The organism is Noviherbaspirillum malthae (assembly GCF_015352985.1).
Lineage (GTDB): Bacteria > Pseudomonadota > Gammaproteobacteria > Burkholderiales > Burkholderiaceae_D > Noviherbaspirillum > Noviherbaspirillum malthae.
Genome location: NZ_JACYXF010000045.1, coordinates 1 through 50,322, shown reverse-complemented (window position 1 = coordinate 50,322; position 50,322 = coordinate 1). Strand labels below are relative to the sequence as shown.

The window sequence follows — 50,322 nt, the reverse complement described above, 5'->3', positions numbered from 1 at the left end:
GCGAGTTGGTCCCACCCCTTCCCATCCCGAACAGGACCGTGAAACGACATCGCGCCGATGATAGTGCTGCAACCAGTGTGAAAGTAGGTAATCGTCAGGCTAGTTCTACCGCATCAGCCCTGCCTCCATCCGGACGCAGGGCTGTTTGCTTTGCGCGGACGGAATTGCGCGGCCGTGTCCGAAGAGAAGCAGCACTGGCAGGTGGTCCTCAGTAACCAATAGCGCATAACGAATAACGGATACTGCACACCGCACCTCGGCTATGCCGATGGTCTCGGCATCCGGAAAGGCATGCTCTTCGGTAGAGCAAAGTTGCCATTCAGCACACGTTATTCCATATCATTCAGTCTTTAAGAGTCCATGCAGGCGCGTAAGCCTTCATCCAAACGCGTCATCCTGGCCAGTATTGCAAAATTTCAATCAGGTTCACGGAGCGCTGGCAGTTACCTCAAACTGCTTGGTGCCCTTCATATCACTCCAAGCTCCCTTGACGGTCGAGCTATCGATCGTGAGTACGAACTTGCCGGTATTTGACGAACCGTCGTCAATGCTTTCCGTCAACTCGATCGTCTTTCCCCGGCGCTGACCATTCAACTCCAGTTTTTTGCGTTGCCGGTTATAGAAGTACGAACCATGCACATTCTCGCCATCCTCGTTGGAGATCAGCATGGTAATTGAATTCGTGCCGATTTTGCCTCGCAGGACTTGACCGAATACCTCGGTAGGCTTGCCGTCGCCTTCACCGAGAAACAGGCTGCGGCCATATGGTGTCAGGTGCGGCATAATCTCTCCATAAGGAATCTTGACCGTTACCTGATCCACATCGTCCAACGCGCGCATCGCATGATTGCTGCAGCGAGCGGACGTCACCAGCAGAGCCTCCCTGGTTGGGTTGAGACGATGCCAGCGTATCCTTTCTTCAGTCATCGGTGCCTTGGCCTGTGCCAGGCAATCCGCATTCAACGCGATTCTTTCCTGCAGATCGCCGATCACCTCTTTGCCTGCTTTCTTGTGCCGCTGCACTTGGAGATCGGCACGGTTGATTTCAATCTGTTCGGAATAAGCAGCAATCTTCTTTCTGCGCAGCAGGCGCAAGGCCTCACGCTGCCCCTGGCTGGTCAACACATCGGCCGGCGTAATCCGACGGCCCGTTTTCGCATCAAAGGCAAACACCTGTTGATAGCCTTCGCAGTATGCACCGCAGCCTTCCGTATCAAACTCCAGCGTCAATATCCGGTCGTTGCGCGTTACTGAAAACTCCTGGGATGCCATCCCTTCCAACACACCCACATCGTATTTCTTGGCGACCTTTGGCGGCGCAAGCGTACCGAACAATTCGATATACATCGCATCGTTAATGTTGGCTGCTGCCGGCCCGGTCAGAGGCAGCACGACCGGCATATTGATGTCGGGTATGAACGCGGTGTCGGCGGCACGCGCATCCTTGCCGATTATCTTCACCGATTCCACTTTCAATTCCGCCGAAGCGTGCAGCGAAAATGTCCATGCCAGGATCGGAAGCAAGATTGTTTTTTTCATATACGTATCAAGGGGAATCCGCATCTGCCGGAGTGGTGCTTATTCGATCTATTATCCATCAGCAGACTTACGATTTCGAAAAGCCTCAACGTTGAACGGGGTCGACCCGGTTGAATCAGCGGCTAATTTTATCGTCTGGCGGATCACTGTCTTCCACTTGCCAGGTGATGCCCGGCGAATCTCGCTCAAACAGATCTCGGTCGTTGCTTCGTCTATCTTGGGGAAATGAGAAAGAAAGAACTGCAGCCATCATGTTGTTTCCACCGAGAAGTATCTGCTCGAGATATTAAAACTGGGAAACAAGGCATCAATTATTTTCAAATGTATGCCCAAATGTCTTATTGACAGTACATTCTGACATGCGCAGAATGAATGCATCTCGTTGTGCCGGCGCGCTCATGAACGCAACTATTGCCTCCGTGGTCCCGATGTATCACCAGATCTACCTAATTCTCAAGGAAGAACTGGCAGGCGGCCGTGACCCGCAGGAGCCGCTGCCGAGCGAGCTGGAGCTGGCGCGGCGGTTCAAGGTCTCTCGCATAACGATGCGCAAGGCGCTCGATCAACTGGTGAAGGATGACCTGATCTACCGCCGTCGCGGCTTAGGTTCATTCGTAAGGGAAAACACGGCACTGACCCCTGAGCCCAAAGGCTTGCTGCAGAACATCATCAACATGGCGGAAAAAACCACGGTAAAGGTATTGAGCCTTGAAGTGGTGCCGGCGCCGGTAGCCGTCGCGGCTTCTCTGGAGTTGAAGACCGGGGATCTGGTAGTGAAGGCGGTTCGCCTGCGAAGCATCAAGGACGATCCGGTATCGCATATCACCACCTTCGTTCCAAAGCAGTTCGGCGGCTGCCTTGAGCGCGCCGCGCTGGAGACCAAGCCGATGCTCAGCCTGATGGAAGAGAGCGGCGTCAATATTGCGACCGCACGCCAGACCATGAGCGCAAGGCTGGCCAGTACGACGGTAGCCGGCTCGCTGCAAGTGGATGTCGGTTCGGCCCTGCTGGCTGTCAATCGCGTCGTGCGCGACGTGCAGGGATATCCGGTGCAGCTGCTGCATGGTTTGTACCGGCCGGATCGATACGAATACCAGATGGAACTGTCGCGCGGCACTGAAGGCGAAGCTCGCGTGTGGTATCAGGGTGACGGCGTTACTCCCAACATTGTTTGAGTCACCAAGCCGCAGACAGGTCAATGACAATAAGCGAATCAAAGGCATGAGGCGCATCAGCTGCGTCGGATGAATTCAAGGGGAATGAAAGGCGAAGCACAGGCGCTCATGCGCTTCGCCGGCGCACGCTTGCATCAATCGTGCAGCAATCACTGTGCGCGGTCATCCAAACCCGGCGCATATTGGCCAATTCAAGCCGTGCCGATATTCCAAGTGCATGGCCGGTTTCACCTACAAGGAGACAGCATGAAACGTTCATCCAAGCCTTTCGTCGCCAGACTGATCGCCATCACCGCATTCGTATGCGGCAACGCACTGGCGCAAAGTCCCATCCGCATCATCGTCGGCGCACCTCCTGGCGGTACGACCGACAACCTCGCGCGCGCCGTGGCCAAAGGCATGGAAGGGCCGCTCAAGCGCACGGTGATCGTCGAGAACAAGCCGGGCGCCGGCGGCAACATCGCGGCCGACTACGTGGCCAAGAGCGAGCCGAACGGCGAGACCATCTTGATGAGCTTCACCAGCCACACGGTCAATCCGACGCTGTACAAGAAACTGCCCTTCGACACCGTCAAGGACTTCACGCCGATCACGATGATTGCGACCGTACCAAGCGTGCTCATTGCCTCGCCATCGGTACCTGCCAACAATGTCGCCGAACTGATCGACTATGCCAAGAAAAATCCGGGCAAGCTCAACTTTGCGCTCGGCGGCATCGGCTCGTCGCTGCACCTGGCCGGAGAGCAGTTCAAGATGATGACCGGCGTCGACATCGTCAATGTTTCCTACAAGGGAACCGCGCCCGCACTGACCGACCTGATCGCCGGCCACGTGGATTTGATGTTCGCCAGCACCATCAACGTCCTGCCGCACGTCAACAGCGGCAAGATCAAGATTCTCGGCGTCACCAGCGCCACGCCGATGGCCCAGTTTCCGAAGGCACCGCCGATCGGCAATACCGTCAAGGGTTTTGAGTCGAATGCATGGTTCGGCCTCTTCGGCCCGGCGAAGCTGCCGGCGGAAACCACGCAGCAGCTCTACGATGCGGCGAAGAAGGCAATCGCCGATCCGACCTTCCAGAAGCGGCTGGATGATGACGGCGGCCACCCGGCCTCGATGACACCGGCGCAGTTTGGCTCCTTTGTCACGCAGGACATTCAGCGCTGGGCAAAGATCGTGAAATTCTCCGGCGCGGTGGTCGAATGAAAACGCTTGCACAAAAGATCATCGCCCGCGCCAGCGGACGTACACACGTCGAGCCGGGCGAGATCGTGACCTGCAAGGTCGATCTTGCGATGTCACATGATTCTTCCGGGCCGCGCCGCGTCGCGCCGATGCTCGAATCGCTTGGCGCCAATGTCTGGGACCCGCAGCGCTACGTGATCATTACCGACCACTACGTGCCGGCGCACGATCCCGATTCGCAGCAGATCCTTCAATTCACCCGCAACTGGGTGAAAGAGGCGGGCATTCGCAATTTTCATGATGAAGTGGGCATCTGCCATGTCGTGCTGCCCGAACAGGGCCATATCCGGCCCGGCATGCTGATCGTCGGCGGCGACAGTCATTCGACGACCGGCGGCGCATTTGGTGCCTACATGTTCGGCATCGGCGCTACCGAGATGCTGGGCGTACTCGCCACCGGAGAGATCTGGCTGAAGGTGCCGCAGACAATCGGTATCGAGTGGAATGGGCGCTTTGCCGACGGTATCACCGCCAAGGATGTGATGCTGTTCCTGTGCGGGCAGCTCGGCATGGATGGCGGACAGTATCAGGCGGTGGAATTTTCCGGCAGCGCAATCAAGGCAATGAACATGCAGGAACGCATGACGCTGTCGAACATGACTGCCGAGCTGGGCGGACAGGCTGGCCTGATTGCGCCCGACGACGTGACGCTGGCCTACCTGCACAACGCCGGCGTGGACATCGGCGATGACATATCCTCATGGCGCAGCGATACGGATGCGCCCTTGCTCGCCAGGCATGTGTACAACGCCGGAGAGCTTGTGCCGCAGGTCGCGGCGCCGCACAGCCCGGCCAATGCCGCGCCTGTCGATGCCTATGCCGGGCAGGAGATCGATACCGCGTATATCGGCGCCTGCACCGGCGCAAAGCTGGAAGACCTGCGCATGGCCGCTCGCATTTTGAAAGGACGCCGCGTGCAGGAAGGCAAGCGCCTGCTGGTGGCGCCGGCATCGCTGAAGGATTTGAACGCAGCGAAGGCGGATGGCACGCTTGCGGTTCTGGAGCAGGCCGGCGCGCAAATGCTCCCTTTGGGCTGCGGCGCCTGCGCCGGCTACGGACAATGGCGCTTCGGCGAAAACGAACGTGTCATCTCTTCCACCGCACGCAACTTCAAGGGGCGCATGGGTGCGCTGAGCAGCCGTGTATGGCTGGCGTCGCCCTTGACGGTGGCCACCGCCGCCGTGACCGGAATGATCAGCGATCCGCGCGAACTGCTCGGTGCCGTACCGGCCATGACAGGAGAGCAGGCATGAATGGACGCGTCTGGAAATTCGGCGACGGCATCGATACCGACGTCATGGCTCCCGGCCAGTACATGAAGCTGCCGATCGAGGAGCTGGCAAAGCATTGCCTGGAAGCGGTAAGGCCGGAGTTCGCCGGTTCGGCGCGAGCCGGCGACGTGCTGGTCGCCGGCCGCAACTTCGGCATCGGATCTTCCAGGGAGCAGGCGCCGCAGGCCCTGCGTGCGCTCGGCGTGCAAGCTGTAATCGCACGTTCCTTCGGCGGCATATTTCATCGCAATGCCTTCAATCTCGGTCTGCTCGCCCTGGTATGCGACGACGCGGACCGCATTCCCGATGCCGCGGCGATCGAACTCGATGCCAAGGCAGGGCGCATCTACCTGCCGCAGCAGGACATTACGCTGTCGTGCGAGCCGGTACCCGCCTTCCTGATGGAGATGGTGGAGGACGGCGGCCTGTTGCCGCATCTGAAAAAACGAATGTCGCGGGAGCGCGACGCAAGAGGGATCACATGACACGCACCACAACCGCCTTGCTCAAGACGAGACTGCAGCAGAACGACATGAGCGACATCCTGATTGCTCCGGGTATCTACGATGCGTTTTCCGCCTTGATGGTGGAACGCGCCGGATTCGAAGCCATGTACCTGTCCGGTGCAAGCATTGCCTATACCCGCCTCGGCGCGCCCGACATCGGCCTGGTCAGTTTTGCCGAAGTCTGCGAGACCGTGGCGGCCATCCGCGAGCGCAGCACCTTGCCGATGATCGTCGATGCCGATACCGGTTACGGCAACGCCCTCAACGTGCAGCGCACCGTCAGGCGGCTCGAGCAGGCGGGCGCGAATGCCATCCAGCTTGAAGACCAGACCAGTCCGAAACGCTGCGGCCACCTCGACGGCAAAAGCCTCATTTCATGCGAGGAGATGGTCGGCAAGATCAAGGCTGCGGTGGATATCCGCAGAAGCGAAGAAACACTGATCGTCGCTCGTACCGACGCGGTCGCGGTGGAAGGTTTCGATGCCGCAATCGATCGCGCAGAAGCCTTTGTCGAGGCCGGCGCCGACGTGCTCTTCATCGAAGCGGTGCGCGACGTCGAGCAGATGCGATCGGTCACTGAACGCTTCGCTTCGCGCATTCCCCTGCTGGCCAATATGGTGGAAGGCGGCAAGACGCCGTTGAAAGGCGCGCGCGAGCTGCAGGATATCGGCTATCGCCTGGCGATCTTTCCCGGCGGGACGGTGCGCGCCGTGGCGCATGCGCTCGATGCCTATTTCGCCGAACTGCGCCGTTCCGGCAGCAACCAGGGCAATGCCGGACGCATGCTCGATTTTGCGGGGCTCAACGAGCTGCTTGGAACCCGGTCGATTCTTGAAAACGCGCGTCAGTACGGATAACGGCGCCTGATCCGGTACGGCGCACCGGAGGCGGACTTTGACCAAGCTGGTACTGAAGTCCTCTTCCAGGTAGCGATGGTCAGGATGTCACATCCTCATCCATGTACGGGCCAGCAAACAGCAAGCTGGCGCGCAGCGCCCGAATGCGCTTGTCAATGTAATAGCCGCCAAACTCGGTATATCGAAGAAAGCAGCGTTTGCAGGCCTTGCATTGCCAGACATCGCTGCGGTTGGCGGGAAAGTAATGCAAGGCGATCGGCGCATCGGACGACCAGTAATTGGTCCCGCGCGGATGGTATTCCCTGACCGTCGCTTCCTTATCCGACGGCGCGGTCACTGCGCCCTTGCGCTCAAGCTGCTCTTCGGGAAAGGTAACGGGAAGGCTTTCCCATGCATCAAACGTCTGTTTGCTGCAGTTGCATTGCTGCGTGATGTTTTCGGAAAGATGCGCATACTCTGCAATCTCGCTCTCCGTGAGCCAGGAGGAATTCATGGTGGTCCGTAGCCTGTTTGATGACAGTCGTTGCATTCTAATATGAAGCAACGGTTGGCATCGGCATGGATTGCTTAATCGCGAATACCGTACTTGCGCTGACTCTCGTAGGCTTGGGCAATCGCGAACAGCTGTCTGCAATTTTTCAGCGACTGCTGCGGTCTGGCCTGCGGATGTTCATGGCCCCGCAGGATGGAGAGGCGGCGCAATCCCTTTTTCAGTCCACGGGGCTCTTCCATATCGTCATCGAGTTCGCCACGGATGGCGATGGCTTCGTTCAGAAAGCGTTGCAGATGGGCCTGGACGGTCATGCCGGCGGCAATTGCCAACACCTGGTTCGACAATGTTTCGACCTGCTGCAGCCACAAATCATCCGTGCCGAACTTGCGCCGGTAGGTATGCCTGATTTCGTTCCTGACCAATGCAGCTTTCTCTTCATCGCCGTCGATTTTGGCAAGAGCGAGGAAGAGTACCGCCTTATCGAAGATGTCCTGCGGTAGGTACATGGCATTCTCCCGGCAACCGGTCGCGCGAGTCCGCTTGGTCTGGCGCGCGTCGTGCAGCATCAACGCCGATCCGCCGCGATTCCAGAGTGTCGGATGCTCTCAGTGCCTGGTAGTGCAATCATAAGCGCGAGTGATGCAGTCCGATGTCAGGCGGATGGTTTTCTGTGGCCGCCTTGCCTTGAAAAGATCATGGGCAACAGGCCGTATATAGGCCTCGAAGGCTTTGAATATATCCAGTGCATCGGCATCGCTCGCGTCGACGTTTTTCAGCTGGGACAGCTTGTTCAATGCTTCTCTTGATATCAGGCATTGATGCGTGGCGGCGTCCACGTCGATGGTGAAAAGCACCCCGTCTTCAGTCATTTCAAGTTCTTGCCCAGCCATAACGCCTCCATGAGTACGGGTAGAGTCGGTCATTATCGGCGAACAAAGAGGTTGGCCGCATCCCTAATGAAGAGCATATGCTACTCCGGCCTTATAGTCAGTCTATTTCGAGGAACTGCTTTTCGCAATCTCCTGCTTCACCGCATCATTCAGCTCTACCGATGTTTTATCTGCCGGGCAACTCGGCACGCCGCTGTTGGCTTGGGGCGCAAGACCCTCGCTTGTGACATTGCAGACCTTCTTCGCGGTTTCTGCAGGCACCTTTATCATCAAGGGAATTTTCTCGACGTCGGCTTGAATGGCTTTCGCAATTGCGGCTTTGACATTGGTGAGACTGACTTCGACCAGCGGCGCTGTCTTTGCTGCTTGTGCGTTTGCAAATACAGGCGCCGAGGCCGCGGCTGCGAGCAGGAAAGCCTTGCTGAATAAAAACTTTGCTCCGTTCATTTCTGCGCTCCTCTGGAAGCATTGACTTCCAATTTAGATGCAATGCGCCTGATTCGGTTGTAGCAAAATTGTTGTCAATTATTACAGCCGGCAATCACAGCCATCCGACTGCTCTTCCAGGAGTGAAATCCCGAGCTGCGGACGGCAGGCGGCCTTGAGCAGTTCAATGCAAGGCCGAAGAATATTCCCGGTACCAGTTCGCAAAGTTCTTGCCCGCTACGGGCTTGCAGACATGATATCCCTGAGCCTGGTGGCAGCCATGGCGCCGCAGATACTGCATGGTCGAATCTGATTCGATGCCTTCTGCAACGATCTCGAGATCGAGCGTACGTCCCATCGCAATGATGGCCTCGATGATCGCCCGGCTCGCCGTGTCTTCCTGCAGCCGGTGCACGAAGGATTTGTCGACCTTGATCTTGTCGAGCGGCAAGCGGCTCAGGTAGTTCAGGCTCGAGTAGCCGGTGCCGAAGTCGTCGAGCGAGATCTTGATGCCATTGTCGCGCAGCCGGCTCAGCATGCCGATCGCATGGTCGATGTCTTCCATGACTGCGGTCTCCGTCAGCTCGATCTGTACGCCGTCAGGCCCGATGCGGTGGTCATGCATCGTCTCTTCGAGATAGGCCGCAAAATCCTTTTTCTTGAACTGGACAGGCGATACATTGACTGCAATCGGAATGGCCGGCAAGCCTTCGCTGATCCAGGCCGCATGCTGGCGGCACGCCTCGGAGAAGACCCATTCGCCCAGGCGGCCGATCAAGCCGGTGGTTTCCGCGACATGAATGAATCGGTCCGGGCCCATGCCGTTGCTCGGCCAGCGCAGCAGCGCCTCGACGCTCACGACCTGGTGGGTCGACATATCCACGAGCGGCTGATAGTACAGCGAGAACTCATCGCGCTTGAGCGCATTCTTGATGCCTTCTTCAATGAGGGACTGCATGTACACGCGCTCGGCCAGCGAGGAGGTGTATTGCTGTATGGTGTTGCGCCCCATCTGCTTGGCAATGTACATGGCTGCATCCGCATGGCCGATCAGCATGTCGACGTCGATTCCATTGCGAGGATAAACGCTGATGCCGATGGAGCACGACAGGGATGCTTCCATCGAGCCGACCTGATAGGGACCGCTCATCGCTTCCATCAAGTGCTGCGCGACTTTCTGTCCGGCCATCGCTTCGCCGTGATGGGGCACGAGGGCCAGGAATTCGTCGCCGCCGAGCCTGAAGACGATATCCTCGCCGCGCATGCTGCGGCGCAGACGTCTGGCTACCTGGCGCAGCACCATATCGCCCACCTCATGACCATGCACGTCGTTGATCGGCTTGAAACGGTCCAGATCAATGAACAGCACCGACACTTCATGCCCGGCGCGTTTCGCCGCCGCGAAGGCGTGGCGCGCATATTCATAAAGCAGGGCCCGGTTGGGCAATTCCGTCAAAGGATCGTGCAATGCGGCCTGTCTGACTTTTTCTTCGGCCTGCCGCCGTTCGCTGTAATCGTGGCAGAGCACCATGATTTCCCTTACCGTCTGGCTTCCTTCGGTAATGGGAACGCAAGTGACACGCAGGTTGCGGACGCCTTCCGCAGTATTGAATTCGACATCGTCCGCCTGCAGTGTAGCCGAGGCGAGCGTCGCTTCAATCAGCGGGCGCCACAAGTTCAGGATGGATCCGGGAGAGGCATTTCGGGCGTGCTGGCCAATCAGATCCGTATCGCTTTGGCCGATGGCATAGGCGGCGGCAAGATTGGCATACTGAATACGCTGGTCGGTGTCGTAGATCAGGACCATGTCGGGGATATGGTCGAATGCCAGGCGCAGCCGCTGTTCGCTGACACGCAAGGCGGTCTCTGCCATCAGGCGCTTGGTGATGTCCTTGAAGGTCAGGACGGCAAGCGGTCCCTGCAGCTGGGAATGACGCACGAGAGCGCCGGAGACGCTGGCAATCCACGACCTGCCGGAATTGCGGCGGCTCACGACCATTTCCATGTTGGACACCGTTTCGCCTTGCAGCAATCTGGTAACAGGCCAGTCTTCGAGCGGAATCGGCTGGCCGTCGAGCGTCGTGGCTTCAAAGAGATTCGTCAGTGCGTCGGATGCCGATCGTATGTCGGCTTGCGTCTGGTATTCGAACAGCCGCATGGCGGCCGGGTTGGCCTCCAGCAGCTTGCCCTTGTCGGAATAAACGAGAACGCCTTCGCTGAGACTGTCGAGAACGGCCTTCAGGCGGGCGCGGATCTGTTCTCCCTGCTCCTGGGCGCGGATACGCGCATCGATGTTCTTGATGATGCAGATGAAGTAGCTGGGCGATCCGTTCACATCGCGCACCAGCGAGACATTCAGTTGAGTCCAGAGCGGATCGCCGCTTTTGGTGAGGTAGCGCTTCTGGATCGAATACGACGAGCGCTTGCCGTTGATCAGTTCCGAAAGCAGCTGCAGATCGAGTGCGAGATCGCCGGGATAGGTCAGCTCCTGAAACGTCTTTGTCTTCAACTCCTCCTGGCCATAACCCAGCAGCTCGCACAGAAACGGATTGACGCGCAGCCACTGCCCGTCCAGCGTCAGATGCGCAATACCTATCGCCGCAAGATCAAAGGTGGTTTGATAGATGTGCATGACCTCATCAAGCTGGGCCCTGGTTTGCGCCAACGAGCCTTCTGCCGAAGCCAGTGCAGCCGATTTTTCTTCGCAAGTCTTTTCCAGCTGCGCGATTTGCAGCTGCAATTCCTGGATGCTAGGTCTGGTCATGAAGTCTTCTTGCCTGATGGAGCCTGCCGGGAGCATGGCAGCAGGCTTATTACCAATCCCAAGGCCTGACATGCCATGAGATCGCGTCTTTTTCCGCCTGCCCGCGTTGTGCCCGTCATCCATAGATCCGCTATGGATTCCTCATTTGCAACCTCGGCCTTGTCAGACGAGAGCCGGACGAAAAATCCATTGTTCTCATCTGTCACGCCATGCCTTGGGATTGGTATCAGGTGATATGCAGGGTCGTCATTCTCGATGACTGCATCACACCTCCCCGCCTAACTTGGGCAGCGGATAGTTATCGGTATGAACGGTGTTCGGGCGCGGCAGGGAAAACGGGCGCGCGGCAATATCGATATGACAGTCGGTGCCTCATCATGTCGAGACTGCAGGTTACATGGGGCACAAAAGGAAAAGGCCGCAAAGCGGCCCGGATTACCTGCAGATGCTGCAATTACTTGCGGGTGCGCGCCGCGGTTGCTGCCACCTGCTCGGCCACTTTCGCAGCCTGGTCGACGGATGCGGCGACGTTGGCCTGGACAGCTTCGGTTGCCTGGCGTGCGGCGCTGTTGATCTGGTCGTAACCGGCGGTGGCATTGGCAATTGCCGTCTTCATGAGCGCCACAACGTTTTCGGAACCGGCCGGCGCGTTTTTGGCCGCGCCGTCGACGGCTTCGGTGAACTGGCGGGAAGCTTCCTTGGCTTGAGCCTGCAGTGCCGAGGAGAGGGCGGTCTGGGTACCCGAAGCGATATCGGCGAGATGGCGATTGTATGCAGCGAGCTTGGTCAGGGTCGGCTGCTGGAGCGATGCCACCAGCTGCAGCGCTTCCTGCGGCTCTTTTGCTGCAAGGATCTGGCTTGTAATGGTTTTCGACTCTTCGAGCGACGCCTTGCAGGCATTGATGTTGAGTTCGGCAACCTTGCTGACGCCGTCGACCACAGCTTCCGTCACTGTCGTAAGGAATGCCAATTGCTTTTCAGCGTTGGCCTTGGCTGTGCCCAGGAATTGCTCGTTAGCCGGGCCGAAATTCTGAAACAGGCTGGCGAATTGGGAATTTGCGGGCTGCAAGGTCTGGAAGAAGGTCGCGAATTGGTCGTTCATGGGAAACATCAACGTATTCCTTATGGCAGAGGTTGGAGAGCATGAAAACTGCACTGGTTTTGTGCGGTGCAAGGTGGGCAGTATAAAGAGATTGCGAAGAGTTTCAATGTTTTTATTGTGCAATGCAATAAGGCAATATTTTTCCCGCTTTCGAAGCTCGCAGCAAGGCAGTCATGCTTCCTCGGGGCATCCATCCCGCCATCGGATGCGATTGGGGCTCAGCCACCGGACAAGGCTTCCTGGATCAGTTCGCTCTGCTCCCTGTCGCTCATGCGTTCCCAGGTATCGGCGGGAATATTCATCGCCGCCTGAGTGCGTTCGCCTGCATCTCGCCAGGCGTCGGCAATTGCATCGCCTTCGGTAGGCTGATTGCGCTCGGAACCGGCAGTCGGCGTGCTCCAGCTCCAGCCGGACTTTTTCGTGACGCTGTCGAAGGTATAGCCCATTTCCTGCAGCAGTTCCTTCCTTTCGGCGGCCCCGGATGACACCTTGCCGCTCTTGAAGGTGGAACCGCCTTTGCTTTTCTTGAACATGGTGTTGCCTGATGCCTTTCCTGGTGAGTTGGTGCGGAACACGACATGAGCCTTGAAGGACAATGCGTCGATGCAGCCCAGTAATCTTCCGTGAACTGATTCAGCCCGAGCTTTAAAGATAAGATGGGGACGGACAGGGATTAATCAATCAACCAGTTGAAAGGCAGCAGGATGCTGCTTGCACAATAACCGGCATGCAGAATGCGCATATACGCAGGCGAGTAGCCCTGCCGGAATTACCTGGAGGCGGCACTTGTATCGGCCTAGATGCATTGGAGAAATAGTCCATTCATGTAATAATTTCTTTACAGAATAGTCTTGTACGGGCAGACCGACATGCCAGTACAGCAAGCTTGTAAGGAAGTCTATGTACAGCAAGGCCGCATCCGAGAAGCGGTGCTCAAACAGGGTCACGGTCAGTATTCCGACGCGATTGCTCTTACCGTCAACCGGTCCATGCAAGGCGACCGCCATCGACCTGTCGTCGCAAGGCATGGGGCTGGTCACTGGCATTGCGGTTCCTGCCGGAGTGCGATGCGCAGTTGCGTTCGAAGTGACGACCCGGCACGGGAGGCGGCGTATCAATGCATGGGGTACGGCAGTGCATTGCGCCGTCCGCAGCGATCATCGCTTTCATGTCGGTATCAGGCTGGTCGACATGGATCCGGACAGTCGTCTGCTGCTTGAGGAAGGCAATGCGGATGCGATGCTGCAATAGGCATGATTGCCGCCTGCATGTCCGGTCTCTATTTGATTGAAGTCTCTCGCGCGCTCTCGGCCATTGATGACATGACTGCGCTTGTCAGGGCTTCCGCTGTCCTTCCACCGCAAACGTGCATGGATGACTCAAATCAAAAGATAATGCTAACGGCAGCGCACGGCTGCCGTTAGCATGCCGACCTTTGCGCTATTCGACATCTCGCGTATTGCGCGCGAGTAAGCTTCCGTCACGTACCAATTCGTACTTCATTAAACCGAACGGGAGAACACCAATGCGCGCAACTGCTGAATCAGCAACGCCAAAGACCAAGGCTGACGCGAAGCCTGCTGCCAAAACCGCATCCAAGGCCGCATCCAAGACTGCACGGCCTGCCAAGACTTATGATGCGATCGCGCTGCTGAAAGACGATCACAAAAAGGTCAAGAAGCTCTTCAAGGATTTCGACAAGCTCAAGGAAAAAGGCAGCGAGGAGGACAAGCAGGCACTCGTCCAGACCATCTGCACGGAGCTGACGGTGCACACGCAGATTGAAGAGGAGATTTTTTATCCGGCCGTCCGCAAGGCGATCGACGACCGCGACCTCATGAACGAGGCGGAAGTCGAGCACGCAAGCGCGAAAGACCTGATCAAGCAGATCCAGTCGATGCCGGCGTCGGATGAGTACTACGACGCCAAGGTCACCGTACTGGGCGAGTACGTCGACCACCATGTCGAAGAAGAACAGAATGAAATGTTCAAGAAAGCCCGCAAGGCAAAGGTCGACATGGAGAAGCTCGGGAAAAAACTGGCGACGCGCAAGCGTGCACTGCTGCGTGAACTGGCAGAGAAAGCCTGAGAGAAATCCGTGAAATAGCGCGGAAGCTTTCGAGCGATCATGATCGCTGCCCGCGCTTTTTTCATTGCCGGATTGCCGATCTCGAGCAGGTGCAGCCTCTCTTCATGGCGGCTTGCCGATTGCTCATACAAGAACGGCAGGCTACGGCGAATCGGATGCTGTTTGCCTGCCTGCTTCGACGGCATCGGCCCCTTGCTGGCGTGACGACTCATTCCAGGCGATTCACATCGACGATCGTGCGCCCCCGTACCTTCCCGTCAAGCAGATCAGGGGCGATATCAAAGACCGCCGGCAATCCGATGGTATGCGACATCGATGCAAGGGCGTCGGGCCTCAGGTCCGCAGCCAGACGAGTCCAGGCATCGACGCGCTCATCGCGTGGAACCAGCACGCTATTGATTCCAATCAGCTTCACGCCGCGCAGGATGAACGGCGCGACCGTCAATGGCAGGTCCATGCCCTGAGCCAGTCCGCAGGCGGCAACAGTGCCCCGGTAGCGGGTAGAAGCGCAGGCATTGGCCAGCGTATGCGAGCCCACGCTGTCGATCACGCCGGCCCAGCGCTCCTTCTGCAGCGGTTTTCCCGGACTCGACAAGGTCGAGCGATCAATGATTTCCGCCGCGCCCAGTTCACGCAGATAGCCGGATTCCGCAGGGCGCCCCGTCGAAGCCGTGACCTTGTATCCGAGCTTGGCCAGTACCGCAACAGCGATCGAGCCGACGCCGCCGGAAGCGCCGGTCACGAGCACTTCGCCGGCATCGGGTCCCACATCATTGTTTTCCAGCGCTCGCACGCAGAGCATGGCGGTGTATCCTGCGGTTCCGATCGCCATTGCATCCTGCATCGACATGCCTTCCGGAAGGCGCACCAGCCAGTCTCCGCGCACGCGTGCCCGCTGCGCCAGACCTCCCCAGTGGTTTTCGCCGATGCCCCAGCCGTTGACGATGACCTTGTCGCCGGGCTTCCACTCGGGATCCTCGCTTGATGCGACGACGCCGCAGAAGTCGATGCCGGGCACCATCGGAAAACTGCGCACGACAGGGGAGCGGCCGGTAATGGCAAGACCATCCTTGTAATTCATCGTCGAATACTTGATGTCGACGAGTACATTGCCCTTGTCATAAAGCGGCAGCTGTGCGTCCTCGAGGTCGCGCATGTCGGCATGCGTACGGCCGTCCTCGCCCTGGGTGAGATAGATCGCTTTGAACATCGGTTTCCTTTATTGGCGTTAGGTTCTTGTCATGGTTTTTGCATGTAACCGAGGCCCAGTGCCTGCATCCTGCGGATGTCTTCCTTGCCGAATCCCCAGTCCAGCAGCGCCGCTTCTCCCTCTTCGCCGCGTTCAGGCGGAGCAGACCTTACACCTGCCGGTGTCATGCTCAGTCTGGGCGCCGGCGCCGGCTGTTCAATCCGGCCCGAGGTCAGATAGGTTTCCCGCGCCTGGTGATGCGGGTGGCGGGGCGCCTCGGCAAAACTGAGAACGGGCGTGACGCAGGCATCGCTGTCCTTGAAAACCTCGGCCCATTCATCTCGTGTCTTTGTCCGGAACACCGCGGCGAACCGTTCGCGCAGCTCCGGCCACCTTTGCTGGTCACGCTGTTCCGGCAATGCGTCATTTTCCAGGCCGAGCTTCACCAGCAACTCGCTATAAAACTTGGGTTCGATCGCACCGACGGCGACAAACTTTCCGTCGCGGGTCTGGTAGGTGTCGTACCAGGGAGCGCCTGAATCGAGCATGTTGCTGCCGCGTTCCAAGCTCCATCGGTTGGCGGCCAGCATGCCCGAAAACATCGTCGCGAGCAGGGCGGCGCCGTCGGTCATGGCGGCGTCGATGACTTGTCCCTGGCCCGTCCTGCGCGCTTCCAGCAATGCGCAGACAATGCCGAACGCGAGCAGCATGCCGCCTCCGCCGAAGTCGCCCACCAGGTTCAGCGGCGGCACCGGCCGTTCGCCCTTGTGTCCGATCGCATCGAGCACGCCGCTCAGTGCGAGATAGTTGATGTCATGTCCCGCCAGATCGGCGAACGGACCATGCTGTCCCCACCCCGTGATGCGGCTGTACACCAGTTTCGGATTGCGCTGCAGCAGTATGTCAGGTCCGAGGCCGAGACGTTCCATCACGCCGGGGCGATAGCCCTCTATCAGCACATCGGCTTTTTCGGCCAGCGCAAGCGCCGCTTCCACGCCGCCTTCGGACTTGAGGTCGAGCGTGACCGAGCGGCGTCCTCTCAGCATCACGTCGAACCAGCGCTCGCGTCCGAATCCCTGGCGCGGATCGCTCGCACGTTCGGCCAGCAGCACATCGGCTCCCATGTCGGACAGCATCATTCCGCAGAACGGCGCCGGTCCGATCGCCTCGAACTCGAGTACCTTCACGCCTGCAAGCGCTCCCATGCGTATCCTTTTCGTGGAGTCAATCGGTTGGCCTGAAGATTATGCTCAGTCCACGCGCACGCCCGAACGCTCGACGATGCCTTTCCACCGTTTCTGCTCGCTCTGCATCAGTGCACTCATCTCGTCGACCGTGCTCGGCCGCGGAACGGCGCCAAGGCCGACCAGCCGCTCCGCAAATTCGGGCGAGCGGATTGCCTTGACCAGTTCCTCGTTGATCTTCGTGCGAAGTTCGAGCGGAGTGCCTGCCGGGGCGGACAGTGCGATCCAGGGAGCGGCCTCGAATCCTTCGAAGCCTTGCTCCGCAATGGTCTGCGTACTCGGGAAAGCGGCCGGCGGCTTGGGCGTGCCTGCCGCAATGAGGCGCAGCTTGCCGCTCTTGATGTGCGCCTGTGTTACGGCCACGGTGTCCAGCCCCACCTGGACCAGGCCGCCCATCAGATCGCCGATCGCCTTGGCGCTGCCCGGATAGGGCGCATGCAGCAATTGCAGGCCCGAGCGCTGCTTGAAGTCTTCCATCAGGAGATGCGACAGCGTACCGTTGCCCGACGAGCCGTAAGCCAGCTTGCCGGGATTGGCCTTTGCATAATCGATCAGTTCCTTCAGCGAGTTCGCAGGCACGGACGGATGCACGACCAGCAGCATCGGCAGGTCCGCCACCACGCCGATGGGAGCGAAGTCCTTGACGCTGTCATAGGCAACGTTCTTGTACAGATAGGGATTGACGACATAGGCTGCCAGCGCCGACAGCGACAGCACGCTGCCGTCGGGCGGTGCCTTCGCCAGTTGCGCGAGCGCGATGCTGCCGCCTTGACCCGGCCGATTGTCCACGATGACCGGATGTCCGAGCGCGATCGTCAGCCTTTCCGCAACGAGCCTGGCGACAAGGTCGGTCGCTTGGCCCGGCGGAAAGCCGACCAAGATGCGGGTGGTCTTTGTGGATGCATTCTGTGCATTGGCGGCCAATGCAAGCAAGGCGGAAGCCATCACCAGCCATCTCAATATCGCTTTCATCAATGTCTCCTGTCGTGTCATTCGTTGAACGTGATGCCGGAATCTGCGCTCCGTTTGCAATGTCTTGGAAAGGGCGGGACGAATACACTCAGATCACCCTGCGCTCGCGCAGCAGGTCGATTTCGGATTCCGAGAGACCGCATTCTTTCCACACCTCAAGGTTGTGCTGGCCAAGCGACGGGCCGGCCGCATGGACATTTCCCGGCGTGCCGGAAAAACGCGGCACCACCGCCTGCATGGTGACGGCGCCGAGCTCATGATCGTCCACTTCGATCAGCGTCTGCCGCGCCTTGAAATGCGGGTCTTCGAATACGTCAGCAATGTCATAGATAGGCGAGAAACCGACTTCATGACGCTCGAGCGTCTCGCCCAGTTCGGCCAACGTCATCTTGCCGATCGCATCGGCAACCAGCGAGTCGAGCTCGTCGCGATGCTCGACCCGGGACTTGTTGGTCAGAAACTTCGGATCGGACGCAAGATCCTCCAGCCCGAGCGCCGTGCAGAGGCGCAGGAAGATGCTCTGGGTCGAGGCGGCGATCGACGCCCAGCGGCCGTCCGCAGTCCGGTAGACGTTGCCGGGCGCAGCATACTGGCTGCGGTTGCCGGAGCGGGTGCGGACGCGTCCGAGCTGGTCATATTCGATCGGCAGGAACTCCAGCACCCGCAGCATGGATTCCGTGACCGAACAGTCGATTTCCTGCCCGGCTTCTTCCGGATGTTCCTTGAGGCGATAGAGCGCGGCGAGCACGCCGATGGCGCCGAACAGGCCGCCCACGGCATCCGAGATCGGATAGCCAAGATGCAGCGGCGAGCCGTTCTCTTCCCCGCAGATCTGGGTGAAGCCGCTCATGGATTCGAACACCCTGGCAAACCCGGGCTTGTTCGCATACGGCCCGTCCTGGCCAAAGCCGGTGACCCGCAGGATCGTCAGGCGCGGGTTGATGGCGTGCAGCCATTCTCTCGTGATGCCCCAGGAATCCAGTGTACCGGGCCGAAAATTTTCTACCAGCACGTCGCGCTCGCGCACCAGTGCGCCGAGCAGCTTTCGCGCCTCGTCCTGATGCAGGTCCAGCGTGACACCTTTCTTGTTCCGGTTGGTCACCTTCCACCATAGCGGTATGCCGTCCTTGTGAGGGGCCAGCGCACGCAGCGCATCACCCGTGCCGGGCATTTCCACCTTGATGACGTCGGCGCCGTAGTCGGCGAGCAGGCCTGCCGCAAAAGGCCCGGCGACGACGGTGGAGAGGTCGATGATTTTCAGCCCGGCAAGCGGGCCGGCTTCACGGGCTTGTCGGGAGCTTTGTGCGGGAGTCTTGGTATCCATGTGCTCAATATAGTTCGCAATCATCGGTTGCGGTATCATCAAAGCGCATAAAGCAGGTTTGCATATTTCGCATAACGGAGGCGGCATGGACCAGCGGGTGTTGCAGGCATTTTGCGATATCGCGGAGCATGGCAGCCTCACGCGTGCAGCGGCGGTATTGGGAGAGAACCAGTCCGCGCTGAGCCGGAAGATTTCCGGTCTCGAAGACGAACTCGGCGGTCGCCTGTTCTACCGCACGGGCCGCGGCATGGTGCTGACAGAGCTCGGCGAGCGGCTGTGGCCGCGCATCAAGATCATTCTCGGCGAGACGGAAAGCCTGATGCGCGATGCGCAGGGCGAGCGCGAGAGGCCGTCGGGTCTGGTGGAGGTCGGCGTAGTCCCGGGAATCTCCAGGCCGTTGATCAGTTTGCTGTGCGCCCGGCTGCGCAGCGAATTTCCCGGCATCCGATTGCGTGCGCTTGAAGGTTACAGCGGCCAGGTCGAGGAGTGGCTGGCCAATGGGCGTATCGAACTGGGAATCTTCAACAGCTACGGGCGTGGTGCAATCAAGGGGGCGGAGCTGCTGATGCAGTCCGGCGTTGCGCTCGTGGCGCCGCGCGAGCTGCTGCCGGAACTCGATGAAGAGGTTCCGTTCTCGATCCTGCGCGACCTGCCGCTTGCCGTTCCGCCCAGGCCCAACATGCTGGTGTCCGTACTGCTCGACACTGCCTTGCGCCAGAATTTCAGCCTGCAGCTCATTCTTGAGGCAGGAACGGGATCACTGATATACGATGCGGTCCGCCATGCCCGCCTGTGCACCGTGCTTCCCGTATTCGCGGCGCGGCGGGACTATTCCAGCGACGACTTTGCGATTGCACGTCTGGTCAAGCCGGCTCTGCAGCAAAAGGCATGGCTCCTGCCGTCGACGCAAAGACCGGTTACACGCGCCGCGCGCCTCGTCTCGCGGCTGATATGCGAGCTGTCTTCCAGGGCGCTGCGAACCGGGCAGGAATAGACATGCTCAGGCTACTGGAATGCCGAATGCCTTGGCAACGGCGACGGTATCCAGCGATTCACGCAGCAGCCTGATCTTCGTGCCGTTGCTGACAAGGCGCCCGGCATAGGACTGGCGGTAGATCCCTCCGGTCGGCGCGACCGCGGCTTCGACATCGTACTCGGCGAAGACTTGCTCTGGTGTCTCGATGTGGATGCGTACGTTCCTGAATTTGAAATCAGGCACCTTCCTGAGCAGCGAAGCAATGAAGCTTTCGATCGCGGCAGGCCCTTGTGCCCGCGGCGGTATGCCGAGCGAAGCGAGATAGGGCAATTCAAGTACGCCGTCTTCGGCAAACAGCGCCGCCGCGGAGGCCGGGTTGGTGATGGAAGCAAGGTATTGCTCCAGGAGTGCTTTGGCTGTGTTCATGTCGTTGTCCTTTCTGCCTGCTGCGGCACGCTCTCTTGTTAGCCGAATGCCGCAGCCTGTGATGTCTTGCCGGTAATGATTACAGGGGCATCAAATCTGGGCCAGCCCACCGTCAACTGCGAAATCGATGCCGTTGACATAGCTTGCGTCATCGGACGCAAGGAACACGGCCGCTTTCGCCACTTCGTCCGGATCGGCAACCCGTCCCATCGGCACTTGCGATGCCATGTAGTCGAGCAAGCCCTGCTGCTGCGCCGCGTCCGGTCCCGCCAGTTCCACCAGGCCCGGTGTCTTGACCGGACCGGGGCTGATGGTGTTGAAGCGGATGTTGCGGTCCTTCACATCCAGAATCCAGTTGCGGGTGAAGGCGCGTACCGCGGCCTTGGAGGCGGCATACACGCTGAATGCGGCGGTGCCGGTATGCGCCGCGGAAGAGCCGGTCAGGATGACGGAGGCGCCGTCCGACAGCAGCGGCAGTGCCTTTTGCACGGTGAACAGCACGCCCTTCACATTGCGGCCGAAGGTGTCGTCGAACTGTTCTTCGGTGATCTGGCCCAGCGGCAGCATCGATCCGCCGCCCGCATTGGCGAAGAGCACGTCGATCCGGCCCCTGGTGTCCTTGATGCGTGCAAACAGCGTGTCGAGATCGGACAGGCTGGAGGAGTCGACGCGAATTCCTGTCGCATTGCCGACCGCCGCCACGGCGGCTTCCAGTTCCGCTTGGCGCCGCCCGGTGATGAACACATGGGCGCCTTCGCTGGCAAAGCGTTTCGCTGTTGCAAGCCCGATGCCGCTGGTGCCGCCGGTAACCAGAGCGATTTTTCCGTTGAGTTTCTGTGTCATGGTAATTCTCCTTGCGTGATGAGGTTGTTCGGTTCGTCGTTGTGCTTGGATGGCAGGAAGAAGCTTATCGGGAGTGGAACTGCTTTAAAATAGCAATAATTGAAAACCATCATTGCAGATTTGCAGATGTCAAAAATTCCGGATTTCGAAGGGTTGGCGATGTTCGCCAAGGTCGTGGAGGAGCGCTCGTTTGCCGCTGCCGCACGGGCGATGGATGTGTCGGTGGCCACCGTATCACGGGCGGTCAGCCGGCTCGAGGAGCGCTTGGGCGCGCGTCTGTTCAACCGCACATCCCGTCAGCTGGCGCTGACCGAATTCGGCCGCACGATTGCCGAGAGCGCCACGCGCATCTATCGGGATGCGGAGCAGGTCGAAGGCGTGGCGCGCGAGCTGTCGGTGCAGCCGCGCGGCCTGGTCAGGTTGGCCGTGCCCATGTCGTTCGGGCTGAAATGGGTGGCACCCATCCTTCCCCACTTCCTGTCGGCATATCCGGACGTATCGGTCGACCTTCACCTGTCCGATGCAACGGTCGATCTGGTCGCTGAAGGATTCGATGCGGCGCTGAGGATTGCCGTGCTGCCGGATTCATCGCTGGTGGCCAGAAAGCTGTGCTCCGTGTCGCGGCTCATCGTTGCCGCACCTGCGTATCTCGACAGGCATGGACGTCCGAAGCGGCCCGGCGACCTGAATCCGAAGCACTGCCTGGGGTATGCCTATCGTGCGCGCAATGATGTCTGGCGCCTGACGAACAAGAAGGGCAGGGAAGAAACCGTCGTGCCGGAAGGGCAGCTGCGCGTGACGAATTCCGATGCGATGGTTCCGATGATTCTGGCCGGGCTTGCGGTAGCGGAGCTGCCGGACTTCATCGCCGCGGAATACATTCACGACGGGCGCATGGAAGTGATTCTGGCGGATTGGAAGATGACGCTGGGCGGGCTGTATTTCGTGACGCCTTCGGCGCGGAGCCGGCCGGCGAAGGTAGATGTCTTGGCGCGGTTTTTCGTGGAGCGGTTGTCGAAGGCGGAGTGGTTGATGGATTAAAGCAGAGTGGCGCAGAAGATCTACATGGCATCGAGAGGCCAAGACGGGATGAATTCCCCTCTCCCGCAGGCGGGAGAGGGGCCAGGGGTGAGGGCGATAGTACAGCCTCCGACGGTCTTGACAACTCCCTCGCTCCGCGCCCCGCATTTGGCTTGCAAGCCAAATCGGCTTCGTCAGCGCAAACCAGTGGTTTGCAAAATCCTCCCTGCGCCACGCATGCGGGAGAAGGGAGTCCAAGCGTATAGGCCAACTCCGAAAAGACGTTTCTTTAATCACTTAAGCCGGCGGCAACGCATGAGATGCGCGATATGCATCTTCCCCCTGCCAGCCCTCATTCCGCCAGCAACCTGCGAACCGCCCCAGCCGCCTCCCGCCCAAGCTCCTTCAGATCCACACCCGGAATGCAATCATTCTCCACTACCATCCTGCCTCCGGCCAGCAGACATTTCAGCACAGGCCGTCCGCCCGATGCCACCGGACCGATCGCCGGATCATGCAGTCCGAAGTAGCGCGGATCATCCAGCGAGTACACCGCGATATCGGCAGCCATGCCCGGCTGCAATCCATTGACACCGGAAAGGCCAAGCACGCGCGCGCCTCCGGACGTACCCCAGCGCACCACATCCTCCACCGAAGCCGCGTGCGCGCCGCCTTCATGCATTCCGCCTGCATACGCCGGCCTTGCAAGCTCTCCGGCGCGGGCGCGCTGCATCAGCCATGCCGCATGGGTTTCGGAAATCATGTCGGCCGCCTCGTTCGATGCGGCGCCGTCAACGCCGATCGAGACGGCGACCCCAGCTTCCTCCAGCGCCTGCACCGGCGCGATCCCGCTGCCGAGCCGGCCGTTGCTTTGCGGGCAATGGGCGATGCCGGTTCCGGTGCTGCCAAGCAGGCGGATCTCCTCGGCATCGAGCTTGACCAGATGGGCAAACCAGACGTCGGAGCCGAGCCAGCCGTGTTCGCCCGCAAAAGCCACCGGCGAACATCCATGCATGCCTTGTGCGGCCTCCTGGTAGCCGACGGTTTCCGACAGATGGCTGTGCAGGCGGATACCGAGACGGCGGGCTTCGGCGGCGGTTTCCCGCAGCTCGGCCGGCGACATCGAGAACAGCGGCGTAGTTGGCGCCATCGCGACGCGCCGCATTGCCGCCGGCGAGGAATCGTGATAACGCGCGGTCAGCCGTGCCACGTCGGCCATGAAATCATCCAGCGTCTCAGGCCGCAGCGCCGACGGCAGTTCCGCTTCTAGCTGCCGTGTCCGCGTGGCGCCGCCCCGGCACAGCACAAAGCGCAGGCCGAGCGCGGCGGCTTCCTCGAACAGGATTTCCGAGGTATCGAAGGGCATGCCGGGGTAGTAGAGGTAATTGTGGTCGGCCACGGTCACGCAGCCGGAACGCATCAGCTCAACCAATCCGATGCGTACCGCGAGCCGGAAATTCTCCTCATCGAATTTCGCCCGATACCGGTAGGGCGTCGCGGCGAGCCAGGGCGTCAGCGACAGATTGATGCCGGCCGGATCGCCCTTCAAAAGCGACTGGAACAGGTGGTGATGGGTATTGACCCATGCCGGATAGACGACGCAATCGCTCGCATCGATGATGCGTTCGTCCGCCATCAGCTGCAGTCTGCCGATGGCGGTGATGATGCCGTCAGTGATACGGATATCCGGTCCGGAATGACGCGCCGCATCGCCCGGCAAGCCGGTCATGATGGCGGCGGCATTGCGGATCAGGCAGGAAGCGGATTTGTCGGACATGGTCGGAAAGTCATTCATGAGGTGTCATAGATCGAGAACGAGCATGCGGCCTTTGGCGCGCGAGCAGCAGGGCAGCATCTGGTCATGGCAAGCCTGTTCGGCCTGGCTGAGATAGTAATCGCGGTGATCGACTTCACCGTCGAGCACGCGTGTCAGGCAAGTGCCGCAGACGCCTTCCTTGCACGAAACCGGTATCTCGACGCCGCAGTCGGCCAGCGCATCGACGATGGTTTGGTCACTCCCGATGGAATAGGTTCTGCCGGTGCTTGCAATGCGAACCTGAAAGTCTGCATTGTCGCTGTCTTCGAAGACAGGTGAGCCGGGAGCTGCAAAGTATTCGACATGCACCTGTTGCGGCGGGTAATCTGCGTCTCGCGCGGCTTGCGTGATCCATGCCACGTAGCCGGCAGGCCCGCATACGTACAAATGCGAGTCCGGCGCTGCATCGCGCAAAATTGCCGCCGGGTCGAAGCGTTCGGCAGGCGGAGTATCATCGACATGCAGGTGAACTGCCCGGCTGTAAGGCGCTGCTTCCATGCGGGCAAGAAAGGCAGCCTTCGGCAAGGAGCGCACGCAATAGTGCAGGCTGAAATCAGCACCCTCGGCACTTAGTTGCTCGGCCATGCAGATGATGGGCGTGATGCCGATGCCGCCGGCGAAGAGCAGCGTCTTTCGCGCAGGCTGCAAGGCAAAGTGATTCGCCGGCACGCTGATATGCAGCAAGTCGCCTTCATGGATCTTCTCATGCATGCCGCGCGATCCTCCGCGGCTCCCGGGTTCCTTCAGCACGCCGATCAGGTAGTGTGAACAATTGCGCGGGTCGCTGCACAGCGAATACTGGCGCACGATGCCCGGCGCGACATGCACATCGACATGCGCGCCGGCTGTGAAGGCCGGCAGTCGCCGGTTGTCGACGTCGCGCAGTTCAAAGGTGCAGATGCCTTCCGCCTCTGCCTGCTTCCTGGCTACACGCACGCTGAGCAGAGCGTTTCCTTGCATTTCGTTTTTCATGCTGTTCTGCCTATTCCAGTTCGCTTTCATGCCAGCGCGACAGCACCATGCGCGACAGCGTGACCATCAGGCCGAACAGCAGAACGCCGGTGACGGTGATCATCAGCAGCGCGGCGAACAGGCGCGGAATGTTCAGTTCGAATCCTGCCTGAAGAATCTGGTAAGCCAGCCCCGTTCCCGTGCCGCCGGTGCCGGCAACAAATTCCGCCACCACCGCGCCGATCAGCGACATGCCGCAGGAAATGCGCAGGCCGCCGAAGAAGCTGGGCAGCGCGCTTGGAATGCGAAGGCGCACCAGGGTCTGCCAGCGCGTCGCCCGGTTGAGCCTGAACAGGTTGAGCAGGCCGGGGTTCACGCTGCGCAAGCCCAGCACCGTATTGGAAATGATGGGGAACAGCGCCATCATCGTCGCGCAGATGGTGAGCGCAATGATCGGCGTCTTGACCCAGATGATGATCAGCGGAGCAATCGCCACGATGGGCGTGACCTGCAGCAGGATCGCATAGGGAAACAGGCTGGCCTCGACCAGCTTGCTCTGCACGAAGAGAAAGGCGGCGGCCACGCCGATCACCACGGCCATCGCAAATGCAAGGAAGGTGATCTTGAGCGTCACCAGCAGCGCGCCGGCCAGCAGTCCCCAGTCGGCAACCAGCGTCTTGAAGATGGCGGCCGGCGTCGGCACCAGGTAGACCGGCACTTCAAACGCGGTGCACAGGGCTTGCCACAGCAGGAGCAGGATGGCGCCGACAACGAGCGGTGCGACGATGCGCTGCATGCGAGGATCGGACAGCAGCGGTTTCTTGGAAGGTGAATTCATGGCGTCTCCGGGGTCGACAGGTTCAATGCGCATGGCCGGTGTTGGCGGCCGTCAGCAGATCGGACAATTGCTTGCAATAGCCGAGGAACTGCGCCGAGACGCGGAAGTCTTCATCGCGCACCAGCGGCCCTTCGATCGGTACGTCGGCAATGATGCGGCCGGGCCGTGCGGCCATCACCACCACCCGGGAGGACAGGTAGACGGCTTCATAGATGCTGTGGGTGACGAACACCACGGTCAGATCACGCTCGGCCCACAGTGCGCGCAGGTCGGCATCGAGTTTGTTGCGGGTGAATTCGTCGAGTGCGCCGAAGGGTTCGTCCATCAGCAGCACATTCGGCTCGGTTGCCAGCGCGCGGGCGATCGATGCGCGCATCTGCATGCCGCCCGAAAGTTCGCGCGGATAGACGTGGCCGAACTTGCCCAGCCCGACCAGGTCGAGCGCCTTCTGCACGCGCGGCGTGCTCTGTTCGCGCGGCAGTTTTGACAGATCCAGCGGCAGGCGCACATTGTCGGCCACCCTGGCCCAGGGCATGAGCGTGGCTTCCTGGAATACCATCGCCAGCGTGCGGCCCGGCGTATTGACGGTCGCCATGCTGCCGCCCCACCAGCGTATCTGCCCGGCCGACGGCGTTTCCAGCCCTGCGAACATCTTCAGCAGCGTGCTCTTGCCGCAGCCGGAAGGGCCGAGCAGCGAAACAAATTCGCCGCGGCCGATCTGCAGCCGCACCCGGTCCAGCGCATGCGTGCCGTTGGGATAAGTCTTTTCCACCTGGTTGGCGAGCAGTACCGCTTCGGCATCGCGTTCCGATTTCATTTCCGGCAATCCGTCCATGGGTATGGTGTCTTCGCGTTTCATGACGTGTCCTCCGGCCGGCGTCGTGCCGGCCTTTATGCTATGCGGGTTGATCCGGCTCTTTACTTGACGGGATGGATTTCGATGGCGGGGCGGAACACTTCGCTCTCGCCTTCGCGTGTGAACAGATCCATCAGCATGCGCCGCATCAGCAGCCCGGGCTTGTCGGATTCCATGTGGAATTCCACGCGGCGGCGGGTGTCGATGCAGGCGTCGTAATCGGTCGCTTCGAGAATGTCGCGGTCCTCGTCGGTGATGGGACGGTCCCAGTCGATCAGTTCCTGCGTCGAGCAGTCTTCCTCGCTGTCATTGCGGTAGAGCCATTGCACCAGCATCAGGCTCTTGTCGTCGATGGGCGTGGCGCAGTTGTAGATGATGTGGTGACGGCCCGACGCCGGATACATGCAGCCGAAGCGGCGCGAGAAGGGCAGATACCAGCGGTTGACCAGATGCCGCTCGGTGATCGAATCTTCGGTGCCGGTGATGCGGTAGCTGGCCGGCGGATTCTTGATCGGCACATGGGTCTCGGCTTCGAAGCCCCAGTCGTTGGGACGGAATTCGTATTTCGAAGGCACCGGGTTGTCGATCATGCCGAAATTGGACTTGTGCACGAAGCTGAAATGCGAATTGTCGAAGGAGTTTTCCATCACGCGCAGAGGGCTGGTGTTCCATTTCTCATAGAACTGCAGGATGCGGCGATAGGCCGGATCGCCTTCTTCGGGAAACTCGGGAATCGGCTGCAGCGGCTCGTCCAGCGCGACCCAGACATAGCCGTATTTTTCCTCGCAGCGGTAGGCCTGTACCTGGGCGCCCGCCGGGATCTTGCTGTCGGGGGCCTGCGGAATGCGCACGCAGGCGCCGCTGCAGTCATAGGTCCAGCCGTGATAGCCGCAGACGATATTGCCGTTCTCGACAAAACCCTTGGACAGCTTGGCGGTACGGTGGCAGCAGCGGTCGCGCAGGGCGGCCGGCTTGCCGTCGGCGCCTTTCCATACCACGATGTCTTCGCCCAGCAGCGTGAAGGGCTGCGGGCCGCTGTCTAGCGCCGACATCGGCATCAATGCGTACCAGAACTTGCGCAGGGTTTTTTGTTGTGTGACCAGCATGACATTAACTCCAATTCAATGGCTTGCGCCACGGGCCGGCGTGCCGATATGGTCGCCTTCGCCTTGTTTCTGTTCTCGTTGAAGACAATCAACGAGGTGGTGGCTGGAATGACAATGGGTTCCAGTTGCCTCCTTTAAACCCATCCCCCACCTAGCCTCCCCCTTGAAAGGGGAGGAATATTCTTTACTGTTTTACCGTCCCCTTCGCCGCTGACACGCAGTTCCGAGTCCGCAGTCGCGACACATGTGGCGCGAAACCCCTGCTCCCTCCCCTTCAAGGGGAGGGTTGGGGTGGGGATGGGTTCAATGCGCGTCGTTGAAACCCATCCCCCACCCAACCTCCCCCTTGAAAGGAGAGGAGTGTTCTTTATGCCTGGACATTAGGCAGGTTCGAGGACGGGAAACGCCATGTTTTGCGCCCTTTATTAACCTATTAAACCTGCAACTGGCACTGAACGAGCCAAATATTCCTTACCCCGCCCGCCACTCAAGGCATCACCTTCAAATCCTTCACAAACTGCGTAGTAAACGCCTTCTTCCAATCCGTCTCCGGCTTGAGCAAACCAGACCCAACCATGAAGTCCGCCGTCTTCTTCCAGCGCGCCTCCGTCATGGTGCCGATGCCGCTCTTGGCCGCATCGCCGCCGCCGACGAAGTTGAATTCCTTGAGCTTGTCCATCGCGTAAGCAAGCTGGTCATCCTTCATGTTGGGATTGTCCTGCTTGATCAGCGCATTGGCCGCCGCCGGGTCGGCCATGTAGCTCTTCCAGCCTTCCATCGAGGCGCGTACGAAGCGGGCGACGACCTCGGGCTTTTCCTTGACCGTCTTGTCCATGGTGACGATGGTGGTGCCGTAGGGCGGATAGCCGTCGCTGGCGAACAGGTAGAAGTTGGTCTTGACGTTGGCCTTCATCGCCTGGAAAAGCTCGGAGGAGGGATAAGCCTGCTGCGCAGTATTGGCATCGGCCATGAAGGGCTGCAGGTTGAAGGTATAGGGACGCGACTGCGATTCGCTCAGGCCGTACTTCGCCTTGAGCCACGGCCACCATGTCGTGCGGCCGGAAGTGGAAACCAGCACGGTCTTGTTGTTCTTGAGATCGACGAGTCCCTTCACATCGTCATGGGTCATCATGCCCTGCAGGTCCGTCTGGAACGAGGTGGCAACCGTGGTCACCGGCAGCCCCTGCTCCACGCTCTTCAACACTTGCAGGTCATAGCCCATCAGGAAATCGGCTTGGCCGCTGGTCAGCAACTGCATGCCGTTAACCTGCGGACCGCCCATCTTGATGGTGACTTCGAGCCCATGCTTTTGATAGATGCCCTTGGCCAGCGCCTGATAGAAGCCGCCGTGCTCGGCCTGGGCATACCAGCTGGTGAGGAAGGTCACCTTGTCGGCGGCGACGGCAGCCGTGCCATGCAGGGTGCCGAAGGCTGCCGCGGAAAGCAGCAGGGTGTGTATGGCGCGATGGAGGCTGCGGGAAGCGGGAAGTTTCATCATGGGGATACTCTCGTGTTGACAAGGAAAATGAGAACAGGACGATGCGCCGCGTGCGAACGCGCGGCGGAAACAGCGAAAAACATCAGGGGAAAAATGGTGTTTGCGGAAGGATGTTGAATACGAAAGCAGCGAGCAGATGCGCATCATGTTCTCTCTTGAGGCCCGACAGATGTCGGAAGTCAAACGCTGGATGCAACGCCGCATCCAGCGTGCGGCCGGATGACCGCAAGAGCAATGCCCCGCATTTCCATTGAAACGCTAGCCGCTTCTACTCTGTCCTCAATACAGCAAAGGGTGTGCCAGCCGGAAAAGAGTCTCTCGATACACGGCAGCCGCAGGGAGCAAGGGCTAAGCATTGAATTTCGCTTTCCGGATGCACTGCAGGTGTGCAAATGGCTGCGACAGGGGCACCATTCCTGCGCTCAACGGCTATTTCGGCTCCGCAACGGTGCACGATTGTTCGCGCATCATGCGCTCGGCAGCGAATGCACGCGCTAGTCCGAATAATGCATGCGGCTGGCGAGTGCCGCCGCCGCCGCCCTCGTTTCCACGCCCAGTTTTTCGAAGATATGTTCCAGATGCTTGTTCACGGTGCGCGGGCTCATGCCGAGTATGTCGGCGATGTCGCGGTTGGTCTTGCCCTTGGCCAGCCATGACAGGACTTCGGTCTCGCGCGGCGTGAGCGGCGTATCGGGCAGGCGCGCAGCAGGTCGGTGAGGCTGTGCATCGAGTTCACGAAGAAGAAACATGGTTTCGCCGAATTCTGCCTGGCCGATGCGCTGGGCTTGAATCGCTCTGCCGCCGGGCAAGGTTCTCAATGCATTTCGGGACTGCTCATCCCGCAGCCATTTGACAGGTTCATCCTCTTCCCCGATCTGCGGGAACGCATGCTTCAGGAAATGGTCCGCGCGCGGGGAACACCAGGAGATGCGTCGCTGCCGGTCGAGCAGCACGATGCCCATGCCGGCGATGTCCACCGCCTGCCGTGCGAGCCGGGCGGCATTGGCATTACGCATGTGAGCTGCCAGACGCGCCAGCACTTCCGGAATCTTCACCGGCTTGACGACGTAATCGACGCCGCCGCAGGAAAACGCATGGACGATCTGCTCGGTTTCGCTGAGCCCGGTCATGAATATCACCGGCACATGCGCCCAGGCCGGCTCCTGCTTGATATGCCTGCACAGGTCGAAGCCGTTCATGTCGGGCATGATCGCATCCAGGAGTACCGCATCCGGAAGCGTCATCTCGAAGCGCTGTATTGCCTCGGCGGCATCGCGCGCCACCAGGACGGAATACCCTTCGCCATTGAGCGCGTCGCACAGCATGCTGAGCGAGGCCAGATCGTCGTCGACGACAAGGACGACACCTGCATGGACTTCATGATCGGGCATCTTCAGGCTCATCGTCGGTTTCCTTCAATAATTCCAGGATTGCATCAAAATCGAAACGCTCCACCAGCCGCTGCAGTCCGTCGAGTTCGGCTTGCAAGGAAGGCTGTTCCGCGGCGAATGCGCGCAGGCGCTGGCGCAATCCGCTGCCGTGGCCGATCCGGGCCATGTGGTACAGTTCCTGTCGCAATGCCGCCGGCAACAGGAGCAGCTTTGGCTTATGCGGTGCGCTCGAGCCTTCCTCCGGCCGGGGAAGGCCATGGGCTTCGTGCACCCACTGTATCTGCAATTCGCGCGCAAGCGTCTCCAGCAATTCCGATTCGATGACGGGCTTGGCAAGAAAGCCTTGGCATTGCGTCTCGCTCAGCATGGCCGTGCTGTTCTCGAAAAGATCCGCCGAGACGATCACGACAGGCACCCCGATGCCGGAGGCGCGAAGTGCGCGCGCAGTCTGCCAGCCGTTCATCTCGCCCATGTTCAAATCCATGAGAATGATGTCCGGCGTCATTTGCGTCAGCACTTCAAGGCACTCGCGGCCGCTTGCGGCTTCCTTCACGGAAAAGCCCAGCGGCATCAGCAGGCTGGCCAGCAGCTGGCGCTGTATGAGCTGATCGTCGACGATCAATATCGTCAGGCGAGGGCCGAGATAGCCGACGATCGCTTGCAGGTCATGCGGCGCCGTGCGTTTCTGGTCGGAACCCGCCTGGACCTCGCTCAGATGCAGGCGTACCGTGAAGATGCTTCCGCGCCCCGGTTCGCTCTGCAGCAGGAGTTCACCTCCCATGAGCTCGGTGATCAGATGGGTGATCGTCAGTCCCAGCCCGGTGCCGGATTCGCTGGAGCGCCGGCCTGCCGGTCCGCGCTCGAACGGCACGAAGATGCGTTCGTGGTCTTCCGGCGCAATGCCGATACCGGTGTCATGAACCTCGAAGCGAATGACATCATGGCGGCAATCGACGCGGAAAATGACTTCGCCCTGTTCGGTATAGCGCACCGCGTTGGCCAGGAGATTGATCAGGATCTGCCGCAGGCGCTTGGCGTCCGCGCGCACCCAGGCCGGCACCCGGCCTTGCGTCTGCAGGCTGAAGCGCAGGCCTTTGGCTTCCGCCTGCGGCTGCACCATGCGCGCCACTTGGGAAAGAAATTCCGGAAAGGGCAGGGCGGCCAGATCCAGCCGCAGTCGGCCCGCTTCGATGCGCGCCAGGTCGAGCAGCCCATCGATCAATCCGTGCATGTGCTGGCCGCTGTGATGAATGGTGTTGACCGCATCGTGCACGCCAGCCGGCAGATCGGTATGCCTGCGCAGGATTTGCGCATAACCGAGGATGCTGTTGAGCGGCGTGCGCAGTTCATGGGTGATTCCGGCAACATACCGCGTCTTGGCCTGGCTTGCCGCTTCCGCCAGTTCCTTGGCCTTCTGCAGTGAACTGTCGGTGCGCTGGTGGGCATCGATTTCCTGCTGCAGAAGCTGGTTCTGGCGTTCGGATTCATCATGCGCGATCCGACGGCTTTCATTGGCCAGCACGACCCACCAAGCGCATGCAGCGGCCACGACTGCGAGGAGGGAAAAGATCTTGATGAACAGGGTCGCCAGTCCGGCCGGCGGCGCATCGAGATTCTCGCCGACGAATACCACGCCGAGGACGAAGGCAATGACCGCGCACAGCGACAGGAAAACGGTAAAGTATTGCGCCGCACGGAAGTTGAAGGGCTTGTGACTGCTGCGGGGGAATAGCTTTCCCATCAGCCGTGATATCTGTTCCGCTGCGCGCGAACCCGATTTGCAGCGGTCGTGACAGCGTGATTCGAGCGAGCAGCACAAGGAACAGATGGAGCCGCCATATGACGGGCAGGAAGCCATGTCTGCCGCTTCGAACTGGTTGTCGCAGACAACGCAGCGCACGGTCTCGGTCGGTTTCCATGCAGGAGCGTCGACCCGTGCCAGGTAATAGCGGCCACCGGTCCACCATGCGAGCAAGGGCGAGGCCGCCACCGCGGTCATCAGGGCAAGGAAGGGAGCAAATGCGGCCGCGGCGTCGCCCCACAGGCCCAGGTGCGCGAGACAGCCGACCGTAGCGGCGAGCAGCATGGCGCCCAGCCCGACAGGATTTATGTCGTAAAGATAAGCCCGCCGGAATTCCACATGCTTAGGACTGAATCCAAGCGGCTTGTTGATGACGAGATCAGCGAGCAGGGCGCCGACCCAGGCGATCGCCACGTTGGCATACAGGCCCAGTACCTTCTCCAAGGCGCTGAACACGCCGAGCGTCATCAGCAGCATCGCAATGACGACGTTGAAGACCAGCCACACCACCCGCCCCGGATGGCTGCGCGTGAGCCGAGAAAAGAAGTTGGACCAGGCGATCGAGCCGGCATACGCATTGGTGACATTGATTTTCACCTGAGAAATGATCACGAATACCACCGTCACGGCAACGGCAAGCAGCGGCGAGGAGAACATGCGCTCGAATACGTTCAGGTAGAGCCATGTCGGCTCTGCCGCATGGGTTGCGGGAGAACCCGCATGCAGCGCGGCATAGGCGAGGAAAGCGCCGGCCAGCATCTTCAGCATGCCGGGCAGAATCCAGCCCGGTCCGGCGAGCACCACCGCCGCCCACCAGCGCAGACGGTTATGCGCCGTACGTTCCGGCATGAAGCGCAGGTAGTCCACCTGTTCGCCGATCTGCACCACCAGCGAGAATGCAACCGCTGTGGCCGCACCGAACATCAGCGGATCGAAACCGCTGCTTCCGGACTGCGATCCGGCCATGCCGGTAAAGCCGGCAAACAGTCCCGGCTCATGCAGGAACAGCCAGATGAAGGGCGCGAGCAGCAGCGCCGCCCAGAGGCCCTGGGTCCATGCCTGCAGGCGGGAGATGAAGGTAATGCCATGCAGGACCAGGGGAATGATGAGCAGCGAGGACGCGACGTAGCACCAGAAGATCGGCCAGCCGGTGGCCATCTGCAGCGCAAGCGCCATGATTGCCGCTTCCAGCGCAAAGAAGATGAAGGTGAACGACGCATAGATCAGCGAGGTGACGGTCGACCCGAGATAGCCGAAGCCTGCGCCTCGGGTCAGCAGGTCCATGTCGAGCCCGGTGCGGGCCGCATATACGGCGATGGGAAACGCGGTCAGGAAAATCACCAGGCCGACCACCAGTATGGCCCAGAGCGCATTGGAGAAGCCGTATTTCAGTGCAATGGCTGCACCAATTGCTTCCAGGGCGAGGAAGGAGATTGCACCAAGGGCGGTATTTGCCACCCGCATCTCGCTCCATTTGCGTGCGCTGTGCGGCGTGTAGCGCAGCGCGTAATCCTCCAGCGTCTCGTTTGCGACCCAGGTGTTGTAGTCGCGCCGTATGCGAAAGATCGTTTGCGGCCGAGGCTCCATCAAGCGTGTCCTTTGTATTTATCCATATGGCGCGGGTGCAAGAAGTATGCCCTTTTGCTGCGATGCAGCGTGTACGTCAATTGACGTATTTGCCGGCTACGCACCCGACAGTAATCTTCATCCCGCAGCCCGCAAGTAACGCACAGCACACCAACAACATCGCCTCAGCCTATTCACTCATCGGAGCACACCATGAAAGAAAAGAACCCGCACCCCACCGATGCAAGCGCCACACCGGCCACCGGCTTCGACATCAAGCGCCGCCGCATCCTGCAGGGCCTGGGAGCTGCATCGCTGGCCGGCCTGCCTGGCCTGTCGTTCGCGCAGCAGTTCCCCACCGCGAAGGTCAACACCACCAAGCTGGCGGTGACCGATACCGAGGTGGTGGTGGGCCAGCTGCATTCGGCAACGGGCACGATGGCGATTTCCGAGACGGGCTCGATCCAGGCCGAGCAGCTGGCGATCGACCAGATCAATGCGATGGGCGGCGTACTCGGCCGCAAGATCCGCGTCATCAAGGAGGACGGCGCCTCCGACTGGCCGACCTTCGCGGAGAAGTCCAGGAAGCTGCTGGTCAACGACCATGTGGCCGCGGTGTTCGGCTGCTGGACCTCGGCCTCGCGCAAGGCGGTGCTGCCGATCTTCGAAAAGGAAAACGGCCTGCTCTACTACCCCACCTTCTATGAAGGCCTGGAGCAGTCCAAGAACGTAATCTATACAGGTCAGGAAGCGACCCAGCAGATCATCTACGGCCTCGACTGGGGCGCGAAGGAAAAGAAAGCGAAGTCCTTCTTCCTGGTCGGTTCCGACTATATCTGGCCGCGCACCTCGATGAAGATCGCGCGCAAGCATATCGAGGGTTTCCAGAAGGGCAAGGTGGTCGGCGAAGAGTATTACCCGCTCGGCAATACCAACTTCAATTCGCTGATCAACAAGATCAAGGTCGCCAAGCCGGACTGCATCTTCGCCGCGGTGGTGGGCGGTTCCAATGTCGCGTTCTACAAGCAGCTCAAGGCCGCCGGCATCACCGGCAGCAAGCAATTCCTGCTGACGCTGTCGGTGACCGAGGATGAAATGCTGGGCGTGGGCGGCGAAAACTTCAACGGCTTCTATTCGTCGATGAAGTATTTCCAGAGCCTGGAAAACGAGAACAACAAGAAATTCGTCGCTGCATTCAAGGAAAAGTATGGCCCGAAGTCGGTCATCGGCGACGTCACCCAGGCAGGCTATCTGGGACCCTGGCTGTGGAAGGCGGCGGTGGAGAAGGCAGGCAGCTTCGATGTCGACAAGGTCGTGGCCGCTTCGCCCGACATCGAGCTCAAGAGTGCGCCGGAAGGCTACGTCAAGGTGCACAAGAACCATCATCTCTGGAGCAAATCGCGCATCGCGCAGGGCATGCCCGACGGTACCTTCAAGGTGGTTGCCGAATCGCCAAGCCTGATCGAGCCGAATCCATTTCCTGCGGGCTATCAATGAGGGGGTAGCCCGAACGGCCGGCGGTTGATGGCGCCGCCGGCCGTTCATTGCGGGACGCTCTCGTACGGGACGGTCCTGCATTCATAGCAATTCACCGAGGAAGGCAATGGAACTGTCAGACATTCTAAATATCGGCTTGATGCAGGGGTTCGCCGGACTCAGCCTGTTTTCGGTCCTTCTGCTCATGGGGCTGGGACTGGCGATCATCTTCGGCCAGATGGGCGTGATCAACATGGCGCACGGCGAATTCATGACGATCGGCGCCTATACGATCTTCATGTTTTCCACGCTGGTGGAAGCGCATGCACCCAACCTGATGGCCATGTATTTCCCCTTCGCCATCGTGGTGGCGTTCTGCCTGGCCTTCGCCGCGGGCTGGGTGGTGGAATGGGCGCTGATCCGTCATCTCTACAAGCGGCCGCTGGATACCCTGCTCGCAACCTGGGGACTGAGCCTCGCCATCCAGCAGCTGTTCCGCTCCTTCATCGGGCCCAAGGAAGTCAGCCCGACTTTGCCCGACTGGCTGATGGGATCGTGGTCGCCGAGTCCCGGACTGGACATCCCGATCAACGGCATCTTCGTGCTGGCACTGACCACCGTGGTCACCGGCCTGGTCATGCTGGCCCTGTACAAGAGCCGCTGGGGGCTGCGCGTTCGCGCCACCGTCAGCAACCGCGTCATGGCCAATGCGGTCGGCATCAATACCCGCAAGACCGACCGCCTGACCTTTGCCATCGGCTGCGGCGTGGCCGGCGTGGCAGGGGCAGCGTTCACCACCATCGGATCGACCGGCCCGACTTCCGGATCGCTCTACATCGTCGACGCCTTCCTGGTCGTGACCTTCGGCGGCGCGGCAAGCCTGCTCGGAACGGTGGCCTCGGCGTTCGGCATCGCCCAGACGCAGTCGATCACCGAGTTTTTCATGACCGGATCGATGGCCAAGGTGCTGACCCTGTCCCTGATCGTGGTGATTCTCATGATCCGTCCGCAGGGCCTGTTCGCCTCCAAGGTGCGGCGTTGATTCGACATCTTTCTACTACGACGCATGGAGCATGACGATGCAAAACATTCGTGCACGAATCTCTGACGCCCGGCTGGGCAGCGTGGTTGCGCTGGCGCTGCTGCTGCTGGTGGTGTTTCCCCTGACGCTGGATATCTTCCGCCTCAATCTCGTCGGCAAATACCTCACCTACGGTTTCGTGGCCATCGGCCTCGTCATGATCTGGGGTTACGGCGGCATTCTCAGCCTGGGGCAGGGCGTGTTCTTCGGCCTCGGCGGCTATGCAATGGCGATGTTTCTCAAGCTGGAAGCCTCCGATCCGGAAAGCACCAAGATCCAGTCCACGCCGGGCATTCCCGACTTCATGGACTGGAACCAGCTGACCGCGCTGCCGGCCTGGTGGAAGCCTTTCGAGCACCTGCCGCTGGCGCTGATCGCGGTGGTGGCGGTGCCGACCCTGCTGGCCTTTGTGATCAGCTACGCCATGTTCAAGCGCCGCGTGGGAGGCGTCTACTTCGCCATCATCACCCAGGCCGTGGCGCTGATCCTGACGGTGCTCATCATCGGCCAGCAAGGCTATACCGGCGGCGTCAACGGCATGACCGATCTGAAGACCATGCTCGGCTGGGACATCCGCACCGACTCCGCAAAGATGATCCTGTACTACGTCTGCGCGTTGCTCCTGCTGGCGAGCGTACTGCTCTGCCGCTGGATACAGGTGAGCCGCTTCGGCACCTTACTTCTGGCAATGCGCGACAAGGAAGACCGGGTCCGCTTCTCCGGTTACGACGTGGGCATGTTCAAGGTGTTCGTGTTCTGCCTCGGCGCCGCGCTGGCCGGCATCGGCGGTGCCATGTTTACCCTGCAGGTAGGCTTCATGTCCCCGTCCTTCGTCGGCATCGTGCCCTCGATCGAGATGGTCATCTTCGCTGCAGTCGGCGGCCGGATGAGCCTGGTTGGCGCGGTGGTCGGCGCGCTGCTGGTCAACTTCGGCAAGACCTATTTCTCCGAAAGCTTTCCCGACATGTGGCTCTTCCTGATGGCGGCGCTCTTCATCGGCGTGACCATGGCATTCCCGGACGGTCTGGCCGGCCTGATCGAAAACCGCGTCAAGCCCTGGCTGGCACGCCGCAAGCATGCGGCGGCCGCGCCGAGGCCGGCGGTACCGGCTTCCGAAGCTCCAGTAGCCGTCGCCAAGCCTGCACACGCGGCGCATCAGGCCGGCGAGGGCGGACCCGCACTGCCCAAAGGCATAGGCAGCCAGAACGCATGAAGGCATGAACGCAGCGGCGCAACCCTGACAAGGAAACAAGCATGAGCAATACCGACTTTGCATTGGCCGTGGAAGACCTGACGGTCTCCTTCGATGGATTCAAGGCCATCGACAAGCTGACCCTGTACGTCAATCGCGATGAAGTGCGCGTGATCATCGGCCCCAATGGCGCGGGCAAGACGACATTGCTGGACCTGATCTGCGGCAAGACCAAGGCCAGCGCCGGCAGCATCAAGTTCAAGAACGAGGAGCTGGTGGGGATGGACGAGCACCTGCGCGTGCGGCGAGGCATCGGCCGCAAGTTCCAGACGCCGTCCATCTATGAAAACCTGAGCGTCTTCAAGAACCTGGAAGTGTCCTATCCCGGCGGCCGCTCGGTGTTCGGCGCGCTCGGATTCCGCTGCACCGATGAAGTGCGTGAGCGCATCCAGGCCGTGGCCGAGGAGATCGGCCTGCAGCAGAACCTCGGCATGGAAGCCGGCCTGCTGTCGCACGGCCAGAAGCAATGGCTGGAGATCGGCATGCTGCTGATGCAGGAACCGGAACTCCTGATGCTCGACGAACCGATCGCCGGCATGAGCGCCCGCGAGCGCGAGCTGACCGCCGACCTGCTGCGCCGCATCTCGAAGAACAGGGCGGTGATCGTAATCGAACACGATATGGATTTCGTCAAGCAGATCGCCCACAAGGTGACGGTGATGCACCAGGGGAAGATCCTGGCCGAAGGAGCGATGGAAGCCGTGCAGAACGATCCGAAGGTCATCGACGTGTATCTCGGCCACTGAAATCAAGGGGGAAATCCAATGCTGAATGTCAAGGACATCTTCGTCGCCTACGGCCAGAGCCAGGCGCTGCACGGCATCTCGTTCGAGGGAAGAAAAAGCGAGACCGTCGCCATCATGGGGCGCAACGGCATGGGCAAGACCACGCTGTTCAAGAGCCTGATGGGCATCATGCCGCTCAAGTCCGGCCAGATCCAGGTGGACGGCGAGGACGTCTCGCGCGACGAGAGCTACCGGCGAGTGGCCAAGGGCATCGCCTACGTGCCGCAGGGCCGCATGATCTTCCCGACGCTGAGCGTCGAGGAAAACATCCAGACCGGGCTGGAGAATTCAGCAAGCCGCAAGGTGCCGGACGAGATCTATGCGCTGTTCCCGGTGCTGTGGGAAATGCGCCGCCGCAAGGGCGGAAACCTTTCCGGCGGCCAGCAGCAGCAGCTGGCCATTGCGCGCGCGCTGGTCACCAATCCCAAGGTGCTCCTGCTCGACGAGCCGACCGAAGGCATACAGCCCTCGATCATCAAGGACATAGCCAAGGCGCTCAATGAGATCCACAAGCTGCGCGAGATCACAATCATAGTCTCCGAGCAGGTGCTGTCCTTTGCGATGGATGTGGCCGACCGTCTGTTCGTCATCGAGGGCGGACGGCTGGTGCACGAGGTGTCGCGCGAGGAGACCGACATCGCCCATATCAAATCCTATCTCTCGGTCTGAATTCTTTCACCCTGTCTTTTCACGTCACCACATCAGCCTTCCTACAGGAGATGCAACATGCCCGATACCCTAATCAAAGTCGACCTCAAGCAATCCGCCTACGAAAACGAGCAGGTGCATAACCGCTGGCATCCGGACGTGCCCATGGCTTGCTGGGTCAACCCGGGCGACGATTTCATTCTTGAAACCTACGATTGGACCGGCGGCTTCATCCAGAACAACGACAGCGCCGACGACGTGCGCGACATCGATCTCTCGATCGTGCACTTCCTGTCCGGCCCGGTGGGCGTCAAGGGCGCCGAGCCCGGTGACCTGCTGGTGGTCGACCTGCTCGACATCGGCGCCAAGTCGGAAAGCCCCTGGGGCTTCAACGGCTTCTTCAGCAAGAAGAACGGCGGCGGTTTCCTCACCGACCATTTCCCGCTGGCGCAGAAGTCGATCTGGGATTTCAACGGCATGTTCACCCGCAGCCGCCACGTACCGGGCGTCGAGTATGCCGGCCTGATCCATCCCGGCCTGATCGGCTGCCTGCCGAGCCAGGAGATGCTCGATACCTGGAATGAACGCGAGAAGGCGCTGATCGCCACTGATCCAGACCGCGTGCCGGGACTGGCCAATCCACCGTTCGCCGCGACCGCCCATCTCGGCAAGCTGATGGGCGACGCGCGCGACAAGGCAGCGGCCGAGGGCGCGCGCACCGTGCCGCCGCGCGAGCACGGCGGCAACTGCGACATCAAGGACCTGTCGCGCGGCTCGCGCGTGTTCTTCCCGGTGTATGTGGATGGTGCCGGCCTGAGCGTGGGCGACCTGCACTTCAGCCAGGGCGACGGCGAAATTACCTTCTGCGGTGCGATCGAGATGGCCGGCTGGGTGCATATGCGGGTTGCGCTGATCAAGGGCGGCATGGCCAAGTACGGCATCAAGAACCCGATCTTCAAGCCGAGCCCGATCACGCCGAATTACAAGGACTACCTGATCTTCGAAGGCATCTCGGTGGACGAGGGCGGCAAGCAGCATTACCTCGACGTCAACGTCGCTTACCGCCAGGCCTGCCTGAATGCCATCGAGTATCTGAAGAAGTTCGGTTACAGCGGCGCCCAGGCTTATTCCATCCTCGGCACGGCGCCGGTGCAAGGCCATATCAGTGGCGTGGTGGATGTGCCGAATGCCTGCGCGACGCTATGGCTGCCGACCGAGATATTCGACTTCGACATCAACCCGACCGCGGCCGGGCCGGTCAAGATGCTCGACGGCAGCATCGACATGCCGATTTCCCAGGACGTCATTTAAGGAGGAGCGCCGCCATGCCGACCTACGACTATGTCTGCACCGATTGCGGGCCCTTCGATGCCTTGCGCAGCCTGGCGCAGCGCAACGAACCCTGCGCCTGCCCGGCCTGCGGCAAGGGTTCCGAGCGCACCTTGCTGTCGGCGCCGCGGCTGGCGGCCATGGCCGGCGGCGCCCGTGCCGCGCATGAAACCAACGAACGCGCCGCCCATGCGCCGCTGCAGTCGAAGGATTACACCGGGCGCGGCGTCCGGCGCCATCCAGCGGGTTGCGGCTGCTGTTCGCCGGGCAAGCGCGGCGCGACCGTCACCGCACCCAACGGCGCCAAGGCGTTTCCGACCAAGCGCCCCTGGATGATCAGCCATTGAACGATTAGACCATCGAATATGCGCTGACCATCGTTAATTCATCAACATCGAGGATTCACAATGCTGCATGGAGATATATCGAGCAGCCGCGACACGGTAGGCGTTGCGGTCGTCAACTACAAGATGCCGCGCCTGCATACCAAGGCCGAAGTGATCGAGAATGCGCGCAAGATCGCCGCCATGGTGGAAGGCATGAAAACCGGCCTGCCGGGCCTGGACCTGGTGATCTTCCCGGAGTACAGTACGCACGGCATCATGTACGACCACCAGGAAATGTATGCGACCGCTTCCACCATCCCGGGCGCCGAAACCGAAATCTTTGCCGAAGCCTGCCGCAAGGCCAAGGTCTGGGGCGTGTTTTCGCTGACCGGCGAACAGCACGAGGAGCATCCGAACAAGGCGCCGTACAACACCCTGATCCTGATGAACGACCGCGGCGAGATCGTGCAGAAGTACCGCAAGATCATGCCCTGGGTGCCGATCGAGGGCTGGTATCCAGGCAACTGCACCTATGTCTCGGAAGGCCCGAAGGGCCTGAAGATCAGCCTGATCATCTGCGACGACGGCAACTATCCGGAAATCTGGCGCGACTGTGCGATGAAAGGTGCCGAGCTGATCGTGCGCTGCCAGGGCTACATGTACCCGGCTAAGGACCAGCAGGTGCTGATGGCCAAGGCCATGGCATGGGCCAACAACTGCTATGTCGCCGTGGCCAACGCCACCGGCTGGGACGGCGTGTACTCCTACTTCGGCCACTCCGCCATCATCGGCTTCGACGGCCGCACCCTCGGCGAATGCGGCGAGGAAGAGCATGGCGTGCAGTATGCCGCGCTGAGCAAGAGCCTGATACGCGACTTCCGCAAGAACGGCCAGTCGGAAAACCATCTGTTCAAGCTGCTGCATCGCGGCTATACCGGCAAGATCAATTCGCGCGAAGGCGACAAGGGCGTGGCCGCCTGTCCGTACGAGTTCTACGGCAAGTGGATCAACGATCCCGAGGGCACGCAAAAGATGGTGGAAGCATTGACGCGCTCGACGGTCGGAACCGAAGAGTGTCCGATTCCCGGCATTCCCAATCCCGAGACGGTAACGCATAAATGACCCGGGCGACCGCCTATCTGCAATCCCATCCCCTGGCGGACTGGCTGATACGGGAAGAGCCCCGGTATCAGCCGGTCGGCGACGAAGTGCAGGCCTTCGAAGCGGCCCACGCACACCGTTTGCCGCTCCTGCTCAAGGGGCCGACAGGATGCGGAAAGACCCGCTTCGTCGAATACATGGCGTGGCGCCTCGGCAAGCCGCTGATCACCGTCGCCTGCCATGACGACCTGACCGCGCATGATCTGACCGGGCGCTGGCTGCTCGATGCCGAAGGCACCCGATGGAGCGACGGGCCGCTTGCGCTCGCGGCCCGGTACGGCGCCATCTGCTATCTCGACGAAGTGTTCGAGGCCAGGGCCGATACCATCGTCGCCTTGCATCCGCTGGCTGACGCAAGGCGCATTCTTCCGCTGGAAAAGCGCGGCGAGGTCGTACGCGCACATCCCGACTTCCATCTGGTCGCGTCCTTCAATCCGGGCTACCAGAGGATGGAAAAGGCGCTCAAGCCGTCCACCCGCCAGCGCTTCACGGCGCTTGCATTCGATTATCCGGACCAGGCCGCCGAAAGCCGTATCATTTCTTTGGAGGCAGGCATAGAGGAAAACATCGCAAAGCAATTGGCCGCGATCGGCAGCCGCACACGGCGCCTTGCCGGCCAGGGGCTGGAGGAAGGCGCATCCACGCGGATGCTGATTCATGCCGCCACACTGGTGAAGGCGGGCTTGCCCATCAGGTCCGCGTGCATGCAGGCAATCGTCGATCCCTTGTCGGAGGATGCGGCGCTGCTTGACGCACTGCGCGAGATCGTCAATGTCTCGCTGTATTGATTTGTCCTTCTTGAGGACCGCATGCAGGAAACGATGCAAAGCGCCCGTCTGCTGATGCATGCGCTTTGGGGAACGGCATTGCATGTCGTTGCGATGAAGGCGGCCGACGATGCGGCTGCGGCCCCGGTCTCGTCCATGCCGGCGCGGCCGGTGCTTGATCGGCAGGCGGCGTTGTCGCCGACCTTGCATCTCCCGTCTGTCAAAGACACGGGCCGGGGTGCCCGGTACAGGGCTATCCATGCGGCGGCCGCGCATGCCGTTGCGCATCTGCATTTCAGTTCCGGCTCACCCGACGATGCGGCAATCAAGCCGCTGCACCAGGCTATCCTGGGAGTCTTCGAGGATACGCGCGTCGAACACCTCGCCATGGAGGCACTGCCGGGACTGCGCCGGCTCTGGCAGCCATTTCACGATGAACTGGCAACGGACGATGCGACGCTCGATGCGCTGTTTCGGCGCCTGGCATGCGCACTCTTCGATCCAATGCGAAAAGATGACCATCCATGGGTGCAAAAGGGAAGGCGCCTTTACAGCAGCGCATGCGGTGCGGGCTGGCAGGAAATGCGCAGGGCCGCATCGATCCTAGCCAACGATATCGGGCAGATGCGCATGCGCTACGATGCCGGCACCTGCCAAGTGCAGCCGGCTTATCGCGATGATAACACCCACCTCTGGCGCATGCCGGAAGGCAAGGCCATCGCATCGCCGCAGGACATCGATCAGGCGGCATCGGGCAAGGAGGCGTCAGACAGTTTCGGCGCCGGCAGTCCAATGGAAAGCGAAGCACGTGAAATGCGTCCGCTCGGCACAGTACCGGAATGGGACCGCCTGATTTCGCGTCACCGGCCCGACTGGTGCGGATTGTTCGAGATGCGGCCGCAGGAAGGCAATCCTGCCATGATCTCGGAACAGCTTGAGAGACATGCGGCCTGGATTCGGGCAATGGCAATTCGTATCCGCCGCCGGACGGCGTTGCGCACGAAGCCCATGCGTGGAAATGCAGGAGGCGACTTCGATGAAGCGGCGCTCGTTGACGCCGCAATAGCGCTGCGTGCCGGAGGCTCGCCGAGAACCGACATCCATCTCGACGCGGCAATGGTGCCCACGCGCCGCCACGTCGTGTTCATTCTGGATGCGTCGGTCTCCACCGGCTGCGCATGCCCGTCATGGCTTGGCCTGTCGGACTGTCGCCTGCTTGACGGCATGGCCTTGGCGACGGTACTGGCCGGCGCCGCGTTCGAGCGCGCCGGGCATGATTGCACCATCCTGGCGTTCAGCTCGAATACGCGCCGCTGCGTGCGCATTCATCCGATTAAGAATGAGGGCGAACCGGCGACTTCTCCGACGACCTTGGCGCGCCTGGCCGGCTTGGCGGCGGAATGGTCTACCCGGAGCGGCGCCGCAGTTCGCCATGCGACGCGTTTGATGCATGGCGTTCCCGGCGCCCTGGTTGTTCTTGTTACTGACGGCAGACCGCATGATGTTGACATCCACGATCCGCGCTACTTGCTGGAAGATCTGCAGCATGCGGAACAGGAAGCGCGGAGACAGGGAGTGCAGGTGCTGAACCTCGAATTGACGACCGGTAACGATGCCAGGATGACCGGGCAGCGCAGCCCGAATCCGCCATGCATGCAAGTGTCGAATCTTTCCATGCTGGCAGAAGCCTTGCTCCGGCCGTTCCGGTAATGGCTCGTTCGTTATTTCGATGAACGCAACCTCAAGCCGGCATCGCCCGCTTCATTCACGCTGATCGCTTCCGCCTTTTCAAGAAAGATCTTGATCCATCGAAGGCGTGCCGAGGCTTGATTCCAGATCAAGCCGAGGCGCCGCACGTATGCATGGTCTCCGATCGGCATCTTCTTCAGGGAAAGACCTTCCGGCCAGGGCGGCGCCCACTCCGGCACCAGCGACACGCCCAGACCACGGTCGACAAGCAGCGCTATGGCGGTCAATGACGTGAGCTCGAACCGGTCCTGCGTTTGAATGCCGGCGTTGCGCAGGTAGCGGTCGGCAATGCGCCCGCCCACGGCATTGCGGTCATAGCGGATGAACGGCGCCGCCTTCAACGCCTCGATCGGGTCGTGCGTGGCCAGGGTGGACGGCGCCAGTACGATCAGGGGTTCCTGGCGCAGCGTGGTCCAGCCGCAGGTTTTCGGAATCGCAAACTCCGGCTGAACGATCACGGCGGCATCGAGTTCGCTGGCCATCACCTGCGGATACAGCGATTCCGAGGTGCCCGGCGCGACGTAGATCGAGAGAAGCGGATAAGACTTTGAAAGCGCGGCGAAGACATCCGGGAGCAGGCCGTTCAGTGCGGTGGCAATTGCGCCCAGACGCAATTCGCCGGCACCGGTCTGGTCATTGGCGATGGCCTTCAGATCCCTCGCATTGTGCAAAAGCTGCCTGGCCTGGTCGATGATATTGAAGCCCGCTTCGGTGGGCTTGACCGTTCTGCCCGAGCGCACCAGAAGCTGCGTTCCCATGTCGCGTTCAAGCGCATGAATGCGCTGGGCCACCGCAGCCGGCGTGAGATTCAGGCGGCGAGCGGCCTCCGCGATCGAGCCATGTTCGATGACCGTGACATAGCTTTCCAGAAAACGCGTGTCCATGAAAACATTTTCTATCTTTTGAAGAAAGAATTATATAGTTTTTCTCGGCTTTCAAAAATTCTATACTTGGCGCTGTCATTTCAGGCCTTCCTCGTGTTTCTCAATATGTCTGCATCAACTCTCCGGCAAGCAGCTGTCCCCTTCATCCGCAGCAAGTTGTTCGTGCCGGGATCGCGTCCCGAACTGTTCGGCAAGGCGCTGCAAAGCGACGCCGATGCGATCTCCATCGATCTGGAAGATGCGGTGCAGGAAACGCAGAAAGGACAGGCAAGGGAAGCGGTAAGGGCATTCCTGGCCAGCCCCGATTTTTCCGGCAATGGCAAAACCGTGATCGTGCGGGTCAACGGACTCGACACGCCGCATTTCGAGAACGATGTCGATGCCTGCCTGTACCCTGGAACCGGCATCATCAACGTGCCCAAGCTTGAATCGGCAGAGGATGTGCGGCGTGCTGCTGCAGTGCTTGCCCGCGTTGAAAAAAAGCGCGGCATCGACAGCCCGGTGCGCATCCTGGCCAACATCGAGTCGCCCAAGGGATTGCGGCTGGCGGCGGAAATAGCCGCTGCGGATGAGCGCATCATCGGGCTCCAGCTCGGATTCGCCGACTTGCTCGAACCCCTTGGTATCGACCGCGCCAATGAGAAGGCCATCCAGACGATTCAGCTCATGGTGCGCTTGTCGGCAGGCGAAGCCGGCGTGGCTGCGTATGACGCAGCCTACGGCGATATCAGGAATGCAGACGGATTCCGCAGCGAAGCCTTGGCGGCAATGAGCCTCGGCTTTGCGGGCAAGACCTGCATCCATCCCAGCCAGATAGCCGCTGCGAATGAGGTATTCCAGCCGAGCGACAAGCAGATCGCCGATGCGCTCCAGGTCACCGCTGCCTGGCGTCAGGCGCAGCTGCACGGAGTCGGTGCGATCGCCGTGAACGGCAAGATGATCGACGCACCCTTTGCAATGCGGGCGCAAGCCATCGTGGACATGGCCCAGCGCCTCGGGCGCATTTCGGCAGCAAGCGGCACTTGATACTGACAATAGGAAAAACCATGAACACACTGGATGGCAGCGCGGCGCAGACGAGTCAGGAAGGTCGCGAAGAGGGAACGCTGTCGGGAATCAAGGTGCTCGATCTGAGCGGCTATATTGCCGGGCCGTATGGATGCAGCCTGCTGGCCGATCTTGGCGCGGAAGTCATCAAGGTCGAGCCGCCGCAGGGCGATACCTTGCACAAGTATCCTTCCACCCTGAAGCAGGAGGGACGCGCCTTCCTCGGCGTCAATCGAAGCAAGCGCGGCATCGTAATCGACCTCAAGCAGCCGGAAGGGCTTGCCGTGCTGGAACGTCTTGTCGCATCCGCCGACGTGTTCGTGCACAACTTCCGCCCCTCGGTGCCGCCGCGCCTCGGGATCGACTATGCCCGCCTGAGTGAAATCAATCCGCGCCTCGTCTATTGCGCCATCACGGGTTATGGCGAAACCGGTCCGCTGAAGGACAAGGCGGGCTACGACCAGGTGCTGCAAAGCATGACCGGCATCTGCACGTTTCAGGGGATGGGCAGGGACAAGCCGGAAATCGCCTACGGCTCCATCGTCGACTATTACGCGGCATCGATGCTGGCGTTCAGCGTGTCGGCGGCCCTGTACAAGCGCGAAAAAACGGGCAAAGGCCAGTCGATCGGTGTATCCCTGCTCAGAAGCGCGCTGACCATGCAGTCGGCCCGCTTCATCTGGGCGGAAGGCGAGCCGAAGGAGATCGACCGCGACATGCGTTCCGGCGGCATCACCGGCATCCATCCGACTCGCGATGGCTATCTGTACATCTCCGCCAATACGCCGCATTTCTGGAAAGACCTGTGCGAGCTGACCGGATTGGGCGCACTTGCCGCAGATCCCCGCTACGACACCGTGCGCAAGCGCGCGCAGGCTGCCGACGAGATCATTCCCCAGCTCCATGCCGCATTGCAGATGCGCAGCGCATTGGAGTGGGAAGAGCTTTTCGGTGAGCGCGTGCCGTGCGCCGCAGTGCGTTCGATCGAGGACATGTTCACCCATCCGCAAGTCGAGGCGGAAGGCATCGTCGAGCAATTCGAGCATCCGCTGGTCGGCCGATACAAGGGCATGGGCAGGCCGGTAACGTTCAGCGACACGGCAGGTCCCGCCCCGTTTGCCGCGCCTGCGCTCGGACAGCATTCGGAAGAAATCCTGCTGCAGCACGGCTACTCCGACGCGGAGGTCGAGCGCCTGAAGGAACTCAAGGTCATCGTTCCGGCGTCGCAGCAGTAATGCCGGGCGGGGTCCGGACTGCATGCAGCATGCAATAACACCATAGGAAGCATAGGAAATTGAATATGACAGGTAACAAACGCTGGACGCAGCGTCCGCCTGGATCCAACTGGGGCGACTTCGGAGAAAACGACCAGCTCGGCCGGCTCAACCTGATCGGCCGCCAGGAGCGGTTGGCTGCGATACGGGAAGTCCATGAAGGCATCACCTTTTCGCTCAGCCTGCCGCTGGATGTGCCGCGTCAGCCGGTCCTCAATCCCCGCCGACGGCCGCCGTACCTGGAGCCGGCGATGCAAAACGGCGCTCCGTACTTCAACTATCCGCTTGGCAAAATATTGCCCGGCGCGACCGACGTCATCAGCGATGACCGCGTCACGATCTCGCCGCAATACTCGACACAGTGGGATGCGCTCGGCCATGTCGGTTCGCTGTTCGATGCCGATGGGGACGGCGTCGCCGAAGCGGTGGGCTACAACGGCTTTGCGGTCGCGCAGGGAGAAGTGGCATCGCTGGACGACTATCACGGCGCGCAGGCATTGTCGGTGGCCGCTTCCGCTCAGCACGGCGTGCAGGGCAGGGGAGTGCTGGTCGACTTGTGCCATCACTTCGGCACCGAACGCAGGCATATCGGTTACGCCGATCTGATGAAGGCTATCGAAGCGGACCGGGTGGAAGTGCGCCGCGGCGACATCCTCTGTCTGCATACCGGATTCGCCCGGCTCGCCGCGACCCTGACACCGGGAGAAGACCATCAGACGCTTCGCTCGAGCTGTGCCGTACTCGACGGAACCGATGCAGAGCTGCTGGAATGGATAGCTGCTTCGAACATTGCCGCGATTGCGGCCGACAATTATGCCGTCGAAGAGCGGCGCCAGGCGCTTCCGGAAGGGCAGACCGGACCGCTCCTGCCCTTGCACGAGCATTGCCTTTTCAAGCTCGGCATTCCGCTCGGGGAGATGTGGTACCTGTCGGACCTGGCAGGCTGGCTGCGCCGGCATGGCCGTCATGCGTTTCTTCTGACTGCGCCGCCGCTGCACCTGCCGGGCGCCGTCGGTTCACCCGCCAATCCGATCGCCACGGTCTGAATTCATTTATTTCCAATACAACTAACTATACGAGGAGTCATCATGTCAGTGTTAAAGAAACTGGTTGCCGCGCTTGTCATTGCGAGCGCTCCCGTGGCAGCCTTCTCCCAGGCCTATCCGTCGAAAGTGATCCGCGTGGTGGTGCCTTATTCTCCGGGCGGCGGTGCGGACAACGCGGCGCGCATTCTCGCTCCGCGCCTGTCCCAGCAGATGGGGCAGCAGGTCATCATCGAGAATCGCGCAGGCGGCAGCGGCAGCATCGGCGCCAACGCCGTGGCACAGGCCGATCCGGACGGCTACACCGTTCTGTACGATGCATCCTCCTTCTCGGTGAACCCGGCGCTGCGCAAGCTGCCCTTCGATGCGAAGAAGGATCTGGTTCCCGTATCGCTGGCCGTTACCGTTCCCAACATCCTCGTGGTGCCGCCGAATGCACCGTACAAGAATGTTTCCGAATTCATCGAACAGGCACGCAAGAAGCCCGGCGTGATGACCTATGCATCCTACGGCCCCGGCAGCGCAGCGCACCTAATCGGCGAGCTGCTCAAGAACCAGGCCAAGATCGACATGCTGCATGTGCCTTACAAGGGCGGTGCACCGGCACTGATGGATGTGATGGGCGGACAGGTGGATTCGTATTTTTCGAATGCGGCCTCCGGCATGAACTACGTGAAGTCGGGCAGGCTGCGCGCCCTCGCGGTGACCTCCTCCAAGCGCATGGCGGCGCTTCCCGACGTGCCGACACTGGCCGAAAGCGGATTCAAGAACTTCGAAGTCCTGGAATGGAACGGCTTCTTCGTGCCTAAGGGTACGCCGCCCGACATCGTGGCGCGCCTCAACAAGGAAGTCGTGGCGGCGCTCAAGGACCCGGCCACCCGCTCGAAGCTGCAAGGACTCGGCCTCGATCCGGTAGGAAGCTCCGCGGACGAATTCTCGAAGTTCCTCGGCAACGAAATGAGCCGCTGGGCAGCGCTTGTCAAGAGCAACAACATCACGACCGAATGAGGGCCCAGGCTGTCCGGCATGTTGTCTGATGTTTTGCACGGCTGTTGATTGCTGAAGTCAAAAACCCGCTCTCGCGGGTTTTTGCGTTCCTTCTGCATTGTTCAAAATGCAGGTCTGGCAGCCGAGATCAACTCAATCACCAGACTCGTATTCAATATTGCTTATAAAAACAAGGTCTAGACATGAGTACATTCATCCGTAACCCCAAGGACTTCTGGTCAGGGGCCATCTTCATAGGCTTCGGCCTGGCCGCCGTGCTGATCGGCCAGGAGTATTCCATGGGCACCGCCGGCCGCATGGGTCCGGGCTACTTCCCCA

48 protein-coding genes and 1 rRNA gene are annotated in these 50,322 nt (G+C 60.6%); 24 read left to right on the top strand and 25 right to left on the bottom strand.

Features of this window, described 5'->3' with window-relative positions:
* A 5S ribosomal RNA gene (gene rrf / locus IGW03_RS39310) occupies positions 1 to 100 on the top strand; the annotation flags it as partial.
* A gap of 326 nt (positions 101 to 426) precedes the next feature.
* Here rrf and IGW03_RS27860 read toward each other — a convergent pair.
* Both IGW03_RS27860 and IGW03_RS27855 read right to left on the bottom strand, forming a co-directional pair.
* A complete protein-coding gene (locus IGW03_RS27860; RefSeq protein ID WP_194725784.1) occupies positions 427 to 1,539 on the bottom strand; it encodes a hypothetical protein in 1,113 nt (370 codons plus the stop codon).
* Positions 1,540 to 1,654: 115 nt separating this feature from the next.
* Positions 1,655 to 1,792: a hypothetical protein gene (locus IGW03_RS27855; protein WP_194725783.1), complete on the bottom strand. Its 138-nt coding sequence runs from the start codon at positions 1,790 to 1,792 to the stop codon at positions 1,655 to 1,657.
* A gap of 145 nt (positions 1,793 to 1,937) precedes the next feature.
* Here IGW03_RS27855 and IGW03_RS27850 point away from each other — a divergent pair, with 145 nt between their 5' ends.
* The 5 genes from IGW03_RS27850 (at position 1,938) to IGW03_RS27830 (ending at position 6,593) form a co-directional block, all read left to right on the top strand.
* Entirely contained in the window at positions 1,938 to 2,714 is a 777-nt protein-coding gene (locus IGW03_RS27850) for a GntR family transcriptional regulator (RefSeq protein ID WP_194725782.1), read from the top strand.
* A 246-nt stretch (positions 2,715 to 2,960) separates the two neighbouring features.
* Positions 2,961 to 3,920 (top strand): tripartite tricarboxylate transporter substrate binding protein, encoded by a 960-nt coding sequence (locus IGW03_RS27845; RefSeq protein ID WP_194725781.1) that lies wholly within the window; start codon positions 2,961 to 2,963, stop codon positions 3,918 to 3,920.
* Positions 3,917 to 5,212: a 3-isopropylmalate dehydratase large subunit gene (locus IGW03_RS27840; RefSeq protein ID WP_194725780.1), complete on the top strand. Its 1,296-nt coding sequence runs from the start codon at positions 3,917 to 3,919 to the stop codon at positions 5,210 to 5,212. Before IGW03_RS27845 ends, IGW03_RS27840 begins: the two co-directional genes overlap by 4 nt.
* Entirely contained in the window at positions 5,209 to 5,715 is a 507-nt protein-coding gene (locus tag IGW03_RS27835) for a LeuD/DmdB family oxidoreductase small subunit (protein WP_194725779.1), read from the top strand. Before IGW03_RS27840 ends, IGW03_RS27835 begins: the two co-directional genes overlap by 4 nt.
* Entirely contained in the window at positions 5,712 to 6,593 is an 882-nt protein-coding gene (locus IGW03_RS27830) for an isocitrate lyase/PEP mutase family protein (protein WP_194725778.1), read from the top strand. Before IGW03_RS27835 ends, IGW03_RS27830 begins: the two co-directional genes overlap by 4 nt.
* Positions 6,594 to 6,672: 79 nt before the next feature.
* Here the strand turns inward: IGW03_RS27830 and IGW03_RS27825 are convergent, their stop codons facing one another.
* From IGW03_RS27825 to IGW03_RS38345, 8 genes are all read right to left on the bottom strand, one after another.
* Positions 6,673 to 7,086, bottom strand: a complete 414-nt coding sequence (locus IGW03_RS27825) for a hypothetical protein (protein ID WP_194725777.1) — start codon at positions 7,084 to 7,086, stop codon at positions 6,673 to 6,675.
* 74 nt (positions 7,087 to 7,160) lie between these two features.
* Complete coding sequence (locus tag IGW03_RS27820) at positions 7,161 to 7,652, bottom strand: hypothetical protein (protein ID WP_194725776.1); 492 nt, start codon at positions 7,650 to 7,652, stop codon at positions 7,161 to 7,163.
* 39 nt (positions 7,653 to 7,691) lie between these two features.
* Positions 7,692 to 8,009 carry a DUF1488 family protein gene (locus tag IGW03_RS27815; protein ID WP_194725775.1) on the bottom strand — a complete coding sequence of 106 codons (318 nt, stop codon included), beginning with the start codon at positions 8,007 to 8,009 and terminating at the stop codon, positions 7,692 to 7,694.
* A 69-nt stretch (positions 8,010 to 8,078) separates the two neighbouring features.
* Positions 8,079 to 8,423 (bottom strand): hypothetical protein, encoded by a 345-nt coding sequence (locus tag IGW03_RS27810; RefSeq protein ID WP_194725774.1) that lies wholly within the window; start codon positions 8,421 to 8,423, stop codon positions 8,079 to 8,081.
* A 163-nt stretch (positions 8,424 to 8,586) separates the two neighbouring features.
* Positions 8,587 to 11,166: a sensor domain-containing protein gene (locus tag IGW03_RS27805; RefSeq protein WP_194725773.1), complete on the bottom strand. Its 2,580-nt coding sequence runs from the start codon at positions 11,164 to 11,166 to the stop codon at positions 8,587 to 8,589.
* A gap of 454 nt (positions 11,167 to 11,620) precedes the next feature.
* A complete protein-coding gene (gene phaP, locus IGW03_RS27800) occupies positions 11,621 to 12,268 on the bottom strand; it encodes a TIGR01841 family phasin (protein ID WP_194725772.1) in 648 nt (215 codons plus the stop codon).
* 218 nt (positions 12,269 to 12,486) lie between these two features.
* Entirely contained in the window at positions 12,487 to 12,801 is a 315-nt protein-coding gene (locus IGW03_RS27795; protein ID WP_194725771.1) for a hypothetical protein, read from the bottom strand.
* Between the two features lie 144 nt (positions 12,802 to 12,945).
* Positions 12,946 to 13,314: a hypothetical protein gene (locus tag IGW03_RS38345; protein WP_228536137.1), complete on the bottom strand. Its 369-nt coding sequence runs from the start codon at positions 13,312 to 13,314 to the stop codon at positions 12,946 to 12,948.
* Between IGW03_RS38345 and IGW03_RS39095 the strand changes: the two genes are divergently transcribed.
* Entirely contained in the window at positions 13,235 to 13,519 is a 285-nt protein-coding gene (locus IGW03_RS39095) for a PilZ domain-containing protein (protein WP_369122958.1), read from the top strand. The two genes, IGW03_RS38345 and IGW03_RS39095, sit on opposite strands and share 80 nt — an antisense overlap.
* Before the next feature lie 274 nt (positions 13,520 to 13,793).
* On the top strand, positions 13,794 to 14,357 hold the full coding sequence (locus tag IGW03_RS27785; protein ID WP_194725769.1) for a hemerythrin domain-containing protein: 564 nt from the start codon (positions 13,794 to 13,796) through the stop codon (positions 14,355 to 14,357).
* A 208-nt stretch (positions 14,358 to 14,565) separates the two neighbouring features.
* Here IGW03_RS27785 and acuI read toward each other — a convergent pair whose 3' ends face one another.
* From acuI to IGW03_RS27765, 4 genes are all read right to left on the bottom strand, one after another.
* On the bottom strand, positions 14,566 to 15,567 hold the full coding sequence (gene acuI, locus IGW03_RS27780; protein WP_194725768.1) for an acrylyl-CoA reductase (NADPH): 1,002 nt from the start codon (positions 15,565 to 15,567) through the stop codon (positions 14,566 to 14,568).
* A 29-nt stretch (positions 15,568 to 15,596) separates the two neighbouring features.
* A complete protein-coding gene (locus IGW03_RS27775) occupies positions 15,597 to 16,751 on the bottom strand; it encodes a CaiB/BaiF CoA transferase family protein (protein WP_194725767.1) in 1,155 nt (384 codons plus the stop codon).
* 45 nt (positions 16,752 to 16,796) lie between these two features.
* Complete coding sequence (locus IGW03_RS27770; RefSeq protein ID WP_194725766.1) at positions 16,797 to 17,762, bottom strand: Bug family tripartite tricarboxylate transporter substrate binding protein; 966 nt, start codon at positions 17,760 to 17,762, stop codon at positions 16,797 to 16,799.
* Between the two features lie 88 nt (positions 17,763 to 17,850).
* Positions 17,851 to 19,086, bottom strand: a complete 1,236-nt coding sequence (locus IGW03_RS27765) for a CaiB/BaiF CoA transferase family protein (protein WP_194725765.1) — start codon at positions 19,084 to 19,086, stop codon at positions 17,851 to 17,853.
* 85 nt (positions 19,087 to 19,171) lie between these two features.
* Here IGW03_RS27765 and IGW03_RS27760 point away from each other — a divergent pair, with 85 nt between their 5' ends.
* Positions 19,172 to 20,080 (top strand): LysR family transcriptional regulator, encoded by a 909-nt coding sequence (locus tag IGW03_RS27760; protein WP_194725764.1) that lies wholly within the window; start codon positions 19,172 to 19,174, stop codon positions 20,078 to 20,080.
* 6 nt (positions 20,081 to 20,086) lie between these two features.
* Here IGW03_RS27760 and IGW03_RS27755 read toward each other — a convergent pair whose 3' ends face one another.
* Both IGW03_RS27755 and IGW03_RS27750 read right to left on the bottom strand, forming a co-directional pair.
* Complete coding sequence (locus IGW03_RS27755) at positions 20,087 to 20,488, bottom strand: nuclear transport factor 2 family protein (RefSeq protein ID WP_194725763.1); 402 nt, start codon at positions 20,486 to 20,488, stop codon at positions 20,087 to 20,089.
* A gap of 90 nt (positions 20,489 to 20,578) precedes the next feature.
* On the bottom strand, positions 20,579 to 21,331 hold the full coding sequence (locus tag IGW03_RS27750) for an SDR family NAD(P)-dependent oxidoreductase (RefSeq protein ID WP_194725762.1): 753 nt from the start codon (positions 21,329 to 21,331) through the stop codon (positions 20,579 to 20,581).
* Between the two features lie 126 nt (positions 21,332 to 21,457).
* Here IGW03_RS27750 and IGW03_RS27745 point away from each other — a divergent pair, with 126 nt between their 5' ends.
* The gene (locus tag IGW03_RS27745; RefSeq protein WP_194725761.1) at positions 21,458 to 22,372 is read left to right on the top strand and encodes a LysR family transcriptional regulator; all 915 of its coding nucleotides are present in this window, start codon (positions 21,458 to 21,460) and stop codon (positions 22,370 to 22,372) included.
* 331 nt (positions 22,373 to 22,703) lie between these two features.
* Here the strand turns inward: IGW03_RS27745 and IGW03_RS27740 are convergent, their stop codons facing one another.
* The 8 genes from IGW03_RS27740 to IGW03_RS27705 form a co-directional block, all read right to left on the bottom strand.
* Entirely contained in the window at positions 22,704 to 24,146 is a 1,443-nt protein-coding gene (locus IGW03_RS27740) for an amidohydrolase family protein (protein ID WP_228536136.1), read from the bottom strand.
* A gap of 6 nt (positions 24,147 to 24,152) precedes the next feature.
* Entirely contained in the window at positions 24,153 to 25,139 is a 987-nt protein-coding gene (locus IGW03_RS27735; RefSeq protein ID WP_228536135.1) for a PDR/VanB family oxidoreductase, read from the bottom strand.
* 10 nt (positions 25,140 to 25,149) lie between these two features.
* Complete coding sequence (locus IGW03_RS27730) at positions 25,150 to 25,956, bottom strand: ABC transporter permease (RefSeq protein ID WP_194725760.1); 807 nt, start codon at positions 25,954 to 25,956, stop codon at positions 25,150 to 25,152.
* Between the two features lie 22 nt (positions 25,957 to 25,978).
* Positions 25,979 to 26,815, bottom strand: coding sequence for an ABC transporter ATP-binding protein (locus IGW03_RS27725; RefSeq protein ID WP_194725759.1), 837 nt, complete (start codon positions 26,813 to 26,815; stop codon positions 25,979 to 25,981).
* A gap of 59 nt (positions 26,816 to 26,874) precedes the next feature.
* A complete protein-coding gene (locus IGW03_RS27720) occupies positions 26,875 to 27,918 on the bottom strand; it encodes an aromatic ring-hydroxylating dioxygenase subunit alpha (protein ID WP_194725758.1) in 1,044 nt (347 codons plus the stop codon).
* A 487-nt stretch (positions 27,919 to 28,405) separates the two neighbouring features.
* Complete coding sequence (locus IGW03_RS27715; protein ID WP_194725757.1) at positions 28,406 to 29,416, bottom strand: ABC transporter substrate-binding protein; 1,011 nt, start codon at positions 29,414 to 29,416, stop codon at positions 28,406 to 28,408.
* A gap of 494 nt (positions 29,417 to 29,910) precedes the next feature.
* On the bottom strand, positions 29,911 to 30,819 hold the full coding sequence (locus tag IGW03_RS27710) for a response regulator transcription factor (RefSeq protein WP_194725756.1): 909 nt from the start codon (positions 30,817 to 30,819) through the stop codon (positions 29,911 to 29,913).
* Complete coding sequence (locus tag IGW03_RS27705; RefSeq protein ID WP_194725755.1) at positions 30,794 to 34,195, bottom strand: hybrid sensor histidine kinase/response regulator; 3,402 nt, start codon at positions 34,193 to 34,195, stop codon at positions 30,794 to 30,796. Before IGW03_RS27705 ends, IGW03_RS27710 begins: the two co-directional genes overlap by 26 nt.
* Positions 34,196 to 34,387: 192 nt before the next feature.
* On the opposite strand from IGW03_RS27705, the gene urtA reads away from it, so the two are divergent.
* The 10 genes from urtA to IGW03_RS27655 all read left to right on the top strand — a co-directional run bounded on the left by urtA (position 34,388) and on the right by IGW03_RS27655 (position 44,709).
* Positions 34,388 to 35,671 carry an urea ABC transporter substrate-binding protein gene (gene urtA / locus IGW03_RS27700; protein ID WP_194725754.1) on the top strand — a complete coding sequence of 428 codons (1,284 nt, stop codon included), beginning with the start codon at positions 34,388 to 34,390 and terminating at the stop codon, positions 35,669 to 35,671.
* 106 nt (positions 35,672 to 35,777) lie between these two features.
* Positions 35,778 to 36,692 carry an urea ABC transporter permease subunit UrtB gene (urtB, locus tag IGW03_RS27695; protein ID WP_194725753.1) on the top strand — a complete coding sequence of 305 codons (915 nt, stop codon included), beginning with the start codon at positions 35,778 to 35,780 and terminating at the stop codon, positions 36,690 to 36,692.
* A 37-nt stretch (positions 36,693 to 36,729) separates the two neighbouring features.
* Complete coding sequence (gene urtC, locus IGW03_RS27690) at positions 36,730 to 37,944, top strand: urea ABC transporter permease subunit UrtC (protein ID WP_194725752.1); 1,215 nt, start codon at positions 36,730 to 36,732, stop codon at positions 37,942 to 37,944.
* A 41-nt stretch (positions 37,945 to 37,985) separates the two neighbouring features.
* Positions 37,986 to 38,729 (top strand): urea ABC transporter ATP-binding protein UrtD, encoded by a 744-nt coding sequence (urtD, locus tag IGW03_RS27685; RefSeq protein ID WP_194725751.1) that lies wholly within the window; start codon positions 37,986 to 37,988, stop codon positions 38,727 to 38,729.
* Positions 38,730 to 38,747: 18 nt separating this feature from the next.
* Positions 38,748 to 39,437, top strand: coding sequence for an urea ABC transporter ATP-binding subunit UrtE (gene urtE / locus IGW03_RS27680; protein ID WP_194725750.1), 690 nt, complete (start codon positions 38,748 to 38,750; stop codon positions 39,435 to 39,437).
* 57 nt (positions 39,438 to 39,494) lie between these two features.
* Positions 39,495 to 40,727, top strand: coding sequence for a formamidase (fmdA, locus tag IGW03_RS27675; protein WP_194725749.1), 1,233 nt, complete (start codon positions 39,495 to 39,497; stop codon positions 40,725 to 40,727).
* A gap of 14 nt (positions 40,728 to 40,741) precedes the next feature.
* Entirely contained in the window at positions 40,742 to 41,092 is a 351-nt protein-coding gene (locus tag IGW03_RS27670) for an FmdB family zinc ribbon protein (protein ID WP_194725748.1), read from the top strand.
* A 60-nt stretch (positions 41,093 to 41,152) separates the two neighbouring features.
* Positions 41,153 to 42,193: an aliphatic amidase gene (locus tag IGW03_RS27665; RefSeq protein WP_194725747.1), complete on the top strand. Its 1,041-nt coding sequence runs from the start codon at positions 41,153 to 41,155 to the stop codon at positions 42,191 to 42,193.
* Entirely contained in the window at positions 42,190 to 43,020 is an 831-nt protein-coding gene (locus IGW03_RS27660; RefSeq protein WP_194725746.1) for a CbbQ/NirQ/NorQ/GpvN family protein, read from the top strand. The genes IGW03_RS27665 and IGW03_RS27660 overlap by 4 nt, the downstream gene beginning before the upstream one ends.
* A gap of 33 nt (positions 43,021 to 43,053) precedes the next feature.
* Complete coding sequence (locus IGW03_RS27655; RefSeq protein WP_194725745.1) at positions 43,054 to 44,709, top strand: nitric oxide reductase activation protein NorD; 1,656 nt, start codon at positions 43,054 to 43,056, stop codon at positions 44,707 to 44,709.
* Between the two features lie 11 nt (positions 44,710 to 44,720).
* Here the strand turns inward: IGW03_RS27655 and IGW03_RS27650 are convergent, their stop codons facing one another.
* Positions 44,721 to 45,632, bottom strand: a complete 912-nt coding sequence (locus IGW03_RS27650; protein WP_194725744.1) for a LysR family transcriptional regulator — start codon at positions 45,630 to 45,632, stop codon at positions 44,721 to 44,723.
* A 105-nt stretch (positions 45,633 to 45,737) separates the two neighbouring features.
* On the opposite strand from IGW03_RS27650, the gene IGW03_RS27645 reads away from it, so the two are divergent.
* From IGW03_RS27645 to IGW03_RS27630, 4 genes are all read left to right on the top strand, one after another.
* Positions 45,738 to 46,658, top strand: a complete 921-nt coding sequence (locus tag IGW03_RS27645) for an HpcH/HpaI aldolase/citrate lyase family protein (RefSeq protein ID WP_228536134.1) — start codon at positions 45,738 to 45,740, stop codon at positions 46,656 to 46,658.
* 20 nt (positions 46,659 to 46,678) lie between these two features.
* Positions 46,679 to 47,914 (top strand): CaiB/BaiF CoA transferase family protein, encoded by a 1,236-nt coding sequence (locus IGW03_RS27640; protein ID WP_194725743.1) that lies wholly within the window; start codon positions 46,679 to 46,681, stop codon positions 47,912 to 47,914.
* Positions 47,915 to 47,979: 65 nt separating this feature from the next.
* A complete protein-coding gene (locus IGW03_RS27635; protein WP_194725742.1) occupies positions 47,980 to 48,999 on the top strand; it encodes a cyclase family protein in 1,020 nt (339 codons plus the stop codon).
* Positions 49,000 to 49,041: 42 nt separating this feature from the next.
* Positions 49,042 to 50,004 carry a Bug family tripartite tricarboxylate transporter substrate binding protein gene (locus IGW03_RS27630; RefSeq protein WP_194725741.1) on the top strand — a complete coding sequence of 321 codons (963 nt, stop codon included), beginning with the start codon at positions 49,042 to 49,044 and terminating at the stop codon, positions 50,002 to 50,004.
* Positions 50,005 to 50,322: the final 318 nt, after the last annotated feature.

Excerpts from the sequence above, each read along its gene's own strand:
- IGW03_RS27760 (WP_194725764.1), top strand. The coding sequence starts at position 19,172 with ATGGACCAGCGGGTGTTGCAGGCATTTTGCGATATCGCGGAGCATGGC.
- urtB (WP_194725753.1), top strand. The coding sequence starts at position 35,778 with ATGGAACTGTCAGACATTCTAAATATCGGCTTGATGCAGGGGTTCGCC.
- IGW03_RS27785 (WP_194725769.1), top strand. The coding sequence starts at position 13,794 with ATGCGCGCAACTGCTGAATCAGCAACGCCAAAGACCAAGGCTGACGCG.
- IGW03_RS27630 (WP_194725741.1), top strand. The coding sequence starts at position 49,042 with ATGTCAGTGTTAAAGAAACTGGTTGCCGCGCTTGTCATTGCGAGCGCT.
- urtC (WP_194725752.1), top strand. The coding sequence starts at position 36,730 with ATGCAAAACATTCGTGCACGAATCTCTGACGCCCGGCTGGGCAGCGTG.
- IGW03_RS27840 (WP_194725780.1), top strand. The coding sequence starts at position 3,917 with ATGAAAACGCTTGCACAAAAGATCATCGCCCGCGCCAGCGGACGTACA.
- IGW03_RS27750 (WP_194725762.1), bottom strand. The coding sequence starts at position 21,331 with ATGACACAGAAACTCAACGGAAAAATCGCTCTGGTTACCGGCGGCACC.
- IGW03_RS27710 (WP_194725756.1), bottom strand. The coding sequence starts at position 30,819 with ATGAGCCTGAAGATGCCCGATCATGAAGTCCATGCAGGTGTCGTCCTT.
- IGW03_RS27845 (WP_194725781.1), top strand. The coding sequence starts at position 2,961 with ATGAAACGTTCATCCAAGCCTTTCGTCGCCAGACTGATCGCCATCACC.
- IGW03_RS27835 (WP_194725779.1), top strand. The coding sequence starts at position 5,209 with ATGAATGGACGCGTCTGGAAATTCGGCGACGGCATCGATACCGACGTC.
- IGW03_RS27815 (WP_194725775.1), bottom strand. The coding sequence starts at position 8,009 with ATGACCGACTCTACCCGTACTCATGGAGGCGTTATGGCTGGGCAAGAA.
- IGW03_RS27650 (WP_194725744.1), bottom strand. The coding sequence starts at position 45,632 with ATGGACACGCGTTTTCTGGAAAGCTATGTCACGGTCATCGAACATGGC.
- IGW03_RS27850 (WP_194725782.1), top strand. The coding sequence starts at position 1,938 with ATGAACGCAACTATTGCCTCCGTGGTCCCGATGTATCACCAGATCTAC.
- IGW03_RS27730 (WP_194725760.1), bottom strand. The coding sequence starts at position 25,956 with ATGAATTCACCTTCCAAGAAACCGCTGCTGTCCGATCCTCGCATGCAG.
- IGW03_RS27665 (WP_194725747.1), top strand. The coding sequence starts at position 41,153 with ATGCTGCATGGAGATATATCGAGCAGCCGCGACACGGTAGGCGTTGCG.
- fmdA (WP_194725749.1), top strand. The coding sequence starts at position 39,495 with ATGCCCGATACCCTAATCAAAGTCGACCTCAAGCAATCCGCCTACGAA.
- IGW03_RS27810 (WP_194725774.1), bottom strand. The coding sequence starts at position 8,423 with ATGAACGGAGCAAAGTTTTTATTCAGCAAGGCTTTCCTGCTCGCAGCC.
- IGW03_RS27745 (WP_194725761.1), top strand. The coding sequence starts at position 21,458 with ATGTCAAAAATTCCGGATTTCGAAGGGTTGGCGATGTTCGCCAAGGTC.
- phaP (WP_194725772.1), bottom strand. The coding sequence starts at position 12,268 with ATGAACGACCAATTCGCGACCTTCTTCCAGACCTTGCAGCCCGCAAAT.
- IGW03_RS27645 (WP_228536134.1), top strand. The coding sequence starts at position 45,738 with ATGTCTGCATCAACTCTCCGGCAAGCAGCTGTCCCCTTCATCCGCAGC.
- IGW03_RS27715 (WP_194725757.1), bottom strand. The coding sequence starts at position 29,416 with ATGATGAAACTTCCCGCTTCCCGCAGCCTCCATCGCGCCATACACACC.
- IGW03_RS27740 (WP_228536136.1), bottom strand. The coding sequence starts at position 24,146 with ATGAATGACTTTCCGACCATGTCCGACAAATCCGCTTCCTGCCTGATC.
- IGW03_RS38345 (WP_228536137.1), bottom strand. The coding sequence starts at position 13,314 with ATGCCAGTGACCAGCCCCATGCCTTGCGACGACAGGTCGATGGCGGTC.
- IGW03_RS27805 (WP_194725773.1), bottom strand. The coding sequence starts at position 11,166 with ATGACCAGACCTAGCATCCAGGAATTGCAGCTGCAAATCGCGCAGCTG.
- IGW03_RS27670 (WP_194725748.1), top strand. The coding sequence starts at position 40,742 with ATGCCGACCTACGACTATGTCTGCACCGATTGCGGGCCCTTCGATGCC.
- IGW03_RS27705 (WP_194725755.1), bottom strand. The coding sequence starts at position 34,195 with ATGGAGCCTCGGCCGCAAACGATCTTTCGCATACGGCGCGACTACAAC.
- IGW03_RS27855 (WP_194725783.1), bottom strand. The coding sequence starts at position 1,792 with ATGATGGCTGCAGTTCTTTCTTTCTCATTTCCCCAAGATAGACGAAGC.
- IGW03_RS27660 (WP_194725746.1), top strand. The coding sequence starts at position 42,190 with ATGACCCGGGCGACCGCCTATCTGCAATCCCATCCCCTGGCGGACTGG.
- IGW03_RS27755 (WP_194725763.1), bottom strand. The coding sequence starts at position 20,488 with ATGAACACAGCCAAAGCACTCCTGGAGCAATACCTTGCTTCCATCACC.
- IGW03_RS27860 (WP_194725784.1), bottom strand. The coding sequence starts at position 1,539 with ATGAAAAAAACAATCTTGCTTCCGATCCTGGCATGGACATTTTCGCTG.
- urtE (WP_194725750.1), top strand. The coding sequence starts at position 38,748 with ATGCTGAATGTCAAGGACATCTTCGTCGCCTACGGCCAGAGCCAGGCG.
- IGW03_RS27735 (WP_228536135.1), bottom strand. The coding sequence starts at position 25,139 with ATGAAAAACGAAATGCAAGGAAACGCTCTGCTCAGCGTGCGTGTAGCC.
- IGW03_RS27720 (WP_194725758.1), bottom strand. The coding sequence starts at position 27,918 with ATGCTGGTCACACAACAAAAAACCCTGCGCAAGTTCTGGTACGCATTG.
- IGW03_RS27640 (WP_194725743.1), top strand. The coding sequence starts at position 46,679 with ATGAACACACTGGATGGCAGCGCGGCGCAGACGAGTCAGGAAGGTCGC.
- IGW03_RS27765 (WP_194725765.1), bottom strand. The coding sequence starts at position 19,086 with ATGGATACCAAGACTCCCGCACAAAGCTCCCGACAAGCCCGTGAAGCC.
- IGW03_RS27775 (WP_194725767.1), bottom strand. The coding sequence starts at position 16,751 with ATGGGAGCGCTTGCAGGCGTGAAGGTACTCGAGTTCGAGGCGATCGGA.
- IGW03_RS27820 (WP_194725776.1), bottom strand. The coding sequence starts at position 7,652 with ATGCTGCACGACGCGCGCCAGACCAAGCGGACTCGCGCGACCGGTTGC.
- IGW03_RS27830 (WP_194725778.1), top strand. The coding sequence starts at position 5,712 with ATGACACGCACCACAACCGCCTTGCTCAAGACGAGACTGCAGCAGAAC.
- urtA (WP_194725754.1), top strand. The coding sequence starts at position 34,388 with ATGAAAGAAAAGAACCCGCACCCCACCGATGCAAGCGCCACACCGGCC.
- acuI (WP_194725768.1), bottom strand. The coding sequence starts at position 15,567 with ATGTTCAAAGCGATCTATCTCACCCAGGGCGAGGACGGCCGTACGCAT.
- IGW03_RS27635 (WP_194725742.1), top strand. The coding sequence starts at position 47,980 with ATGACAGGTAACAAACGCTGGACGCAGCGTCCGCCTGGATCCAACTGG.
- IGW03_RS27770 (WP_194725766.1), bottom strand. The coding sequence starts at position 17,762 with ATGAAAGCGATATTGAGATGGCTGGTGATGGCTTCCGCCTTGCTTGCA.
- urtD (WP_194725751.1), top strand. The coding sequence starts at position 37,986 with ATGAGCAATACCGACTTTGCATTGGCCGTGGAAGACCTGACGGTCTCC.
- IGW03_RS27655 (WP_194725745.1), top strand. The coding sequence starts at position 43,054 with ATGCAAAGCGCCCGTCTGCTGATGCATGCGCTTTGGGGAACGGCATTG.
- IGW03_RS27825 (WP_194725777.1), bottom strand. The coding sequence starts at position 7,086 with ATGAATTCCTCCTGGCTCACGGAGAGCGAGATTGCAGAGTATGCGCAT.
- IGW03_RS27725 (WP_194725759.1), bottom strand. The coding sequence starts at position 26,815 with ATGAAACGCGAAGACACCATACCCATGGACGGATTGCCGGAAATGAAA.
- IGW03_RS27795 (WP_194725771.1), bottom strand. The coding sequence starts at position 12,801 with ATGTTCAAGAAAAGCAAAGGCGGTTCCACCTTCAAGAGCGGCAAGGTG.